General features: G+C 70.4%; 56 protein-coding genes (1 of these 56 cut by a window edge). 14 read left to right on the top strand and 42 right to left on the bottom strand.

Translation table 11 applies throughout. From position 1 onward, the window contains the following. Positions 1 to 289 precede the first annotated feature (289 nt). The gene (tyrS, locus tag Aco03nite_RS07900) at positions 290 to 1525 is read right to left on the bottom strand and encodes a tyrosine--tRNA ligase (RefSeq protein ID WP_239145007.1); all 1236 of its coding nucleotides are present in this window, start codon (positions 1523 to 1525) and stop codon (positions 290 to 292) included. Positions 1526 to 1605: 80 nt separating this feature from the next. On the opposite strand from tyrS, the gene Aco03nite_RS07905 reads away from it, so the two are divergent. After that, a complete protein-coding gene (locus Aco03nite_RS07905) occupies positions 1606 to 2388 on the top strand; it encodes a polyphosphate kinase 2 family protein (protein WP_203794121.1) in 783 nt (260 codons plus the stop codon). A gap of 59 nt (positions 2389 to 2447) precedes the next feature. Further along, positions 2448 to 2963, top strand: coding sequence for a hypothetical protein (locus Aco03nite_RS07910; protein ID WP_203794122.1), 516 nt, complete (start codon positions 2448 to 2450; stop codon positions 2961 to 2963). An 84-nt stretch (positions 2964 to 3047) separates the two neighbouring features. Here Aco03nite_RS07910 and ptsP read toward each other — a convergent pair whose 3' ends face one another. The 16 genes from ptsP to Aco03nite_RS07990 form a co-directional block, all read right to left on the bottom strand. Continuing rightward, positions 3048 to 4691: a phosphoenolpyruvate--protein phosphotransferase gene (gene ptsP, locus Aco03nite_RS07915; RefSeq protein WP_203794123.1), complete on the bottom strand. Its 1644-nt coding sequence runs from the start codon at positions 4689 to 4691 to the stop codon at positions 3048 to 3050. Further along, on the bottom strand, positions 4684 to 4959 hold the full coding sequence (locus Aco03nite_RS07920; protein ID WP_203794124.1) for an HPr family phosphocarrier protein: 276 nt from the start codon (positions 4957 to 4959) through the stop codon (positions 4684 to 4686). Before Aco03nite_RS07920 ends, ptsP begins: the two co-directional genes overlap by 8 nt. A 10-nt stretch (positions 4960 to 4969) precedes the next feature. Beyond that, complete coding sequence (locus Aco03nite_RS07925) at positions 4970 to 6010, bottom strand: zinc-dependent dehydrogenase (RefSeq protein ID WP_203794125.1); 1041 nt, start codon at positions 6008 to 6010, stop codon at positions 4970 to 4972. Next, positions 6007 to 6453 (bottom strand): PTS mannitol transporter subunit IIA, encoded by a 447-nt coding sequence (locus Aco03nite_RS07930; protein WP_203794126.1) that lies wholly within the window; start codon positions 6451 to 6453, stop codon positions 6007 to 6009. Before Aco03nite_RS07930 ends, Aco03nite_RS07925 begins: the two co-directional genes overlap by 4 nt. Beyond that, complete coding sequence (locus Aco03nite_RS07935; RefSeq protein ID WP_203794127.1) at positions 6446 to 6754, bottom strand: PTS sugar transporter subunit IIBC family protein; 309 nt, start codon at positions 6752 to 6754, stop codon at positions 6446 to 6448. Before Aco03nite_RS07935 ends, Aco03nite_RS07930 begins: the two co-directional genes overlap by 8 nt. Positions 6755 to 6780: 26 nt before the next feature. Beyond that, complete coding sequence (mtlA, locus tag Aco03nite_RS07940; protein ID WP_203794128.1) at positions 6781 to 7962, bottom strand: mannitol-specific PTS transporter subunit IIC; 1182 nt, start codon at positions 7960 to 7962, stop codon at positions 6781 to 6783. A gap of 229 nt (positions 7963 to 8191) precedes the next feature. Next, positions 8192 to 9130, bottom strand: a complete 939-nt coding sequence (gene pfkB, locus Aco03nite_RS07945) for a 1-phosphofructokinase (RefSeq protein WP_203794129.1) — start codon at positions 9128 to 9130, stop codon at positions 8192 to 8194. Further along, positions 9127 to 9888: a DeoR/GlpR family DNA-binding transcription regulator gene (locus Aco03nite_RS07950; protein WP_203794309.1), complete on the bottom strand. Its 762-nt coding sequence runs from the start codon at positions 9886 to 9888 to the stop codon at positions 9127 to 9129. The genes pfkB and Aco03nite_RS07950 overlap by 4 nt, the downstream gene beginning before the upstream one ends. Positions 9889 to 10036: 148 nt before the next feature. Next, entirely contained in the window at positions 10037 to 10753 is a 717-nt protein-coding gene (locus tag Aco03nite_RS07955; protein WP_203794130.1) for an NUDIX domain-containing protein, read from the bottom strand. A 52-nt stretch (positions 10754 to 10805) separates the two neighbouring features. Next, positions 10806 to 11375, bottom strand: coding sequence for a hypothetical protein (locus Aco03nite_RS07960; RefSeq protein ID WP_203794131.1), 570 nt, complete (start codon positions 11373 to 11375; stop codon positions 10806 to 10808). A 10-nt stretch (positions 11376 to 11385) separates the two neighbouring features. Next, on the bottom strand, positions 11386 to 12033 hold the full coding sequence (locus tag Aco03nite_RS07965) for an adenylate kinase family protein (protein ID WP_203794132.1): 648 nt from the start codon (positions 12031 to 12033) through the stop codon (positions 11386 to 11388). Between the two features lie 122 nt (positions 12034 to 12155). After that, on the bottom strand, positions 12156 to 12725 hold the full coding sequence (locus Aco03nite_RS07970) for a hypothetical protein (protein WP_239144986.1): 570 nt from the start codon (positions 12723 to 12725) through the stop codon (positions 12156 to 12158). A gap of 21 nt (positions 12726 to 12746) precedes the next feature. Continuing rightward, a complete protein-coding gene (locus tag Aco03nite_RS07975) occupies positions 12747 to 13124 on the bottom strand; it encodes a type II toxin-antitoxin system PemK/MazF family toxin (protein ID WP_239144987.1) in 378 nt (125 codons plus the stop codon). Positions 13125 to 13365: 241 nt separating this feature from the next. Further along, positions 13366 to 14163: a CAP domain-containing protein gene (locus Aco03nite_RS07980; protein WP_203794133.1), complete on the bottom strand. Its 798-nt coding sequence runs from the start codon at positions 14161 to 14163 to the stop codon at positions 13366 to 13368. Between the two features lie 111 nt (positions 14164 to 14274). Continuing rightward, positions 14275 to 14472: a DUF397 domain-containing protein gene (locus Aco03nite_RS07985; RefSeq protein WP_203794134.1), complete on the bottom strand. Its 198-nt coding sequence runs from the start codon at positions 14470 to 14472 to the stop codon at positions 14275 to 14277. Continuing rightward, entirely contained in the window at positions 14465 to 15340 is an 876-nt protein-coding gene (locus Aco03nite_RS07990; RefSeq protein ID WP_203794135.1) for a helix-turn-helix domain-containing protein, read from the bottom strand. The genes Aco03nite_RS07985 and Aco03nite_RS07990 overlap by 8 nt, the downstream gene beginning before the upstream one ends. A 172-nt stretch (positions 15341 to 15512) precedes the next feature. Between Aco03nite_RS07990 and Aco03nite_RS07995 the strand changes: the two genes are divergently transcribed. Beyond that, a complete protein-coding gene (locus tag Aco03nite_RS07995; protein WP_203794136.1) occupies positions 15513 to 15758 on the top strand; it encodes a hypothetical protein in 246 nt (81 codons plus the stop codon). Between the two features lie 46 nt (positions 15759 to 15804). On the opposite strand, the gene Aco03nite_RS08000 is transcribed toward Aco03nite_RS07995, so the two are convergent. Both Aco03nite_RS08000 and Aco03nite_RS08005 read right to left on the bottom strand, forming a co-directional pair. Continuing rightward, a complete protein-coding gene (locus Aco03nite_RS08000) occupies positions 15805 to 16620 on the bottom strand; it encodes a hypothetical protein (RefSeq protein ID WP_203794137.1) in 816 nt (271 codons plus the stop codon). A gap of 78 nt (positions 16621 to 16698) precedes the next feature. Then, positions 16699 to 17073, bottom strand: coding sequence for a DoxX family protein (locus Aco03nite_RS08005; protein WP_203794138.1), 375 nt, complete (start codon positions 17071 to 17073; stop codon positions 16699 to 16701). Between the two features lie 148 nt (positions 17074 to 17221). On the opposite strand from Aco03nite_RS08005, the gene Aco03nite_RS08010 reads away from it, so the two are divergent. The 3 genes from Aco03nite_RS08010 to Aco03nite_RS08020 are packed head-to-tail and all read left to right on the top strand — an operon-like array spanning position 17222 to position 19148. Continuing rightward, the gene (locus Aco03nite_RS08010; RefSeq protein ID WP_203794312.1) at positions 17222 to 17665 is read left to right on the top strand and encodes a MarR family winged helix-turn-helix transcriptional regulator; all 444 of its coding nucleotides are present in this window, start codon (positions 17222 to 17224) and stop codon (positions 17663 to 17665) included. Beyond that, the gene (locus Aco03nite_RS08015; RefSeq protein ID WP_203794139.1) at positions 17662 to 18543 is read left to right on the top strand and encodes a dioxygenase family protein; all 882 of its coding nucleotides are present in this window, start codon (positions 17662 to 17664) and stop codon (positions 18541 to 18543) included. Before Aco03nite_RS08010 ends, Aco03nite_RS08015 begins: the two co-directional genes overlap by 4 nt. Next, the gene (locus Aco03nite_RS08020; RefSeq protein ID WP_203794140.1) at positions 18540 to 19148 is read left to right on the top strand and encodes a DNA-3-methyladenine glycosylase; all 609 of its coding nucleotides are present in this window, start codon (positions 18540 to 18542) and stop codon (positions 19146 to 19148) included. The genes Aco03nite_RS08015 and Aco03nite_RS08020 overlap by 4 nt, the downstream gene beginning before the upstream one ends. Here Aco03nite_RS08020 and Aco03nite_RS08025 read toward each other — a convergent pair. The 3 genes from Aco03nite_RS08025 to Aco03nite_RS08035 form a co-directional block, all read right to left on the bottom strand. Further along, positions 19093 to 21291, bottom strand: a complete 2199-nt coding sequence (locus tag Aco03nite_RS08025; protein ID WP_507762610.1) for a HelD family protein — start codon at positions 21289 to 21291, stop codon at positions 19093 to 19095. The two genes, Aco03nite_RS08020 and Aco03nite_RS08025, sit on opposite strands and share 56 nt — an antisense overlap. Positions 21292 to 21371: 80 nt before the next feature. Then, positions 21372 to 21734, bottom strand: a complete 363-nt coding sequence (locus Aco03nite_RS08030; RefSeq protein ID WP_203794141.1) for an HIT family protein — start codon at positions 21732 to 21734, stop codon at positions 21372 to 21374. A 27-nt stretch (positions 21735 to 21761) separates the two neighbouring features. Continuing rightward, a complete protein-coding gene (locus tag Aco03nite_RS08035; protein WP_203794142.1) occupies positions 21762 to 22229 on the bottom strand; it encodes a ricin-type beta-trefoil lectin domain protein in 468 nt (155 codons plus the stop codon). 81 nt (positions 22230 to 22310) lie between these two features. On the opposite strand from Aco03nite_RS08035, the gene Aco03nite_RS08040 reads away from it, so the two are divergent. Beyond that, on the top strand, positions 22311 to 22826 hold the full coding sequence (locus Aco03nite_RS08040) for a hypothetical protein (protein WP_203794143.1): 516 nt from the start codon (positions 22311 to 22313) through the stop codon (positions 22824 to 22826). Between the two features lie 51 nt (positions 22827 to 22877). Further along, positions 22878 to 24140: a hypothetical protein gene (locus Aco03nite_RS08045; protein ID WP_239144989.1), complete on the top strand. Its 1263-nt coding sequence runs from the start codon at positions 22878 to 22880 to the stop codon at positions 24138 to 24140. Here Aco03nite_RS08045 and Aco03nite_RS08050 read toward each other — a convergent pair. Continuing rightward, complete coding sequence (locus tag Aco03nite_RS08050; RefSeq protein ID WP_203794144.1) at positions 24127 to 24360, bottom strand: hypothetical protein; 234 nt, start codon at positions 24358 to 24360, stop codon at positions 24127 to 24129. The two genes, Aco03nite_RS08045 and Aco03nite_RS08050, sit on opposite strands and share 14 nt — an antisense overlap. Before the next feature lie 153 nt (positions 24361 to 24513). On the opposite strand from Aco03nite_RS08050, the gene Aco03nite_RS08055 reads away from it, so the two are divergent. Together Aco03nite_RS08055 and Aco03nite_RS08060 are read left to right on the top strand one after the other, a co-directional pair. After that, on the top strand, positions 24514 to 25404 hold the full coding sequence (locus Aco03nite_RS08055) for a sulfite exporter TauE/SafE family protein (RefSeq protein ID WP_239144990.1): 891 nt from the start codon (positions 24514 to 24516) through the stop codon (positions 25402 to 25404). Between the two features lie 29 nt (positions 25405 to 25433). Continuing rightward, positions 25434 to 25781: a DinB family protein gene (locus tag Aco03nite_RS08060; RefSeq protein ID WP_203794145.1), complete on the top strand. Its 348-nt coding sequence runs from the start codon at positions 25434 to 25436 to the stop codon at positions 25779 to 25781. A gap of 167 nt (positions 25782 to 25948) precedes the next feature. Here Aco03nite_RS08060 and pulA read toward each other — a convergent pair whose 3' ends face one another. Then, complete coding sequence (pulA, locus tag Aco03nite_RS08065; RefSeq protein WP_203794146.1) at positions 25949 to 31318, bottom strand: pullulanase-type alpha-1,6-glucosidase; 5370 nt, start codon at positions 31316 to 31318, stop codon at positions 25949 to 25951. Positions 31319 to 31502: 184 nt separating this feature from the next. Between pulA and Aco03nite_RS08070 the strand changes: the two genes are divergently transcribed. Beyond that, positions 31503 to 32537, top strand: a complete 1035-nt coding sequence (locus Aco03nite_RS08070; RefSeq protein WP_203794147.1) for a LacI family DNA-binding transcriptional regulator — start codon at positions 31503 to 31505, stop codon at positions 32535 to 32537. Positions 32538 to 32600: 63 nt separating this feature from the next. Here Aco03nite_RS08070 and Aco03nite_RS08075 read toward each other — a convergent pair whose 3' ends face one another. The 4 genes from Aco03nite_RS08075 to argH all read right to left on the bottom strand — a co-directional run bounded on the left by Aco03nite_RS08075 (position 32601) and on the right by argH (position 37380). Then, positions 32601 to 33431, bottom strand: coding sequence for a sugar ABC transporter permease (locus Aco03nite_RS08075; RefSeq protein ID WP_203794148.1), 831 nt, complete (start codon positions 33429 to 33431; stop codon positions 32601 to 32603). After that, a complete protein-coding gene (locus Aco03nite_RS08080) occupies positions 33431 to 34396 on the bottom strand; it encodes a carbohydrate ABC transporter permease (RefSeq protein WP_239144991.1) in 966 nt (321 codons plus the stop codon). Before Aco03nite_RS08080 ends, Aco03nite_RS08075 begins: the two co-directional genes overlap by 1 nt. Before the next feature lie 2 nt (positions 34397 to 34398). Beyond that, on the bottom strand, positions 34399 to 35679 hold the full coding sequence (locus Aco03nite_RS08085; RefSeq protein WP_203794149.1) for an extracellular solute-binding protein: 1281 nt from the start codon (positions 35677 to 35679) through the stop codon (positions 34399 to 34401). Between the two features lie 249 nt (positions 35680 to 35928). Then, a complete protein-coding gene (gene argH / locus Aco03nite_RS08090; protein ID WP_203794150.1) occupies positions 35929 to 37380 on the bottom strand; it encodes an argininosuccinate lyase in 1452 nt (483 codons plus the stop codon). Between the two features lie 93 nt (positions 37381 to 37473). On the opposite strand from argH, the gene dapE reads away from it, so the two are divergent. Then, entirely contained in the window at positions 37474 to 38535 is a 1062-nt protein-coding gene (dapE, locus tag Aco03nite_RS08095; RefSeq protein ID WP_203794151.1) for a succinyl-diaminopimelate desuccinylase, read from the top strand. 152 nt (positions 38536 to 38687) lie between these two features. Here the strand turns inward: dapE and argG are convergent, their stop codons facing one another. The 13 genes from argG to Aco03nite_RS08160 all read right to left on the bottom strand — a co-directional run bounded on the left by argG (position 38688) and on the right by Aco03nite_RS08160 (position 51503). Then, on the bottom strand, positions 38688 to 39941 hold the full coding sequence (gene argG / locus Aco03nite_RS08100; protein ID WP_203794152.1) for an argininosuccinate synthase: 1254 nt from the start codon (positions 39939 to 39941) through the stop codon (positions 38688 to 38690). Beyond that, the gene (locus Aco03nite_RS08105; protein WP_203794153.1) at positions 39938 to 40831 is read right to left on the bottom strand and encodes a hypothetical protein; all 894 of its coding nucleotides are present in this window, start codon (positions 40829 to 40831) and stop codon (positions 39938 to 39940) included. The genes argG and Aco03nite_RS08105 overlap by 4 nt, the downstream gene beginning before the upstream one ends. Beyond that, entirely contained in the window at positions 40828 to 41325 is a 498-nt protein-coding gene (locus tag Aco03nite_RS08110) for an arginine repressor (protein WP_203794154.1), read from the bottom strand. Before Aco03nite_RS08110 ends, Aco03nite_RS08105 begins: the two co-directional genes overlap by 4 nt. Continuing rightward, the gene (gene argF, locus Aco03nite_RS08115; protein ID WP_203794155.1) at positions 41322 to 42254 is read right to left on the bottom strand and encodes an ornithine carbamoyltransferase; all 933 of its coding nucleotides are present in this window, start codon (positions 42252 to 42254) and stop codon (positions 41322 to 41324) included. Before argF ends, Aco03nite_RS08110 begins: the two co-directional genes overlap by 4 nt. Next, the gene (locus Aco03nite_RS08120) at positions 42251 to 43402 is read right to left on the bottom strand and encodes an acetylornithine transaminase (protein ID WP_203794156.1); all 1152 of its coding nucleotides are present in this window, start codon (positions 43400 to 43402) and stop codon (positions 42251 to 42253) included. The genes argF and Aco03nite_RS08120 overlap by 4 nt, the downstream gene beginning before the upstream one ends. Continuing rightward, a complete protein-coding gene (argB, locus tag Aco03nite_RS08125) occupies positions 43399 to 44265 on the bottom strand; it encodes an acetylglutamate kinase (protein ID WP_203794157.1) in 867 nt (288 codons plus the stop codon). Before argB ends, Aco03nite_RS08120 begins: the two co-directional genes overlap by 4 nt. Then, positions 44262 to 45434, bottom strand: coding sequence for a bifunctional glutamate N-acetyltransferase/amino-acid acetyltransferase ArgJ (gene argJ, locus Aco03nite_RS08130; RefSeq protein WP_203794158.1), 1173 nt, complete (start codon positions 45432 to 45434; stop codon positions 44262 to 44264). Before argJ ends, argB begins: the two co-directional genes overlap by 4 nt. Continuing rightward, positions 45431 to 46432, bottom strand: a complete 1002-nt coding sequence (gene argC, locus Aco03nite_RS08135) for an N-acetyl-gamma-glutamyl-phosphate reductase (RefSeq protein WP_203794159.1) — start codon at positions 46430 to 46432, stop codon at positions 45431 to 45433. The genes argJ and argC overlap by 4 nt, the downstream gene beginning before the upstream one ends. Positions 46433 to 46562: 130 nt before the next feature. Then, complete coding sequence (locus Aco03nite_RS08140) at positions 46563 to 47069, bottom strand: hypothetical protein (RefSeq protein WP_203794160.1); 507 nt, start codon at positions 47067 to 47069, stop codon at positions 46563 to 46565. Positions 47070 to 47302: 233 nt separating this feature from the next. After that, complete coding sequence (gene egtD / locus Aco03nite_RS08145) at positions 47303 to 48274, bottom strand: L-histidine N(alpha)-methyltransferase (RefSeq protein WP_203794161.1); 972 nt, start codon at positions 48272 to 48274, stop codon at positions 47303 to 47305. Positions 48275 to 48283: 9 nt separating this feature from the next. Further along, positions 48284 to 49033: an ergothioneine biosynthesis protein EgtC gene (egtC, locus tag Aco03nite_RS08150; RefSeq protein WP_203794162.1), complete on the bottom strand. Its 750-nt coding sequence runs from the start codon at positions 49031 to 49033 to the stop codon at positions 48284 to 48286. After that, complete coding sequence (gene egtB / locus Aco03nite_RS08155; protein WP_203794163.1) at positions 49033 to 50328, bottom strand: ergothioneine biosynthesis protein EgtB; 1296 nt, start codon at positions 50326 to 50328, stop codon at positions 49033 to 49035. Before egtB ends, egtC begins: the two co-directional genes overlap by 1 nt. Beyond that, the gene (locus Aco03nite_RS08160; protein ID WP_203794164.1) at positions 50325 to 51503 is read right to left on the bottom strand and encodes a glutamate-cysteine ligase family protein; all 1179 of its coding nucleotides are present in this window, start codon (positions 51501 to 51503) and stop codon (positions 50325 to 50327) included. Before Aco03nite_RS08160 ends, egtB begins: the two co-directional genes overlap by 4 nt. Before the next feature lie 193 nt (positions 51504 to 51696). Between Aco03nite_RS08160 and Aco03nite_RS08165 the strand changes: the two genes are divergently transcribed. Beyond that, positions 51697 to 53928 (top strand): exo-beta-d-1,3/1,6-glucosidase, encoded by a 2232-nt coding sequence (locus tag Aco03nite_RS08165; RefSeq protein ID WP_203794165.1) that lies wholly within the window; start codon positions 51697 to 51699, stop codon positions 53926 to 53928. Between the two features lie 78 nt (positions 53929 to 54006). Here the strand turns inward: Aco03nite_RS08165 and Aco03nite_RS08170 are convergent, their stop codons facing one another. Next, positions 54007 to 54756 carry a GNAT family N-acetyltransferase gene (locus Aco03nite_RS08170; protein ID WP_239144992.1) on the bottom strand — a complete coding sequence of 250 codons (750 nt, stop codon included), beginning with the start codon at positions 54754 to 54756 and terminating at the stop codon, positions 54007 to 54009. Between the two features lie 7 nt (positions 54757 to 54763). Here Aco03nite_RS08170 and Aco03nite_RS08175 point away from each other — a divergent pair, with 7 nt between their 5' ends. Beyond that, a protein-coding gene (locus Aco03nite_RS08175) for a SanA/YdcF family protein (RefSeq protein WP_203794166.1) crosses the window boundary here: on the top strand, positions 54764 to 55081 show its 5' end (the start). Its footprint extends 513 nt past the window's final position; 318 of the gene's 831 nt are visible here — the first part of the coding sequence; the start codon lies at positions 54764 to 54766; the stop codon falls past the right edge of the window.

Consider the following 55081-nt stretch of genomic DNA (forward strand, 5'->3'; position numbering starts at 1 on the left):
CCAAGCGATGCGAAGATCGCTCGACTAAGACTGTGGGTTCCTCCAGGACGGCCGCGCCGGGCCCGATCACCGGTCCCGCTCGCTCGCCCGTCTCCCTGGCGGCCCGGTAAACATTACTCGTCCCGCCGAGCAACACCAAATCGGGGTGGCGCGACGGCGGTCACATCGATAAAACCAAAGGTCAGGCCCCGGATGACCGATCAACGGACGCCGGAAAAGCAGGTGAAACGGCATCGCCCCGCCCCCGGCGAACGGGGACGGGGCGATGAACAGACCCGAAAGAGTGCGGTCAGGACTCCAGCTCGACGCCGGCGAAGTTCCGCTTGCCGCGCCGGAGCACCAGGAACCGGCCGTGCAGCAGCGCCGACGCGGGGATCACCGCCTCACCGTCGGTGATCCGCTCGTTGTTGAGGTAGGCGCCGCCCTCGTTGATGGTGCGCCGTGCCTCGTTGGCGGAGGCGACGAGACCCGACTCCTTCAGCAGGACACCCACGGGAGGCAACTCCCCACGTACCGCAAGAAGTCCGGTCTCGGCCAGAGCGGCCCGCAAGGTGTCGGCGGACAGCTCGTCCAGCGAACCTCGCCCGAAGAGCGCCTGGCTCGCCGCGATCGCCTGCCGCGTCTCCTCCTCGCCGTGCACCAGCGTGGTGAGCTCCTCGGCGAGCGCGCGTTGCGCGAGCCGGGCCTGCGGCCGCTCGGCGGTCGCCTTCTCCAGCTCCTCCAGCTCCTCGCGGGACTTGAAGCTGAAGTAGCGCATGTACTGACTGACGTCGGCGTCGGCGCTGTTGACCCAGAACTGGTAGAACGAGTACGAACTGGTCATGGTGCGGTCCAGCCAGACGGCGCCGCCGGCGGTCTTGCCGAACTTGGTGCCGTCGGCCTTGAGGACCAGCGGGGTGACGAAGGCGTGCACCGGCCCGGCGCCGCGACGCCTGACGAAGTCGACACCCGCGGTGATGTTGCCCCACTGGTCGGAGCCACCGAACTGCAGCTCGCACCCGTGCTGGGTGTGCAGCTGGTAGAAGTCGTTGGACTGGAGCAGCTGGTAGCTGAACTCGGTGAAGCTGATGCCGCTCTCCAGCCGGTTGCGCACCACGTCGCGGGCCAGCATCTTGTTGACCGGGAAGTGCTTGCCGACGTCGCGGAGGAAGTCGATCACCGAGGTCGGCCCGGTCCAGTCCAGGTTGTTGACCATGGTGGCCGCGTTGTCGCCCTCGTAGCTCACGAACGGCGACAGCTGGCCGCGGATCCGCTCGACCCAGCCCTGGACCACCTCGGGCGGGTTGAGGCTGCGCTCGCTGGACTCGCGCGGGTCGCCGATCTGGCCGGTGGCGCCGCCGACGAGCAGCAGCGGGCGGTGCCCGGCCTGCTGGAACCGGCGCGCGGTGCACACCTGCATGAGGTGACCGACGTGCAGTGAGGCGGCGGTGGGGTCGAAGCCGACATAGAACGTGGTCGCGCCGCCGTCGAGCTTCTTGCGGAGCTCGCCGGGGTCGGTCGAGTCCTGGATCAGTCCGCGCCACATCAGGTCGTCTACGAAAGTCACCCCCGGATTCTCCCGCACCTGCTACTGCGGAACGCAACTGGATTGGGGATCCTGGGCGGATGGGTCATCTGGGGAGTGCGGAACCGCCGTACGAGATATCGAAGAAGAAGGCCGAGGCACGGCTGGCCGCGGCGCAGGAGCGGCTGCTGCGGTTGCGGCTGTTGCTGGGTGGTCAGATCGGCGAGAAGCGGATCGGCCCGCCGCTGTGTGTGGTGTTCGAGGGGTGGGACGCATCCGGCAAGGGCGGCGCGATCAAGCGCCTGGTGGCGCCGCTGGATCCGCGGCACGTGCGGGTGGCGCAGTTCGCCGCGCCCACCTACGACGAGAAGCGGCACCATTTCCTGCAGCGGTTCTGGAACGTGCTGCCCGGCAACGGCGGGATGGCCGTGATGGACCGGTCCTGGTACGGCCGGGTGCTGGTGGAACGGGTCGAGGGTTTCGCGACCGGTGAGCAGTGGAAGCGGGCGTACGACGAGATCGCCGAGTTCGAGCGGACGCTGACCGCCGAGGGCATGATCCTGATCAAGTTCTGGATGCACGTGTCGGACTCCGAGCAGCTGAAGCGGTTCGAGAGCCGGCGGACCGACCCGTTGCGGTCGTGGAAGCTGACCGACGAGGACTGGCGGAACCGGGAGAAGCGGGCCGAGTACGAGGCGGCGGTCGAGGAGATGATCGACCGGACCGACCGGCCGAAGGCGCGCTGGAACGTGATCGCGGGTGACGCGAAGCCGTACGCGCGGCTGGCGGTGGCCGAGCACGTGTGTCACGTGCTGGAGACGCGGCTGGCGAAAGCGGGTTACGACCTCAGCGCGGCGGATCGGCCCGGGGTACCGCACGACTGACATTCTGGCGTTTTGCCGTGGTTGTGGATGATTTGCCGAATACTGTTTGTGCTATGGCCATGAGCAGCAATTTCTTCATCCGGCGGCCCGGGGTCGCCGTTCTGGTAGGACTCGCCGCGGTCGGGCTCTCGATGAGTGTCGCCGGTCCCGGTGCGGCGAGTCCGGGCAGTACGTACGAGTCGTACGCCGGCAGCCGGACCAGTCCGCAGGACACCCAGGCGGTCTCCGTCTCGATCCAGCGCACCCGCGGCGCCAACAACATCTCGTCGTTCCAGATCTCCGGCTCCGGGAACGCGTACTCCAACGAGGTGTTGAAGCTGGCGTCCAGCCCGGCGTTCCGGGCGCTGGGCCCGCGGTACGCGCCGGCGAGCAAGTCCGGCCGGTACCGCTACGACGTCACCGTCAACTACCGCAACGGCTGGCAGAAGCGGATCGTCACGTACTCGAAGACACCTGGCACACCGCAGGTGCTCGTCGACCTGATCAAGAAGACCGAGACGGTCAAGGTCAAGGTCCGGATCCCGAAGATCACCATTCCGAAGATCGAGTTCCCGCCCGGGTTCCCGTTCAACTGAGGCATCGACACCGAAACGGAGACGACGAGACGGGCCCGCCCTGGTGACCAGGGTAGGGCCCGTCTCGTTTACCGGCAGTAGGCCTCAGCTGACCAGGGCACGCGCCCCGGCCGCATCCGGAGCGGCCACCGCCTGCTCGGCGAGCCGCCGGCAGTCGGCCTCGGTGCGGGCCGCGAGAGCCGCCCGGACCTGCGGGATCGCCCGTGGTGACATGGACAGGCTGGTCACGCCGAGCCCGACCAGGATCGGCGCGAGCAGTGGGTCGGCGGCGGCCTCACCGCACACACCGACCGGTTTGCCGGCTGCCCGGCCCGCCTCCCCGCAGATCCCGATGAGCTGCAACAGGGCCGGCTGCCACACGTCCAGCAGGTCGGCCAGGTCACCGCACATCCGGTCGGCGGCGAACGTGTACTGACTCAGGTCGTTCGTGCCGATGCTCAGGAAGTCGACCACCCCGAGCAGATCCGCGGCCCGCAGCGCGGCGGCCGGAACCTCGATCATCACGCCGGCCTTCGGCAGTCCGGCGGCGTACACGGCCTCCGCGAACTCCTTCGCCTCCGGCAGGGTGGAGACCATCGGGGCCATCACCCAGACGTCGGCGCCGGTCTGCGCGCGGGCCTCGGCGATCGCGGCCAGCTGTGTGGTGAGCACCTGCGGGCGCTGCCGCGCCACGCGCAGACCGCGGACACCCAGGGCCGGGTTGGGCTCACCGTCCTGGTTCAGGAACGGCAGCGGCTTGTCGGCGCCGGCGTCGAGGGTCCGGATGACGACCCGCCGGCCGGTCATCGCGGTGAAGACCTCGCGGTACGCCGCCACCTGCTCGTCGTGGGTCGGCTCCTGGGCGCGGTCGAGGAAGAGCAGTTCCGTGCGGAACAGGCCGACTCCCTCGGCGTGTGCCTCGTCGGCAGCCGGCACGTTCTTCGCCGAGCCGACGTTGGCCAGGAGTTTCACCCCGTACCCATCAGCAGTCTCACCGGGACCGGTGAGACCGGAGGCCGCCTCGCTCGCCTGGCGGGCCGCCTCGGTCGCGGCCTTGACGGTGACCTCGTCGACACCCGCCTCGACACGTCCGGTGGCCCCGTCGACGAGCACCAGCGTGCCGTCCGGGACGGCCAGGACGCCGGGGCAGGCGACGACCGCGGGCAGGCCCAGCGCGCGGGCCAGGATCGCGGTGTGGCTGGTCGGCCCGCCCACCTCGGTGACCAGGGCGACGACCTGATCCGGGTCGAGGTCGGCGGTGTCGGCCGGGGCCAGGTCACGGGCGGCCAGCACGTAGGGATGACCGGGCGAGGGGACACCCGGCATCGGCAGGCCGAGCAGGACCGCCACCGCCCGGTCGCGCAGGTCGTCCAGGTCGGCGACCCGTTCGGCGAGGTAGCCGCCGGCGGCCGTGAAGGCCTCCCGGAAGCTCGCGAACGCGCCGTCGATCGCGTGCGAGGCGTCCTGACCGGCCTCGATCTGTTCCCGGACGCCCTCGCGCAGCATGTCGTCGTCGGCCATCATCGCCTCGGCCCGCAGCACCTCGGCGATGGTGCCGTCGGTGGCGCGGTCGGCGCGGCGTTCCAGCTCGGCGACCACCGAGGCGAGGGCGGCCTCGGCGCGGGCCACCTCCGCCTCGGTGTCGGTGACCGTGGTGGGGGCGGGCAGCGCCGGGGCCCCGGCGATCCAAAGAAGCGGACCGGCCACGGTCCCGGCGCACACCCCGATGCCGGTGAGCACCTCAGCCATGATCGGCGTCCAGGTCCTTCGCCAGCAGTTCGGCCAGGCTGTCCAGGGCCTCGTCGGCACCCTCCCCCTCGGCCTCGAGGATCACCTCGGTGCCGTGCTTGGCGCCGAGGGCGAGCACCGACAGCATGCTCTTGGCGGGAACCGGCTTGCGGTCACCGGATCGGATGGTCACCTTGACCGGCGCCTTCGCGGCCGCCTCCACGAAGATCTTCGCGGGGCGGGCGTGCAGGCCGGTGGCGGAACCGACGGTCACCGTACGGGTGGGCATAGCGAACTCCTCAGGGCTCGATGGTGACCTTGATGGCCTCGCCGCGCGCGACGATCCCGAAGGCGTCGATGGCGCTCTCCAGCGGCAGGCGATGGGTGATCAGGTCGTTGACCGGGACGGCGCCGGTGGCGACCAGGTTGAGGGCCTCGGCGTTGTGGGCCGGGCTGGACCCGTTCGCCCCGATGATCATCAGCTCCCGGTAGTGCACCAGGTTGGAGTCGCAGGTGATCGTCGGGTTGTCCTTGGGCAGACCGCCGAAGAAGCTGATCCGGCCCTGGCGGGCGGCCATCTCGATGGCCTGCTCCTGGGCCTTGCCGGAGGCGGCGGCCGTGATGATCACGTCGGCGCCACGGCCGTCGGTCAGCTTGAGGATCTCCTCGACCGGGTCGACCTCGGCGGCGCAGATCGCGGCGTCCGGCAGGACCAGGTTCGCGGCCATGTCCAGGCGCTCGCGGTTCAGCTCGACCAGGAAGACCCGGGCGGCGCCGCGGGCCCGGGCCAGCCGCACGTGTAGGCAGCCGATCGGGCCGGAGCCGATCACCACGACGTCGTCGCCCTCGCCGACCCGGGCCAGGTTCTGCGCGTTGAGCGCGCAGGCCAGCGGTTCGGCGACCGACGCCTCGGCGAAGGAGACACCGTCCGGGATCCGGTTCAGACCGTCAACGGCCAGGACCTTCTCCGGTACGACCATGAACTGCGCGAAGCCACCCTCGAAGTGGTAGCCCATCGACTCCTGGTTCGGGCAGACGGTCATCCGGCCGCGCTCGCACTCGGCGCACTTGCCGCACGGGATGGCCGCGATGACCTGGACCCGGTCGCCGTTCGACCAGCCGTCGACACCCTCGCCGACCTGGACGATCTCGCCGGCGATCTCGTGGCCCATCACCCGGGGCGGGTGGATGTGGTGGTGGCCGAACTTGGAGATCTTCACGTCGGTGCCGCAGGTGGAACAGTTCCGGACCCGGATCTTCACCTCACCGGGACCGGCCTCGGGCTCGGGGGCGTCCTCGAAGCGGACGTCACCGGGAGCGTGGAAGCGTACGACCTTCATGACTCTGTTTCCTCCTGGATGGTCCCGAGAAGCCGGATCACGGTCTCGGGTTCGGTGGCCTCGCGGAGTTCACGGGCCTGGTCCTCGTCGAGCAGGATCTCGGCGAGAGCGGCGAGCAGGTCCACGTGCCCGTCGCCCTGGGCGGCGATGGCCACGCACACGGTGACCGTCTCGCCGCCCCAGTCGACGCCCTCCGGGAAGCGCAGCACCGCGAGGGCGTCGCGCTTGACCAGGTCCTTGCCGGCGAGGGTGCCGTGCGGAATGGCGACACCCTCACCGACGTACGTGGAGATGGACTGCTCGCGGGCGAGCATCGTGTCGATGTAGCCCGGTTCGGTCGCGCCGATGTCCACCAGGGCCTGACCGCAACGACGGATCGCGTCGTCGCGGTCGGCGGCCTTCTCGGCGAGCCGGATCGCCCGCGGGTCCAGCAGCTCAGACATTGAGATCAGTGCCCTGCTGGATGGCCTTGACGACCTTGGTGACGGCCGGGTCGCCCAGGAAGATCTGGAACGGCACGATCGGCTTGTCCGGAGCGACCGAACGGGCGCGGGCCGCGAGGCCGCTGTGGCAGACCACCACGTCGGCGTCGGCCGGGATCGAGTTCACCGGGGTGTGCTCCACGGTGACCCCGGTCTTGCCGAGCTGCTTGCGCAGGGTGCTGGCGAGCATCACGCTGCTGCCCATTCCCGCGTCGCAGGCGACGACGAGCTTGCGGATGTCCTTGCCGTTGATGGTTGCCATGATCTCTACGGCCCCTTCCCTGGTAGTTAGGCGTTTTCCTTGCGGGTGCTGTCGGTCTCGTCCTCCGACGCGGTGCGCTGTGCCGGCACAGCCGGCTCGTCGGCGATCTCCTCGGGAGTCTTCGCCTCGGAGGTGGTGTCGTCGTCGGGCTCCTGGTCGGACTTCAGCTTGCCGAAGCCGAGCAGCAGCGCGGCGACACCGAAGGTGACCGCGGCGGCGATCAGGACACCGAGGAACATGCCGACGTGCGAGCCCTTGGCGGTGACCGCGACGAAGGCGAAGATGCTGCCCGGAGCCGGGGAGGCCACGGTACCCGCGCCGAAGATCATGAAGGTGGCCACACCGGACGCGCCACCGGCCATCAGAGCGAGGATCAGGCGCGGCTTCATCAGCACGTACGGGAAGTAGATCTCGTGGATGCCGCCGAAGAAGTGGATGATCATCGCGGCCGGGGTGGTCGGGCGCAGCGACTTCGGGCCGAAGAAGAAGTAGGCGAGCAGCAGACCCAGACCGGGGCCGGGGTTCGACTCGATCATGAACAGGATCGACTTGCCGCTCTCCGCGACCTGCTGGACACCGAGCGGGCTGAACACGCCGTGGTTGATGGCGTTGTTGAGGAACAGCACCTTGGCCGGCTCGACCAGGACCGACACCAGCGGCATCAGGCTGTGGTCGAGGAGCCAGTCGACACCGCTGCCGGCGGCCTTGGTCAGGCCGTTGACGACCGGGCCGATGGCCAGCTTGCCGAGGATGGCGAAGCCACCACCGATGATGCCGGCCGAGAAGTTGTCGACGAGCATCTCGAAGCCGGGCTTGATCCGGCCGTCGATCGCGTTGTCGAACAGCCGCAGGACGTAGGCGGTCAGCGGGCCGATGATCATCGCGCCGAGGAACATCGGCACGTCGGCGCCGACCACGACACCCATCGTGGCGGTCGCACCGACGACCGCGCCACGCTGGCCGTGGACCATCCGGCCACCGGTGTAACCGATCAGCACCGGGAGCAGGTACTTGATCATCGGGTCGACGAGCTCGGCCAGGTTCTCGTTCGGCAACCAGCCGACCGGGATGAACAGGGCGGTGATCAGACCCCAGGCGATGATCGCGCCGATGTTCGGCATGACCATGCCGGCCAGGTGACCGCCGAGTTTCTGGACGCGGGCTCGGAAGCCGCCTCCAGAGACCTCCGGGGTGTACGAAGAGGCCATGAAAATTCTCCAATTCGGGGTGGTGGAGAGTGTAGGTTTAGATGTTTATTTCCGGCTATATCCGGCCGGTTGAGCGCTGGAAGTGCCGGGTTGCTCCCTCGCGGGAACGTCTGGGGCCGACCGGAGCGGACGGCGGGTGAGCGCCGCCCGGATCAGACGGCGGGTGCGGGCCGCCCGGATCGGACAGCGGGTGCGGGCCGACCGGAGAGCGGACGGCGGGAGGGTGCCGTCAGGGATGCAGACGGCGGGAGAGGTCGGGGTCGGACGAGACGCTGACCGTCGTACGGTCGAGATCGGACGGCGTCGGCATCCGGCTGCCCGGAAGGGAGACCGCTGCCGCGCCCCACGCCAGACCCTCGGTGAGGGCGCCGGCGCCGGCGGCGCCACCGGCGAGGAATCCGGCGAGCATCGCGTCCCCGGCACCGACCGTGCTGCGCGGCACGGTCACCGGCGACGAACCGGAGAGGACCCCGTCGGCGTCGACCAGGATCGCGCCGTCGGAACCGAGGCTGGCCAGGACCGCACCGGCGCCCGCGGCCCGCAGCCGCCGGCAGCCCTCGACCACGTCACCGTAGGTGCCCAGCGGAGCGCCGATCGCCTCGGCCAGCTCCTCGCGGTTCGGTTTGACCAGGGCTGCGCCGGCGGCGACCCCGGCGAGCAGGGCCGGGCCGCTGCTGTCCACGGCGAGCCGGGCGCCGGCGGCGACCAGGCGCTCACACAGTTCGGTGAAGGCGCCGATGGTCGGGCCGGGCGGCAGGCTGCCGCAGATGACCACCCAGTCGGCGGTGCTCGCGGCGTCCAGGACCGCCTTGCTGACCTGGGCGAACTCGGCGTCGGAGAGGACCGGGCCGACCTCGTTGATCTTGGTGACCGTGCCGTCCGGCTCGGCCAGGGTGATGTTGGAGCGGGTCCGGCCGGCGATCGGCACGGCCAGCATGTCGACACCCTCGGCGCGGAGCATGTCGACGAGCTGGTCGCCCTCGGCGCCGCCGGTCGGGACGACAGCGGTGGAGCGGACGCCGTTGGCGAGCAGCGCGCGGGACACGTTGACGCCCTTGCCGCCCGGGTCGATGTGCGAGTCGGCGGCGCGCAGAACCTCACCGCGCACGAGCACGTCGAGTTCCAGAGCGCGGTCCACGCTCGGATTCAGAGTTACGGTCAGGATCATGCTTTCACCACCCGTACGCCGGTCGTCTCGACCTCGGCGGCGAGATCCTCGTCCAGCCCGGTGTCGGTGATCAGCAGATCGGTGTCGGCGAGTGCGCCGAACTTGGCCAGGTAATCATTGCCGATCTTGGTGTGATCGGCGAGCAGCACCACCCGGCGGGCTGCGGCGATCATCGCCCGCTTGACCGCCGCCTCGGCCGGGTCCGGAGTGGTCATGCCCCGCTCGACGCTGACGCCGTTGGCGCCCATGAAGGCGACGTCGACGTACATGTCGGCGAGCGGTCGCAGCGCCCAGTCGTCGACGGTGGCCAGGGTCTTGCCCCGGACCCGGCCGCCGAGCAGCAGGACGGTGAGGTTGGGTTTGAGCCCGAGGGTGGCCGCGAGCACCGGTGAGTTCACCACCACGGTCAGCTCGCGGTCGGCGGGCAGCAGCTGGGCGAGGCGGGCGGTGGTGGTCCCGGCGTCCAGGATGATCGCGCCGTCCTCGGGGATCTCGGCCAGCGCCGCCTTGGCGATCCGTTCCTTCTCGCTTATGAGAACGGCGTCCCGGGTGGCGAGTGCGGGCTCGAAGCCGAGGCGCTCGACCGGGATGGCCCCGCCGTGCACCCGGCGCAGCACACCGGACCGTTCCAGGACGGTCAGGTCGCGGCGGATCGTCTCGGCAGTCACCCCGAAGGTCTCGGCCAGCGCGACGACGTCGACCCGGCCCTCGGCACGGGCCCGCCGGACTATCTCCTGCTGGCGTTCCTCCGCGTACATCCTCACCACCCGGCTCGTTTTGGCTTTGTCTTTGTTTACGCCCGCTTCTGCCCGAGCGCAATATGTCAAAGAGATTTCGGTCTCCTTAAATTGCTGGAGACACCTGCACAAAACGGGTCTTACCGGGAGAGTCCGGTTGTGTTGGTTTTCAAATCAGGTGACGTTCGACCGTGAGGATCCGGTCCGGAGTCCCGTGCAGGACGAGCAACCCGCCCTCCGGCACCGTCGCGTCCACCGGAACCGGCGCCGGACGCCGCCGGCACAGCTCGCCGAACAACTCCCGGATCGCCGCCGGCTCGGCACAGACCGCGGCCGGGCGTCCCGTGTCGAACGATTCGCCGGCGATCCGCAACGCGAATTCCAGATCAACACACGACTGTTCCCGTACGCCGTACGCGGACAGCACGGAATGCGCCGGATAGGCACTCCCCCGGCGCAGGATGAAACAACTCGTCGGCACCGGCACCCGGCGCTGGAATTCGCGAAGAATCCTTACGTCGTCGGGCCGGCTCAGGGCGTCCGCGGCCCGTGCCGGGGAGAGCCACAGCAGGTCAGCGGCAGGATCATCCTCGGCGGAAAGCCCGGTGAAAGCGGCGAAATAGTCGACGTGCTCCGGCCAGCCACCGCGCACGTAATTCACCGAGCCCAGCCACGGACCGAGATTCACGGTCGCCCCGATCTCCTCGGAAACCGCCCGGACCGCGGCCGACGTCATATGTTCCCCCGGCGCGGTCCGGCTTTTCGGGAATCCCCATTCACCACGGTTCGACCGGAGCACGGCGACCTCACGGGCGTTTCCCGCGCCACGCCACAGCACCGCTCCGGCGGCGGTGACGGGCGCGGAGAACGAGGGTCCGAGATGCACCGACCCACGGTAGGCCGATGTCCGACTTGATCGGATTGCCCTGAAAGAGGGATCAGCCCTTCAAGGTGGCGAGCAGACCGGTCTCCGGGAAGACCATGCCGCCCTGGTTCAGGGCGAGGAAGTCCGCCTCCACCTCGTCCAGGCTCAGCACACCCCGGCGGACCGCGTAGTACCGGATCAGCGACCACACGAAGACGTCCAGGTGGTCGAAGCGGGTGTCCGCCTCCAGCACGTACTCCTCGTGGAACCAGAGCGCCACCTGCCCGTTCGCCAGCAGCGTCCACAGGTTGCCGCTGCCGTCGGCGACCAGCGAGAACACGTCGTCGTCGGCGACCTCGGTCTCGTAGTCCGAGTCCAGGATCTCGCACTCGTTGGCGGCGAAGCCGAAGGCGTACGACCAATCGGCGATCTCGAAGACGTCCGGGATCGCCCCGGCCCGGACCCGCTGATCGAAAGCGGCCAGGGCGGCGGCCCCGGACGCCGGCAGACGACCCACCAGATAGTCGATCGGGCGGGTGTCGGCGGGCACCTCGGCCCGCCCGGCGTCCGGGAACCAGCGTGCGATGTCGGCGTCGAGGTCACGCTCGACGTAGCCGATCAGATCATCGGGAGTGAGAGTCACCCGCGCGATGCTAGCCGCGTGGTGACGGCAGTCCGAGGGTCTTACGGATGGCCGACTGCACCTCCTCGACCGATGCGCGACCGTCCACGTCGTGCACAACCTCCTTGCGCCGGAACAGCTCCAGCACCGGGCGGGTCTTCTCGTGGTAGTCGCTCAGCCGGGACTCCAGGGCCTCCGGGGTGTCGTCGGCCCGGGTGATCAGCTCACCGCCGCAGATGTCGCAGCGGCCCTCCACCTCGGGACGGTCCGCGATCAGGTTGTAGTCCATCCCGCAACTGCTGCAGAGCCGGCGGCTGAGCACCCGGCGGCGCACCTCGTCGTCGGGCAGCTCCAGGTGGACGACCGCGTCGATGTCGTAGCTCTCCATGAAGAACTCGGTCTGCCGCCCGTTGCGCGGGAAGCCGTCGATGATGAAGCCGTAGTTCCAGTCGTGGATGCCCATCCGGCGGCGCACCACCTCCTCGACCAGGTCGTCGCCGACCAGCTCGCCGGCCGCCATGATCCGCTTCACCTGGGCGCCCAGCTTGGTGTGCTGCCGCACGTGCCAGCGGAAGATGTCGCCCACGCTGATGTGCACCAGGTCGTAGGCCTCGCGCAACATCTTGGCCTGGGTGCCCTTGCCGCTGCCCTGCACACCCATGATCACGTACTTACGCATGACGCCTCTCCAGACGGGTACGCCGCGCGGGAGCGCGGCGGGGGCCGGGCGCGGGCCCGGATGACAGGGCCGGTCCGCCGTACGCGGATGCGGCGGACCGGGAAAGGGCCCGGGTCACCGGGTCAGTCCGCCGCGCCCAGGCGCAGCGGGCCGGGCGCGGGCCCGGACAACGTCGTCGGATCGATGCTCCAGGCGGCGGCCACCCGGAACACGTCCCGCTCGGCGACCAGCACGGACGTCTCGTCGGGGTCGAACTCGCCGGGCAGACCGGCGTCGCGCTCGGCCGGGTCGGGATCACCGAACCAGGACGTGACGTCCCCGCTCTGCCCGACGTAGCCGAACGCCCGCACCAGCTCTCCCTTGACCGCCCGCTGCCAGCGGTGCAGCTCGGTGACCCGGTGGGTGGCGAAGAACTGCACCTCGGCGCCGAGGGTGGCGGACAGCGCGACCACGTCCGGGCCGGGTGTCATCAGCCGCCGGCCCACCGCGAGCACCCACGACTCCCCCCGCGCGCCGGGCAGCGGCGGGGTGACCGCCACCCGGTCGTCGGTGAGATGGGCCAGATCCAGCCCGTCGCGCCAGGGCACGGTGCCCAGGTCACGCAGGCCGAGCGCTTCGATCACCGCGGAGGGCTCGGCGCCCGAGACCGCGAGCCAGGCCTGTTTGCCGCCGAAACCGGTCATGACGTCCATACCGCAACGCTATCCGGCGGATCACGGCCAGCCGTAGTTGCGGCGCAGGATCGCGGCGATCCGGTCGAACCGGGGCCGGTCCAGGACCGCGCCCTCCCGGCGGATGCCGTCCTCGTCGATCTCCAGGACCCGGTCCAGGCGGATCCAGCTCGGGCGCGAGTCGCGGTCCCAGTCGCCGGGGCCGAGGGCCATCCAGTGGCGCTGGCCGTCCCGGTCGCTCTGGCTGGAGAGCATCAGGCCCAGCATGGTCCGGGCGTCCCGGCCGACCACCAGCACCGGGCGGTCCTTGCCCTGGGCCGGGTCGTCCTCGTAGGGCACCCAGGTCCAGACGATCTCACCCGGGTCGGCGTCGCCGTCGAGCTGCGGCGCGTACGCCAGCTGCCGGCCCTGCTTCGGCACCGGGACCGTGCGCGGCGGCCGCTGCGGCTTGGGCGCGGCCGGTTGGGGAGTAGCGGGCTTGGGAGCGGCCGGCTTGGGAGCAGCCGGTTTCGGAGCAGCCGGCTTGGACGCGGTTGGCGGAGCGGGCCTTTCAACAGGCTTCTCCTGCGTCCCCAGCAGCCATCGGAGGAGGGATTTCAGTAGTTCGAGCACCGCGTCACCCTAAAGCCGGTCCGCCCCGGCCGCACAGGGCCAAGATCTCTCAGCCGACGAAGTCCTGGGTCATCCAGGTGATGCCCTTGGCGTCCCGGACGATGCTCAGCCCGATCCGGGTGAAGTCGGCGTTCAGCAGGTTCTTGCGGTGCCCGTCGTTCGGCGGCACCTCGGCCAGCATCGAGTCGGTGAGCCCGTTGGCCGCCCCGACCATCGCCGAGGTGCTGCTGCCGCTGGAGCCGAAGCCGATGTTCTCCCCGGCGGTGCGCCACGAGACGTCCTGGGCGCTGAACCGCTCGCCCAGACCGGACTCGCCGGAGCACTGGTGGGACAGCCCGCAGCCGTCGATCATCAGCTGGTTGTGGATCGCCGCGGCCTTGGACAGGTTGGTGTCCAGGGTCAGCGCCTTCAGTCCCTCGGCCACCCGCGCCTCGTTGATGTGCGCGAGGACCTGTTCGGACACCGTTCCGGAGGTCACGGGAGCCGCCTCGGTGGTCTTGGTGGCGGCCGGTTTCCTGCTGACGCTGCTGCCGGTCGCCGTCTTCTTCGCCGTCGCCTTCGGAGAGGGACTCGCCGACGTGACGGAGGGCGACGGCGACGGCGACGGCGATGCCACGGTGGCACTCGGCGACGGGGACGCCGATTCCGTCGCGCTCTCCGCGTCGAGCAGGTCGGCCTCGGCGCCGGCGGTGGTGGCCACCGGGAGCGGGGCGCTGACCGCGCTCGGTTCGACCGTCCCGGTGTCGCCGTGTGCCAGGCCGGCGGCCAGGAAGGCCGCGCCGATCACCACCGCTGTCGACCCTGCTGCCAGGGAGTACCGGAATCGGGCAGCAGCGGAGAGCGGCACTGATGTTCACCTCGGTGAGACGGGACAGGGGACGACGCCCCATCACGATGCACCAGCCCTCCGCCCGGCACCGTCCCGCAAAGGAACCCTTAAGGTGGGGCTCACGGATTCCTAAAGGTCGAACTCCCCGGCCCGCACCCCGGTCAGGAAGGCCTCCCACTCGGCGTGCCCGAAGACCAGCGTGGTGCCGGCCCGGTCCTTGCTGTCGCGCAGGGCCACGATGCCGGGCAGGTTTCCGGCCACCTCGACGCACTCACCGTTGCCGCTTCGGGTGCTCTTGTGCCAGACGGCACCGGTCAGGTCAGCCATCGCTCTCCTCGATGATCGTACGGATTAGATCGTCGGATTCAGCCCTGCCCAGCGCGATCGCGTCGATCTCGCCCCAGATCGACTCGTACGCCTCAACCTCCGCGAGCTTATCCAGATAGAGCGCGCCGGTGAGGTTCTCGCAATAGATGGTCGTGGGCTCGGGCGACGTGGTGCCGACCGCCGGGAACTCCAGGATGGTGAACTGCCCGGAGACGGCCGCCCGGTGCGGGCCGGCCGACAGCGGGATCACCCGGGCGCTGATGTTCGGCCGGGTCGACATGTTGACCAGGTGGGCGAGCTGTTTCTGCATGCCGAGGGTGTCGGTGATGGTCCGGCGCAGGACGCCCTCGTCGACGACGACGTCGAGCCGGCACGCCTCGGGCAGCCGCCGGTTGAGCAGCGACTGCCGCTCCATCCGCACGGCCACCGCGTTGGCCGTGGCCTCCTCGTCGCCGACGTGCCATCGGCGCAGGACCGCTTCGGCGTACTCCCGGGTCTGCAACAGGCCGGGGATCACGCCGGGGGCGAAGAACCGCAGCCGGGAGGCCGCCTGCTCCATGCCGACGTAGAGCTCGAACCAGGCCGGGACGACATCGCCGTACGCGTGCCACCAGCCTTTCGCCTTGGACTCGGCGGCCAGGCCGATCAGCACCTCGGTCAGGTGGCCGGGCGCGGTGTAGACCCCGCACATCGCGATCACGTCGTGCTTGCGGACCGGGACCTCGCCGTTCTCGATCCGGTACATCCGGGCGCGGGAGAACTCCAGCTCCTGCGCCGCGGCCATCAGTGAGATGCCGGCCTGCTCACGCAGCTGCCGTAACAGCCGCCCGACCTGCCGCCTCGGAACGGTCGAGCCCGTCTCGGTCATACCTCTCCCACGATCTCGGACATCCCGGTGTATCGAACGAGACGATCGGATCGCCACGAGCGAGACATTGAGAATCCATTTCCGGGATTCTCGCCGTTCCGGCTTGAGACCGAGCCTAAGGCAAGTCACGCTCCAATGTGTAGTCGTCGAATAGCACATGGTGAGGGTTTCGATGCTGGTTCCGCGAACCGAACACGTCGGCGAGCGCCCGTCCTGGGACTGCCGGGTCTGCGGGCAACCCTGGCCGTGCGCCGTCGCCAAGGTCGAACTGACCGAGCAGTACGACAACTTCCCGCACGGGCTCTCGGTCTACCTTGGCTCCTGCCTGCTGGAGGCGATCGACGACTGGGCGGCCGGCAGCGGCGCCGGGCCACCGACCGACCTCTACGAACGCTTCCTCGGCTGGGCCGGCCCTTAGGTCCGGTGTGGCAGGCCTCGCTCCCACGAGGCCTGCCACACCGGACCTAACCCTCGACGCGCTGGTGCAGCAGGTCGTACAGCTGCTGGTCCTTCACCGCGCTGTGCAGGGTGTCGCCGGCACCGGTGCGGATCACGAACGGGCAGGCCCGATCGGTTCCGGTCAGGTCCTTCTGCAGAATCCGGCGGCGGGTGGCCACCTCGTAGACCGCCAGCCGGTAACGCCCCTCGACCAGTGGGAGTGTGCCGTCCCCGGCGCGGCAGTCACGGATCTTGCGGCCGGGGCCGGTCAGGTCCAGGCAGGCGACGATCTGGGCACGCTCGGGATCGGGCGCCCAGGTGCGGCGCTGGGTGGCCGACCCGGCGAAGGCGGCCCGGTTGAGCGTGCGCGTCGACCGGAAGTCCGCCCCGGTCTCCTCGCCCTCGCTGATCATCACCGGATGCGGGGCGGAGCCGCGGAACCGTGGCGCGGACGGATAGAACCGGTCGGCGCAGACCATGTCCAGGTCGTTCTCGGTGCGCACCGGCTGGGCGACGGGCCGCGGGCCGCCACCGGCCGGGCCGGACATGCTTGCTCCGGGCCGCGGCGGCGGGGGTGGCGGCGGGCGCTCGGCCGACGACGGCTCGTTGATCCGCAGGAACAGATGCACGGCGGTGCCCAGGCAGGCGATCAGGGTCGCCGCGAGCAGGGCGGAGACGATCAAGGTCCGATTTCTTGCGGTACGCGGGGAGCGCCCCGTCGCCGGGACACCCCCGTCCGGCGGGGCCTCCTCCAGGTGCAGGCCCCCGAGGGCGGCGAGCCGTGACCCGGGCTCGCCGTCGCCGGGTTCCGTGCCGTCCTCGTCGCCGCCCGGCTGCCGCATCGCCCGCTCCCCGCCCCGACCTCAAGACGACGAACTATATCGATGTAAGTGCCGATTCGCACCTGGTGGAAAGCCCGGTCAGAACGCGTACGGGCCGAACCGTCCCCACGCGACGAACGCCGCGAGCAGGAACAGGACGGCACCAGGCACGGCGCCCGGGATCTCGTTGCGGCGCACGTGCACCACGATCGCGCCGATCATCGTGACGGCCAGGCCGGTGGCCGCGATCGGGACCAGGATCGGGACGATGTCCAGCAGCGCGGGCAGGATCAGGCCGATCGCGCCGAGCACCTCGAGCACGCCGATCGTCTTGACCTGACCGGCGCTGAAGTCCTCGACCCAGCCCAGCCCGGAGGCGGCGAGCTTCTCCTTGGGCTGCAGCGCCTTCATCGCGCCGGAGGCCAGCATGGCGGCGGCCAACAGTCCGGCGGCGATCCACAGGGCGACGTTCATTCTCTTGCCTCGACTCACTCGTGATGACTTAAACAGTTGAGTGAAAGGTAGGGCCCATGACTTAAAGATGCAAGTGACCGTGAGCTAACATGCAGGGGTGGAGAACACCGAGCCACGTTGGCTGAACAGCGAAGAGCACGACGCCTGGATGACCCTGATGGGCGTCTTCATGCGCCTGCCCACCGCCCTGGACGCGCAGTTGCAGCGCGACGCCGGCCTCAGTCACTTCGAGTACGGGATCCTCGCCGGCCTCTCCGAGGCGCCGGACCGGACCATGCGGATGAGCGTGCTGGCACTGCTCGCCGAGGGTTCCCTGGCCCGGCTCTCGCAGGCGGTCGGCCGGCTGGAGAAACGGGGCTGGGTGACCCGCGGCCCCGACCCGGCCGACGGGCGCTACACCCTGGCCACGCTCACCGACGACGGCTGGGACAAGGTGGTCGCGTCGGCGCCCGGCCACGTCGAGCACGTGCGTGGCCTGGTCTTCGACGCGCTCACCAAGGCCCAGGTCCGGCAACTCCACGAAATCGGCCGGCGGATCACCACGGCGATCGACCCGGACAACCCCTGCCCGACTTCCAGGAGCACCCGATGACCACTCTGCATCCCGCGGTGCCCGCCGGGGCGTACGACCAGTTCCTGATCGGCGCCCTGCCCCGCGCCCACGAGCAACGCGCCTGGCGGGCCGGGGACACCGCACTGCCCGCGCTGTATCTCAGCCACGGCGCGCCGCCGCTCTTCGACGACGGCCCCTGGCTGCGCGAGCTCTTCGACTGGGCGCAGTCGATGCCCAAGCCGACGGGCATCCTGATCGTCTCGGCGCACTGGGAGAGCGCGCCGCTGTCGCTCTCCGCACCGGCCGCGCACACCCCGCTGGTCTACGACTTCGGCGGCTTCCACAGGCGTTACTACCAGATGCGGTACGACACTCCGGACGCGAGCGCGCTGGCCCGCCGGGTCGCCGCCGCCATGCCGGACAGCGAGCCGGTGCACCAGCATCCGAGCCGCGGCCTGGACCACGGGGCGTGGGTGCCGCTGATGGCGATGTACCCGCTGGCCGACGTGCCGGTGCTGCAGCTCAGCATGCCCAGCCAGGACCCGTCGCGGCTGCTCGCGATCGGGGAGCGGCTGCGCGGGCTGCGGGACGAGGGGGTGCTGGTGATCGGCTCCGGGTTCATGGTGCACGGGCTGCCGTTCATGACCCGGGAGATGGTCGTGCACGGCACCGTGCCGTCCTGGTCGTCCGATTTCGACGCCTGGGCCGCCGACGCGCTCGGCCGCGGTGACGTCGACGAGCTGGCCGCGTACCAGGACCGGGCGCCCGGCATGCCGTACGCGCACCCGACCCCGGACCACTTCACCCCGCTCTTCGTCACGCTCGGCGCGGCGGACCGGCCGGACGCCCCGGTGCGGACCACGATCGACGGCTACATGATCGGGTTCTCCAAGCGCTCGTTCCAGACGGTGCCGTGAGCTGGCGCGCGCTGCCCGCGGCCCGCGTCGACGAGGCCGCCCGCGCACTGCTCGGCTGGCGGCTCACCGCCAACGGGGTGACCGTGCGGCTCACCGAGACCGAGGCGTACAGCGGGCTCGGCGCGGATCCGGCCAGTCACGCGCACCGGGGCCGGACCGACCGGAACGCGGTGATGTTCGGCCCCGCCGGGCGGCTGTACGTCTACCAGATCTACGGCATGTACTTCTGTGCCAACGTGGTCTGCGGTGAGGACGGGGTGGCCGCCGCGGCGCTGCTGCGGGCCGGAGCCGTGATCGACGGCGTCGACCTGGCCCGGGAACGGCGGCCGTCCGCTCGTACCGACGCGGTCCTGGCCAATGGCCCCGGCAAGTTGATGCAGGTCCTCGGCCTGGACCGGGCGGCCAACGACACCCCGTTGTTCGGTGGCGGCCCGGCCTCGCTGGCCCCGCCGGACACTCCGGCCGGACCGGTCTCGGCCGGGCCCCGGGTCGGGGTGACCTCGGCGCACGACGTGCCGTGGCGGTTCTGGATCACCGGCGACCCGACGGTCAGCGCCTACCGCCGGCACTCCCCGCGCCGCCGCCCGTCGTCCGGAACACCGTGAGCCGCCGGGTCGCGCGGGTCAGCGCCACGTAGAGGTCGTTGATCCCGCGCGGCGAGCCGTCCCGGATCGCCTCCGGATCGACCAGCACCACCTCGTCGAACTCCAGCCCCTTGGCCTGCGCGACGGTGAGCAGCACCGCCGGGTCCTCCACGTCCCGGCCGAGTCCGGGCAGGGCGGCGGCGATCTCGGCGTACCGGGCGGACGGGACGATCACCGCCAGGCTGCCCTGATCCGGAACGGTCAGCGCGGCGAGCCTCGTCAGATCGCCGGACTCCTCGCGGGGCTCGGCGCCGGCGGACCGGACCGGGCGGGGCAGGACCACCGGCGGATCGGCGTCGGCGAGCAGTCGCCCGGCGTACGCCATGATCTCCGCCGGGGTCCGGTAGCTCACGGTCAGCGAGGCGAGGCGCCAGCGGTCGGCGACGAACGGGGCGAACACCTCGGCCCAGGACTCCGGCCCGCCGAGCGCCCCGGTCTGCGCCAGATCGCCGACCACCGTCATCGACCGGCTCGGGCAGCGGCGCATCAGCATCCGCCAGGCCATCGCGCTGAGCTCCTGCGCCTCGTCGACGATCACGTGCCCGAACGCCCAGCGCCGGTCGGCCGCCCCGCGCTCGGCGGCGGACAGCTGCTCCCGGTCGGCGTACCGGTCGGCGAGCTCCTCGGCGCTCAGCACGTCGGTCGCCGTCAGCACCCGGTGGTCGGTCGAGCGGGAGCCGGCGCTGATGTCCAGGACACCCTGCGCGTAGTCGAGCCGTCGCTGCCGGGCCCGGGCCGCCCGCGCCCGTTCCGCCCGGTCGTCCTCGCCCAGCAACTCCACCGCCTCGTCCAGCAGCGGCACGTCGGCCGCGGTCCAGCCGCCACCGGGCTCGCGGCGCAGCAGGGGGTGATCGGTCGTCGCGTACAGATCGGTCAGGAAGCGTTCCGGGGTCAGCACCGGCCACAGCTCGTCCAGCACCCGGAGCACCGCCGGCTCGGTCGCCAGGTCGGCGCGGATGTCCGCCAGGTCCGCCTCGTCCAGCACGTTCGGCACCCCCGGCGCGTCGTCCTCACCGAGCGGGTCGTCCCAGAACGGGTCGTCGCCGATCCGCTCGGCGACCTGGGCGGCCAGCACGTCGAGCACCCCGGCCTCGAAGATCGGGCGGGCCAGGTTGTGCAGCCGCCCGGACTCCCGGGCCCGCCGGCGGATCGGCTCGCAGTCGTAGCGGTCCAGGCGCAGCACGTGCCGGTCCACCTCGACCTCGATCGGCTCGGCCGGCACCCGCTGCCGGGCCCGCAGCCCGTCGGCCAGCACCGCGAGCATCCCGGCGTCGCCCTTGACCGCGGCGACCCCGGGCGGCTCGGCGGCGGTCGCGGTCACCCCGGGGAACAGGTCGGCTGGGGTGGCGAGCAGCACTCCGGTCTCCGCGAGCGACGGCAGCACCTGCGAGATGTAGCGCAGGAACGTCGGGTTCGGGCCGACGATCAGCACCCCACGGGCACTGAACTGCTCCCGGTAGGTATAGAGCAGATAGGCCGCCCGGTGCAGGGCGACAGCGGTCTTGCCGGTGCCCGGCCCGCCCTGGACCACCAGCACGCCACCGGCCCCGGCCCGGATCACCTCGTCCTGCTCGGCCTGGATGGTCTCGACGATGTCGCGCATCCGGCCGGTGCGGTGCTCGTCCAGGGCGGCGATCAGGGCGGCCTCGCCGACCAGGCCGGTGCCGGTCACGCCGGCGCCGAGCACCTCGTCGTCCAGACCGGTCACGGTCCGCCCACGGGTGCGGATGTGGCGGCGGCGGTCGATGCCGTACGAGGTGATCGCCGTCGCCACGTAGAACGGCCGGGCCGCGGGCGCCCGCCAGTCGACCAGCAGCGCGTCGTCGGGGTCGTGGATGCCGATCCGGCCGATCCGCAGCGGAGCGCCGTCGTGCGGGTCGAGCCGGCCGAAGCAGAGCCCGGACTCCACCGCCTCGTAACGGGCCAGCCGGGCGGCGTGGTCGCGGGCGGCGGAGTCCCGCTGGGCCCGGTCCTGCCGGGTGCCCTCGGACTGCCGCCATTGCTGGTGCAGGCGGTCCCGGGCCACGTCGCGCATCTCGTCCAGGCGCCGGTAGAGCATGTCGAGGTAGTCCTGCTCGGCGGCTTTCTCCGTCTCCGTTGACAACACGTCCTCCAGGGCGTATTCTGATGGTGGGAATTCAGGCTCCGTCAAGCTTTAAGCGCAGAGACGTCGAGCCTACACCCTCACATCAGTGACGCGTGGAGTGCCGCCGCGTCCACCCGCGGATCCCCCACCCCGCCCGGATAACGGGTCTCGATCAGCGTGTGCAGGTGCGGCTCCTCGTCGGCGACGGTCAGGAAATTCAGCCGGTCCGGCCGGAAACAGTCCCGGATCGCCCGCGCCACCGTCAGCACCTCCCGGTGGTAGAGATCCGACTCCACCGGGCTCAGATCGACCGGCTCCACCACGTGCCGGCCCCGCCACACCACCATCACCCGGCCGCGGCGGGCGAAATAGGCGTCACTGACCCGGCCGGACCAGACCCGCGTCCCGAAAGCGGTCTCGTCCCGCCGCTCCCCGCACCAGGCGCACCCGTCTACACGCACGCCCCACCATAAGCGATTGTCGATGCCTCACCAGGGGTTCAGGGACCGCCACTGCTGGTTGAGCGCACCCGAACAGTCCTGCAGGCGGACCTTGCCACGGCCGGCCGCGTCCACCGAGACCTCGGTCAGGCAGGGCCCCTTCTGGTCGCCGGCCCGCAACACGGTGGTGAACCACCACTTCTGATCGGCCTTGTACGTGCACAACTCCACCCGCGCCTTGATGCCCTTGGCGGTGGTCCGCGGCTGGACACAGTTCTCGTCCTGGGTGAAGTGGCCCTCGCTGGTCTGGTAGAAGTCCTGCGCCCGGTTCCCCCGGTCGCACGCGCTGGTGAACAGCGTCGTCCCGGCGTCGCCACCGGTCAGGCACCGGTACGGCGTCTGCTGGGTGACGATCCAGCCCTGATGCAGCGGCGGCGGGCCCGGCACCGCGGCCGCCGGAGCGGACGACAGGTAGAGCACGGCGACGGCGACCAGGAACGGCAGGATGAGGCGCACGGCCCCACTCTAGGAACGTCGCCTGCCGTTTTGCCGGGAAACGGCCGCATTCTGGACGGTCGGACACTAGCGTCGGCGGTGATGTTCACAAGACGCGGCCTGCTGGGGCTGAGCATGGTGTCCGGGGCCGGGGTGCTGTGGTGCGCCGTCCTCATCGTGACCCTGACGTTCGGGGCCCGGCCGGTGATCACCCAGGTCGCGGTGGGGCTCGCCGCGATCCTGACGGTGCCCGGTTTCGCGGTCGGCATCCTCGCCAACCGGCGCGGCTACCGTACCCAGCAGCCCCGGCGCCGGTGGAATCTCGCCTCCTGGGTGCCACCGCACGTGCCGGTGTGGGCGGCGGTCGCGGCGGCCCTGATCTTCGCCGGGTTCTGGCTGTCGCTGGTGCTGGCGTTCAGCGCGCTGAACGGGAGCCCGACCGAACGCGGCGGGACCTACGTGCTGGTCGACCACCAGCGGGAGACCGTCGTCGCCCGGTCCGTCTACGAACGCCAGGTCGACCACGAGACCCAGATCTCGCTGGCGGTGCTGGGCGCCTTCGCGATCGGCGGCGCCTTCCTGTGCGCCGCGCGCGCCACCGACCACGACGACCACTGACCCGCGCCGGGCACGTGCCGGCACCGGATACCGTCGGATTCGCCGGCGCGGGTGGCCGCCGAGGGGGAGGCCACCCGCGCGGTCACCGGGCGTGCCGGTCTCGTCACGGTGGCGGCCGGCATCTACCGTGGGCCGGTGGAGATCCGCCTCTGGGAAGTCGTCGCCGAGGCCGGAGCCCTCGCCGAGGCCGGGCCGGGGGCGCGGGTGCACACCACCGCCGACGCGGTGTTCGCCGCCGGGCCGGAGGGCACCGTCATGATCGCCACCGGCGTGCGCAACGCCGAGGACCTGACCGTCTCCGGGCCGTTCCCGCGCCTCATCGAGGGCCGCCTGACCGCCGGTGACGGCCTGCCGCTGCACGTCTTCGCCCGGCTGCCGGACGGCTGCCTGACACTGGGCACCGCCCGGGTGACCGAACCGGCCCGCCGCCGCGGCGTGCTGCAACGGCTGGACCTGCGCCTGGACACCCCGCTGCCGGAGCATCTGCTGGGCCTGGCGGAGACGCCGTGGCCCGGCCCGGACTGGCTGGACCTGCTGCCGGACGACCCGCTGACCGCGATGCAACGGTTCGCCGCCGACTGGTGGCCCGCACCGCCGGCCACCGGCCCGGCCGAGATCGCCCCGCCGGCCGCCGGCCTGGCCGAGATCGCCCCGTCGACGCTGGTCAGCGGGCGGCGGCTGGACCCGGCACGGCTTGATGAGCGGCTGCCGGAGGCGCTGCGGGTGTTCCAGCGGTCGGTCGCCGGCCGGACCGGGAGCGATCCCCTGACCATCCACCGGGATCCGGTTCCCGGCGGGCCGGGCGGCACCCTGGTCTTCGGCGAGGCCGCGGACGGGACGTTCGACCTGCTGATGGACGCGGGCGCGGACGATCCGGCGGTCTACTACCACGGGCTCAGCGACCAGCCGCTGCGCGAACGCGAACGGCTCAGCCGCTACCTGCTGCTGACGGTGCTGGCCGGGGCCGCGATGGACGGAACCGCGGCGGGCGGGATGGCGTTCGTGGACCGGTCGCAGGCGCGCCGGATCGTCGCGCCGCTGCGCCGGGTGCCGTTACGGCCGATGCGCTGGCCGAGCGCCCGGTCCCGGCTGTACGCCGGGCCGGACACGATCGCGCTGGTCGGCGAGGACGACGCCGACTGGTTCGAGGTCTACGTCGGCACCCGCAGCCGTTCGTCACTGCGCCGGCTGCGCCGACTCGGCCTGGACTGGGCGTCGTTCAACGAGACGGCGGCGTCGTTCGACGAGACGAGGGCGTCGTTCGACGAGACGGGCGCGGCGTTCGGCGAGACGGCCGGACTCAGCGCGGGCTGAGCGCCGGCGCGCACGCCTCCAGGGCACGGACCTGGCCGAGCAGGTGGTCACGGGTGGCGCCGAGCTCCTCGATGGCGGCGCGCAGCGACTCGGTGCCGCGGACGTCCCCGGCGACGGTCCGGGTGGCGGTCAGCACCTCCATGGTCGCCGTCATCGTGGCGGCCACGTCCGACAGCTTGCGGGACATCTCTTCACGCAGGAGCAGCAGCAGCGGGTCCACCAACGGGCACCTCCGGTCTCGGGTGGCGCCTGGGCCACCGTGCGGACCGTTCTGATCGGCGTGACCGCCGGGCACCTGAGCAACCCGCGAAAGTCGACAATCTCAACTGAATTAGTAGACAAGGCGGTGAGCCGTGATGCAGGCTTGCGCCTCGTGGATCCGATCATGGTGCTCGCCGGCCTCGGGGTCGGCATCATCGTCGGCCTGACCGGCATGGGTGGCGGCGCGCTGATGACCCCGATCCTGGTGCTGCTCTTCGGGGTGCATCCGGTCGCGGCGATCTCCAGCGACCTGGCCGCCAGCGCGATCATGAAACCGTTCGGCGGCTGGGTGCACGCCCGCCGCGGCACGGTCAACTGGGCGCTGGTGCGCTGGCTGTGCGTGGGCAGCATCCCCAGCGCGTTCCTCGGTGTGCTGCTGTTGCGGGCGTTCGGCAGTGACGAGGACGTCCAGCACGCCGTCAAGATCGCGCTCGGGGTGGCTCTGCTGCTGGCCGCGGCCGGGATGCTGCTGAAGGCGTGGACCGGGCGACGGGGCGGCGACGGCCCGCCCGCACCGATCACCGTCCGGCCGATCCCGACCGTACTCATCGGGGTGGTCGGGGGTCTGGTCGTGGGTCTCACCTCGGTCGGCTCCGGCTCGCTGATCATCGTGGCGCTGCTCGCGCTCTATCCCACACTGCGCGCCAACGACCTGGTCGGTACCGATCTGATCCAGGCGGTCCCGCTGGTCACCGCGGCGGCGCTGGGCCACGCCTTCTTCGGCGATCTGCAGCTGGACATCGCGGGCGCGGTGATCCTGGGCTCGATCCCGGGTGTGCTGCTCGGCTCCCGGATCTCGTCGCGTGCGCCCGGCGGCCTGGTCCGGGCCGCGCTGGTGATCGTGCTGCTGGCGAGCGCCCTGAAACTGTTCGACCTGTCCACCACACTGGTCGGCGTGGTCACCGGCACCGCGATCCTGATCGCCGTCGGCATCGGCGTGGCGGGCCGTTTCCGCAAGCCCCCGGCCGACGCGGAGTCCCCGAAGCTGAGCCGAACCACCTGAGAACGGTCAGCCGGGGCTACCGTCGGAGGATGGGCCTCGACTGGAACACGCAACTCCGTGAGCAGCTCGACTGGCACTGGCGGAACCAGCTCCGGCCACGCTCGGCCAGCCATTTCGGCGGCCCGCCGGTCGACTACGCGACGTTCCCGTGGTCCGGCACCGCGGCCGGCGCCCTGGACCAGCTGGACGAGGCGTATGCCCGCTGGCTGGCCGGGGTCGCTGACCTGGGCGAGGAGGGCCTGTCCCGCCCGTGCGGCCCGGCCGAGGGCCCGTTCGCCGCGGAGCCGCTGGCCACGCTGATCCTGCACATCAACCGCGAGACCATCCACCACGGAGCCGAGATCGCCCTGCTGAGAGACCTACATCAAAACCGCTGATTTTGTACGGTCCACCAAACGGTCCCGTGGCGACCACGCGAGGCGGTCCCTCCTCGAGACCGACCCGCGGCCGCCGGGCCGGATGCGGTGGTCCGGCAGAACCGGGCCGCGACACGCAGCGTGGTGACCTCCGGCGGACGGAGATCACCACGCGTGTGCGGGATCGGTCAGGACTGGACGAAGACCGCGACCGTCCGGGGCGGAACCGTCAGGGTGCCGGTGCCGGGGGTGAAGGACGCGGTCCGGGTCACCGGGTCCGCTGAGGACTGCTGGATCGGGTGCAGGGCCACCTTCTTGCCCGCCAGGGCCGGCACCTTCTGGGTGGCGGCCGTCGTCCCGGCGTTGAAGACGACGGTCACCGACTTCCAGTTCGGGTCCACACCGCGGGTGTCGATCGTCATGGTGATCACGCCCGGGGTCTCCGAGGTGCCGGAGAGCGGGAACGTCACCCGTTTCTGCACCTGGGCGCCGGTGGCCAGGCCGAACGCCGGGGTCGACTTACGGATGCGGAGCATCTCCCGGTAGGAGGTGTCGGTCTGGTCGATCGCGGCACAGTCCGGCACCAGGGCGGGGTCGGCGAGCAGCGGGCCGGCGTACGGGTATTTCGCCTCGTTGTCCGGCTTGGGCGGCAGCCCCCGGCCGAAGCCGTTGCCGTCGGCGCAGTTCCAGATGATCTGGTTGAACCAGTCCCCCGAGTCGTACGAGTTGCGGTCCAGCGACTTCGACCGCAGCCGTTCACTGCCGGCGGTGACGAAGCCGGGGCCCTGGCCGAGGATCGTGGTGGCCAGCGCCACCGACTGCGCACGCGCCCGGTCGGCGGCGGTGGTGGCCTGTGGCAGCTTGTACGCCAGCGAGTCGTACAGGATCTCGTTGTCGTGCGCGTCCACGTAGGTGATCACATCACCGGGGTTCACCGTGTAGCCCGCCGGTGAGCCGTTGTAGTCGACGTCGGAGCCCTTGACCACGGTGCCGGACGACCCGGTGAACGTGTAGCCGGCCAGGTTGCCGGTGAGCCCGACCTTGATCAGGTCCTGGTAGTGCAGCAGACGGGCCCGCTGCTCCTCGGCGGTCCCGTTGACCGGATCCCCGTTCGGCGCCCCGGCCAGCCCGGACACGAAGCCCTGGATGCGCGGGTTGCCGTCGAAGGGCCCGCCGCCGCGGACCGCGTCCCGGAGCCGGTCGTTGAACGTGGCGATCCCGGTGCCGCCCATGTTCAGCTGGGTGGCCTGCACGAAGCGCGCGTCGTCCGCGACCTCGCCGAAGTTCCAGCCCTCGCCGTACAGGAAAATGGTCTTGCCGTCGATCCCGTCCTTCGTAACGGTGAGCTTGTCGAGGGCGGCACGCACGGCCAGGATGTTCGCTTTCGGATGGTGGCCCATCAGGTCGAAGCGGAACCCGTCGACCTTGTACGCCTTGGCCCAGGTGACCAGGGAGTCCACCACCAGCTTGCCCATCATGGTGTTCTCCGGCGCGGTGTTGGCACAGCACGTGGAGTTCGCGACGGTCCCGTCCTCGAGCAGGCGGTGGTAATAGCCGGGCACGATCTGGTCGAGCACCGACTTCGGGTCGACCCCGGCGGCGGCGGTGTGGTTGTAGACGACGTCCATCACCACGCGCAGTCCGGCCTTGTTGACTCCGGCGACCATCTCCCGGAACTCGCGGGTCCGCTGCGCCGGATCCACCGCGTACCCGCCTTCGGGCACCGTGTAGTGCAGCGGGTCGTAGCCCCAGTTGTAGCCGTCGGTGGCCGCGACCGCCGCGACGCAGGCCTGCTGTTCGGCCGAGTCGGGCGGCAGCGAGGCCAGGTCACAGGCGGGTTGCTGCTGGTCGGAGCGCTTTTCCGGGATGGTGGCGAAGTCGAACGCCGGGAGCAGGTGCAGGTGGGTGACTCCGGCGGCGGCGATCCCGGTGAGGTGTTTCATCCCGGCCGTCTTCGGGTCGGTGAACGCCCGGTAGGTGCCACGGGCCGGAGCCGCCACCGACTCGTCGGCGATGGAGAAATCCCGTACCGACAACTCGGAGATCTGGATCTTGGCAGTGGGAACCGCGGCCGGCTTCTTCAGCGACGCCCAGCCGGCCGGGACCGACGACGGGTCGGACAGGCTGACGAAGCGGCTGTGGGTGGAGTTCGTGGTGAGCGCGACCGAGTACGGGTCGGTCACCGAGGCCGTCTCGATCTTCTGGGTGGCGGGTTGCCACGCGGTCACCCGGAACCGGTAGTCCTTCCCGGCCCAGTCGCCGCGCCCGGACCACACGCCGGTGCGGGCGTCCCTGGTCAACGGCGTCAGCGCCGTGCCGACCTCCAGCTGCACGTCCCGAGCGGTCGGCGCCCAGACCGCGACGCTGGCCTTCCGCCCGTCGACGACCGGCCCGAGTGTGGCGGATGCCGCGCTCCGGTAGACGTCGTCGAGGACCCCGGCGAGCTGGACCCCGGTGGCGGCGATCAGCTTCCCGTCGGCGGCCAGCTCGGCGACCACCACCTCACCCCGCAGGATGTCCGTGACGGCCGACCTGTCGAGTTTGAAGGCGTCGTACTGCCACAGGTGCGGGAACTTCTTGCGCTGCGCCTCGGACAGCGAAGCGGCTTTCAGGTCGATGGTCCGGAACGTTCCGGTCAGCGCGCCGTCGGCGACCCCGATCCCACCGGTCGGTGAGTAGGCCAGCTGGTAGACCTTGCCGTCCGTGGACGCCCCGGTCTTCCAGGCGATCGTCCCCCGGTCGATCCACACCGCCGCCGACTTCGTCACGTCGATGACGCCGCCGCCAGCGGTCTTGACCAGTGGCAGCAGCCGGGTCTCCTGGCCGGCCAGCAGCCAGACCTCCCGCCCGGCCTTGGCGAAGTCCAGCGACTGGTCGGTGGGCAGATCCTTGGTGTCGCCGTTGTGCAGGATGTAGCTGAGCGAGGGCGCGCCGGCCGCGAGCGGCACCTCGAACACCGCGCCGAAGCTGTCGATCCGGGCCGGGAGCAGCGGCGCCGACCAGTCGGTCGGGCCGGCCGCGCCGGACCAGACGTGCAGACCCCAGCCGTCGTAGTTCCCGTCGGCCCGCTTCCAGTGGATGATCGCTGTGGACTCGTCAGGCACAGGATCAGGTTGCCCGGTTGCCGCCTGTCGTGTCGGGTAGACCGCGGTATCTCCCTGCTTGAGCCAGATCTCCGGATTCGCGGACACGTCGATCGTCCGGTCGGCGGCGGTGTCCTTGACCCCGTCGTCGCCGACCACGATGAAACCGACCGACTTCGCGCCGGGTTTCAACTTCACGTAGGCGAAGCGCCCGTAGGAGTCCTGCCCGGTGAACGGCTGCCCGTCCGGATAGGTGGTCACCATCGACGCATCGACGTCACCCCACACGTAGAGGTTCTGGTCGTCGTACTTCCCGTCGGTGCGCTGGTAGTGCACGACCGCGTACCCGGCGGTGGAGGTGGCCGGCGGGGTGCCGACACCGATGTTCACCGCGGACGACGCGAGCCGCCCTCTGCTGTCGCGGACCACCGCCTTGTAGCGCACCGGGGTCTTCCCGGCGAGCCCGGTCAGGTCGTGGAAGATCCGGTAGGGCGCCCGGTTCACGGTGCCGAGCAGCTGCCACGGGCCGTCGCCGACCTGGGCGGCGAAGGTCACGGTCGACAGCGGGTCACCGGTGACGTCGGCGACGATCTCGGTGCGGGTGGGGACGAGTGCGCCCGGCTTCGGGCTGCTGATGGTCACCGACGGACCGTTTGCCGGTACGGCCACCGCGGCGCCCGCCTTCAGCACGATCGACGACAGAGCCGGAACGGTGACGGTGATCCGGCCGTCGGCGCCCGACGACGTGCTGCTCGCACCGCCGTACACGCCGGTGAAGGTGGTGTTCGGGGTCGCCGTGGGGAACGAGACGGTGCGGCTGGTGGTGGCGTTGTTGACCGCGACCACGTATTCGGCACGCTTGGCCCGGTCGATGCGGGAGGCCGCGAAGACCCCGTCGGCGGCGTAACGGGTGGTCTGCGCGCCGGTGACCAGCGCCGGGTGCGCCTTACGGAGTTTCGCCAGGTCGGCGATGGTCCGGTAGAGCGGGTGCGCGGTGTTGTAGTTGTCCACCGCGTGGGTGCGGTCGGTGCCGATCAGGTCGTCGTCCAGGTAGTCCGCACTCCGGCTGGCGAACAGGTCCTGACGGGCGTCCTTGTCGCCGCCCGGCCCGGTGAAGCCCTGCTCGTCACCGGAGTAGACGACCGGCTGGCCACGGGTCAGGAACATCAGCTCGTGCGCCAACTGGTCCCGCTTGAGCTGGGTGTCGGCGGTCGCGGTGGCGGCGATGAACGAACCGATCCGGCCCATGTCGTGGTTGCCGAGGAAGGTCGGCAACCGGTCCGCGCCGGTGTCCCGGGCGGTGTAGAGGTCGTCCTTGGCGTAGAGGTCGGACAGTGCCTCGGCGCCGCTGTTGCCGGTGACAAAACCGCGGGCCGCCTCCTGGAACGAGAAGTCCAGCGTGGCCGGGAGCTTGCCCTGGCGTACATAAGCGGACTGGATCTCCTGATCCGCGCTGTAGACCTCGCCGAACGTGAAGAAGCCCGGCTTGGCGGCCTTCTCGATGCCCGGCTGCCACTGCTGCCAGAACTCCATGTTGGAGTGCTTGACGGTGTCCAGGCGGTAGCCGTCGATGCCGGTGTCCCGGATCCAGTCCGCGTAGATCTTCGTCATGCCCCGGACCACCTCGGGACGCTCGGTCCACAGGTCGTCGAGGCCGAAGAAGTCGCCGTACTCGCTGTTCTCGCCGGCGAACGTCGAGTCACCGCGGTTGTGGTACATGGTCACGTCGTTCAGCCACGACGGCTTCTTGACCGTCTTGTCTTTTTCACTGCCGAAGATCGGCGTGTACGGGAACGAGGTCGTGTCGGTGGCCGGGAACCGCTGCGACGTGGCGTAGTCGCGGTCGTCGAAGGGCTGCCCGTCGACGTCGGTGTAGGGCGAGTCCGCCTTGTCGACGTAGGTGTAGGTGTCCTCGGCGTACTTGATGACGTCCGCGGTGTGGTTGACGATGATGTCCAGGTAGATCTTCAGGCCCCGCCGGTGCGCCAGATCGACGAGCCGTTTCAGGTCGGCGTTGGTGCCGAAGTGCGGGTCCACCTGGGTGAAGTCGGTGATCCAGTACCCGTGGTACCCGGCGCTGACGTCGGCGCCGGCGCCCTGGACGGGACGGTTCTTGAAGACCGGGGCGAGCCAGATCGCGGTGGTGCCGAGCCCCTGGATGTAGTCCAGGCGGTCGATCACGCCCTGTAGGTCGCCGCCGTGGTAGAAGCCCTTGTCGGTGGGGTCGTAACCGGTGGACAGCCGGTCACCTTTGAGCCCACCCAGATCGTTCTTCGGGTTTCCGTTGGCGAACCGGTCCGGCAGGACGAAATAGAACTGTTCGCCGCTGGAGGCGCGGTCGGAACCCCAGTTCGCGACTACCGCGTCGCTGGGAGCTTTCGGAGCGGCCGCCTGAGCCTGAGCCGCCGGGACGGCGAGGAGGGGAAGGAACAGGCTGAGCAGCGCGGTGCCCAGCCTTACTCTTTTCGGTGCCATGACGCGCACCCTTCCGATTCGGTGGTATCGGATCGATTGTCATTCATATTCGCAGCCCCACGGGCCGCTGCATCGAGGGATCAACCTGTATCGTTCTTGCCGCCGGACGTTAGCAAGGTCTTGCATCCAATGGAAGACCTTTCAGGACCATGCCCGGCATGCGACAGACGACTAGAGTGGGACCATGCGTGCGCGAATGGCCGATATCGCCAAACAGGCTCAGGTCAGTGAGGCGACGGTGTCGCGTGTCATTAACGACCGCCCCGGCGTCTCCGCTGAAACAAGACAGGCGGTCCTGACCGCCCTCGACGTACTCGGATACGAACGGCCGGAACGCCTTCGCAAACGCAGTGCCGGACTTGTCGGTCTCGTGGTTCCCGAGCTGGAGAACCCGATCTTTCCCGCATTCGCGCAGGTGGTGGAATCGTCACTGGCCCAGCACGGTTACACGCCGGTGCTCTGCACCCAGTCGCCGGGCGGCGTGACCGAGGACGAGTACGTGGAGATGCTCCTGGACCGTCAGGTCTCCGGCATCGTCTTCATCTCGTCGCTGGCCGCCGACACCACCTCGGACCGCTCCCGTTATCAGCGCCTGCTCGACCGGCCGCTGCCGATCGTGCTGGTCAACAGCTTCGCCAAGGAGCTGGAGGCGCCGTTCGTGTCGTGCGACGACCGGACGGCCGGCGAGCTGGCGGTCACCCACCTGGTCGCTCTCGGACACCGGCGGATCGGCCTGATCTCCGGCCCGAACCGGTTCATCACCACCCAGCGCAAGCTGGCGGGCTACCGGACGGCGCTCAAGCGTGAGCTGGGCATCGCCGACGCCGACCTGGACGAGCTGGTCTCGCTGACGCTGTTCGGCGTCGAGGGTGGCGAGGTCGCCGCGGAACGACTGATCGCCAAGGGCGCCACCGGCATCATCTGCGCCTCGGACATGATGGCGCTCGGCGCGATCCGGGCCGTCCGGCGCCGCGGGCTGCGGGTTCCGGAGGACGTGTCGGTGATCGGTTTCGACGACTCGACACTCATCCCGTTCACCGACCCGCCACTGACCACGCTGCGCCAGCCGGTCGCGTCGATGGCGGTGGCCGCGGTCCGTTCCCTGGTCGACGAGATCAACGGGCACGGGGCGCCGCACTCGGAGTACCTTTTCCATCCCGAACTCGTGGTGCGGAACTCGACCGCGATCGCACCGACCCGGGCGGCCGTTCCGGCCTGACGCCCTTGACGGAAAACGCCGATATTCCGGTTCCGGAATATCGGCGTTCTCTTTTACCTCCGATCAACCCTTCGTGCCGCCGGCGGTAAGACCCGACACGAGATGCTTCTGGGCGAACAGGAATACGATTCCGGCCGGGATCGTGACGAGCACGGCCGCCGCGGTCAGGTATTCCCACTGCGCATTGAACTGCGGAACGAACTGCTGCAGCCCGTACGCCAGGGTGAATTTGTCGTCGGTCTGGGTAAAGGCCGACGCGTAGGCCACCTCGCCCCACGCGGTGAGGAACGAGTAGAAGCCGGTGACCGCGATGGCCGGGCGGGCCAGCGGCAGGATCACCCGCCAGAACGTCCGGAACGGACCGCACCCGTCCAGCGACGCCGCCTCGTCCAGCGACGTCGGGATCGAGTCGAAGTACCCCTTCAGCATCCATGCGCAGAACGGCACCGCGATGGTCAGGTACGCGATGACCAGCGACGGCAGCGTGTTGATCAGCCCCAGCGTCGACATGATCGAGTAGATCGGCACGATCAGGATCGACACCGGGAACATCTGGGTGACCAGGAAGACCATCATCAGCGACCGGCGGCCCGGGAAGTTGAACCGGGACAGCGCGTACCCGGTGGTGGCCGAGAAGAAGATGCCGATCAGCATCGTCAGGCTCGCCACGATCACCGAATTCAGGAACCACTCCGGGAAACGCGTCTCGAACAGCACGTACCGGTAGTTGGCCAGCGTCGGGTCCTTGATCAGGGTGATCTCGGTGCTCTGCACGGCGTACCCGGGCTTGAACGAGGAGAGCACCACCCACAGGATCGGGCCGACCGCGATCAGGGAGGCCAGGATCAGTGTGGTGTGCAGCGCGATCGACTTGCCCTTGGTCCGGCCGGCCATCACCACACCTCGCCTTGTCTACGCAGCACCCGCCGGTAGAAGACCGAGAAGACCAGCAGGATCGACAGGATCAGCACGCCGTACGTGGAGGCGAGCGAGTAGTTGCGGATGCCCTCGAACGCGGCCCGGAACGCACCGGTCACCAGGATCTCGGTCTGCCCGGCCGGTTGCCCCTCGGTGACCAGGAAGATGATCGGGAACATGTTGAACGTCCAGATCGTGCCGAGCAGGATCACCGTCGAGCTGACCGGCCGCAGCCCCGGCAGGGTGATGTGCCGGAACCGCTGCCAGGGCGAGGCCCCGTCGATCTCGGCCGACTCGTAGAGATCCGACGGGATGCTCTGCAGGCCGCCGAGCAGCGCCACCATCATGAACGGCACACCCAGCCAGATGTTGGTCAGCACCGCCACGAACAGCGACGACCACCGGTCGGCGAACCACGCGACCGAGTCGAACCCGAACGCGTCGAGCACCGAGTTGACCAGGCCGAGCCGCTCGTTGAAGAGGAACTTCCAGGCGAACGCGCTGATGAACGCGGGCACCGCCCAGGGCAGCACGAGCAGCACCCGGTAGAGGCCGCGGAACCGCATCTCCCGGTGGATCAGGACGGCCAGGCCGAGACCGAGGCCGTAGTGGAACGCGACCCCGGCGGCCGTCCAGATCACCGTGGTGCCGGTCCACTGCCAGAACTCGCCGATCCGGCCGGTCAGGATGTTCACGTAGTTGTCGAACCCGACGTACGACCAGGCGTTCGGGTTCTCCCTGCAGACCTCCCCACCGGTGATCGACTTCGTGCAGATCTCGGCGAGCTGGTTGGCCTCGGTCTGGTTGGTGAAGGTCAGCCAGATGCCGTTGGCCAGCGGATAGAGGATCAGGACGGCCAGGATCAGCACCACCGGTACGACCATCGCCCAGGCCGTCCAGTGTTTGTCCCAGCTCCGCCGGAGCGCGATCACCGTGGTCATGATCAGTTGGTGGCGTATCCGGGGACGACCTCGGCCTTGTACTTCGCCGCGACGGCGTCGAGGGCGGCCTTCGGGTCCTTGTTCTGCACCAGCACCTCGGTGGCGAGCTGGTCGAGCGCGCCGAAGAACTGGCCGCCCTCCGGGATCCACGGGCGGTTCACAGCGGTCTCCGAGACCGGCTGGAACGCGGCGATCACCGGGTCGCCCTTGACCGAGTCGATCTCGTACGCCGACTTGCGGGTCGGCAGCAGGCCCAGCTTGCCGGCCAGGAACGCCTGCGACTCGGCGGAGTTCATGTACTTGATGAACGCGACCGCGGCGGCCGCCTTCTCCTGCGGGACACCGGACCAGACCACGTAGTTGTGGCCGCCGATCGGGGTGCCGGCCTTCGCGGAACCGGCCGGGACCGGCGCGATGCCCAGATTCTCCACGCCGCCGAAACCGGGGGCGGACTTGACGTTGCCGACCTCCCACGGGCCGTTCACGATGAACGCGACCTTCTTCTCCTTGAAGAGGGTCATCATCGTGTTGTACGCGTCGGTGGCGGACGGCTTGACCGCGGCGCCGCTGTCGATCAGGTCCTTGGCGACCTTCAGCCCGGCGACGTTCTGCTCCGAGTTCACCACGATCTTCTTCGCCGCGGTGTCGACCAGGTCACCGCCCTCGCCGTAGAGGAACGGCAGGGTGAAGTAGCCGGCCGGGTTGATGTAGAGGCCGTCCACACCGGTCTTCTGCTTGACCGTCTGCGCGGCGGTCTTCAGCTCGGCCCAGGTCTTCGGGACCTCGACACCGGCCTTCTGCACGAGCTCCTTGTTGTAGAGCAGGGCCAGGCTGTCGGTGACCTGCGGGACACCGTACGTCTTGCCGTCCAGCTTGTTGGAGGCGAGCGCGGCCGGGTTGTAGTCGGCCTCGTCGGCGGTCAGGTCCGAGCCGTCCAGGGAGTACAGGTAGCCCAGCGACGCGAACTCGGGCACCCAAGCGACCTCGGCGCGCAGGATGTCCGGGGCGCCGGTCTTGGCCGCGGCGGCGGTCTTGAACTTGTTCTGCGCGTCGGCGAACGGCACCGACTGGTAGTTGATCTTCACGTTCGGGAACTCGGCGTTGAACTTCTGGATCAGCTCCTGGAAGACCGGGCCCTCGTTCTTGGCGTCCGAGGTGTCCCACCAGGTGAGTTCGGCGGCGAGATCCTGCTTTTTCTCCGGCTCGGCGGCCTCGCCACCACCGCAGGCGGCGAGGGTGACGGTGAGGGCGGCGGCAGCGAGTCCCTGGGCTATGTGACGCATGATGCGCTCCTTGATGACCTGCTCGGTGACGCATCGGAACGTAGCAAGAACTTTCATACTTAGAAACCCCTTGCTGGTACGCGGCCGCTCCTTGATCAGGTGTTATCAGGACAAACAGGTAATTCGCTGCGCTACTTTCCGGGTTTTCGTGCAAGTTCTTGCTGAAGAGACGTCAACTGTGGCAAGAAATGCAAAAAGGCGGTGACGGGGCATGATGCCCGTCACCGCCTTCACGGCCTTGCGATGGTGTTACCGGGGAACGACCTTCTCCACCGCCCACTGGCGCCAGTTGTCCAGCTTGTGCTGCACGGTGGCGAGCTGGTCGGCCACCGGGCCGGGGCCGGTCGAACCCGGCGTGGTGCGCGCGGCCAGCGCCGACGACACCGACAACACCTCCCGCACCGACGGGTCGAGGTGCTCGCTGACCGTTTTCAGGTCGTCGTCGGAGACGTCGTCCAGCTCGCACTCACGGGCCGAGCAGAGCGCCACCAGCTTGCCGGTGATCTCGTGCGCGTCGCGGAACGGCACACCCTTGCGGACCAGCCAGTCGGCGACCTCGGTGGCCAGCGAGAAACCGACGGGCGCGGCGGCGGCCAGCCGGTCCACCCGGACCGTCATCGTCGAGATCATCCCGGCCAGCGCGGGCAGCAGCAGCTCCAGGGTGTCCACCGCGTCGAACGCGGGCTCCTTGTCCTCCTGCATGTCCCGGTCGTAGGTCAGCGGCAGGCCTTTGAGCATGGTCAGCACCGCGACCAGGCCGCCGACCAGCCGGCCGCTCTTGCCCCGGGCCAGCTCGGCGATGTCCGCGTTCTTCTTCTGCGGCATGATCGACGAACCGGTGGCGAAGGCGTCGTCCAGCTCCACCCAGCCGAACTCGGTCGACGTCCAGAGCACCACCTCCTCGCCCAGGCGGGACAGGTGCACACCGATCAGCGCGGTCGCGAAGAGGAACTCGGCGACGAAGTCACGGTCGGCGACGGCGTCCATCGAATTCTCCGCGGGGGCGGTGAAACCCAGCTCCCGGGCGACCGCCGCCGGGTCCAGCGGCAACGACGAACCGGCCAGCGCGCCCGAGCCGAGCGGGCTGATCGCGGTGCGGGCGTCCCAGTCGCGCAGCCGCTCCAGGTCACGCAGCAGCGGCTGGACGTGCGCCAGCAGCCAGTGGCCGAAGCTCACCGGCTGCGCGTGCTGCACGTGGGTCATGCCGGGCGCCGCGGTGCCGACGTTGCGGGCCGCCTGCTCGGTCAGCGCGTCGGCCAGCTCGATCAGCGCCACCGCCACCCCGCGGGCGTGGTCACGCAGGTAGAGCCGGAGGTCGGTGGCGACCTGGTCGTTGCGGGACCGGCCGGCCCGCAGCTTGCCGCCGAGCGCGCCGAGCCGCTCCAGCAGGCCGCGCTCCAGAGCGGTGTGGACGTCCTCGTCCTCGATCGTGGGGCGGAAGTCACCGGCGGCGCAGGCCGACTCCAGATCGTCCAGCGCGGCCAGCATGCGGCCCAGCTCGTCCGCGTCGAGCAGCCCCGCGTTGGCCAGCACCCGGGCGTGCGCGCGGGAGGCGAGCAGGTCATAGGGCGCGAGGCGCCAGTCGAACTGCACGCTGACGCTCAGCCGGGCCAGCGCCTCGGCCGGGCCGCCCGCGAACCGCGCACCCCAGAGCCGCGTCGGCTCGTCGCTCTCCGGCACACCTTCTCCTTGGTCGCTCACGTTTCGTTACCTTCCTGACCCTATCGGTGCGACGGCCCGCGATGACACGGGGTCCTCTGCATAAAAATGTCTGATATCTGATAAGTTTGCAACATGACCACGCTCGATCTGACCGGTGATGTAGTCGACCTCACTCAGACAATCTGCGACATTCCCTCCGTCAGCGGCGATGAGAAGGCTCTCGCCGACGCCGTCGAGAACGCCCTGCGGGCCTACCCCCACCTGGAGGTCCTCCGGGACGGTGACGCCGTCGTGGCGCGCACCTCGTTCGGGCGCGACACCCGGGTGGTGATCGCCGGGCACCTGGACACCGTGCCGGTCAAGGACAACCTGCCGGTCGTCGTCGACGGCGACGTCATGCGCGGCCGGGGCACCGTCGACATGAAGGCCGGCGTGGCCGTCGCCCTGCACCTGGCCGCCACCCTCACCGACCCGCGGTACGACCTGACCTTCGTCTTCTACGACCACGAGGAGGTCGCGGCCAAGCTCAACGGGCTCGGGCGGCTGGTCCGCAACCACCCCGAGTGGCTGACCGGCGACTTCGCGATCCTCGGCGAGCCGTCCGACGGCACCGTCGAGGGCGGCTGCCAGGGCACCATGCGGGTGAAGATCACCGTGCCCGGGGTGGCCGCGCACTCGGCCCGCTCGTGGCGGGGCAGCAACGCCATCCACAGCGCCGGCGCGGTCCTCGACGTGCTGCGGGCCTATCAGCCGCGGCAGCCGATCGTCGACGGCCTGCAGTACCACGAGGGCCTCAACGCGGTGAAGATCGAGGGCGGCATCGCCGGCAACGTGATCCCCGACCTGTGCACCGTCTACGTCAACCACCGGTTCGCCCCCGACCGCGGGGTGGCCGAGGCCGAGGCCCACCTGCGGGAGGTGTTCGCCGGCTTCGAGGTCGAGGTGGTCGACGCCGCCCCCGGCGCCCGCCCCGGCCTGGACCGGCCGGCCGCCGCCGAGTTCGTCGCGCTGGTCGGGCGGGAGCCGCAGGCCAAGCTGGGCTGGACCGACGTGTCCCGGTTCGCCGGCCTGGGCGTCCCGGCCGTCAACTTCGGCCCCGGCTCACCGCTGATGGCGCACACCGACGACGAGTTCGTGCCGATCCCGGAGATCCGCCAGGCCCTCAAGGTCTTGAAGGCCTGGCTGACCGTTTAGGCCGGTTTCGCGGCGGCTCGGGCCGGGCCCGCGGCCGTCTCCTCGGCCGGTTTCGCGGCGGCTCAGGCCGGATCCGCGGCCGTCTCCTCGGCCGGTTTCGCGGCGGCTCAGGCCGGATCCGCGGCCGTCTCCTCGGCCGGGTTCGCGACGGCTCAGGCCGGATCCGCGGCCTTCTCCTCGGCCGGGGTCGCGGCGGCGCGGGCGATCGCGCCGGGCACCGAGTACATGTGGGCGAACGCCCGGGCCTGCTCGCCGGTCCACAGCGACGAGCCGTGCCCGTAGACGACACCCGACCGGGTGGCGGCGTCCAGCAGGGAGTACGGGCTCTTGCTGCCCAGGAGCACGATGTTGCCCTTGTGCAGCAGGACCCGCACGGTGCCGGTGACCCGGCGCTGGCTGGAGTCCAGGAAGGCCCGGAAGTCGTCCATGATCGGGTCGAAGTAGACGGCCTCGTGCAGCAGGTCGCCGTAGGTGTTGCCGAGCGTCGCCTTGGTGGCCTGCTGCCGGTTCGACAGGGTCAACTTCTCCAGCTCACGGTGTGCCGCGAGGAGGATCAGCATGCCCGGCGCCTCGAACCCGACCCGGGCCAGGTTGCCGACCATGGTGGACCCCATGTGGATGCCCCGGCCGATGCCGTGCTCGCCGCCGAGGGTGTTCAGCGCCGACAGGATCGAATAGTTGTGGTCGGTCGGCAGCGCCTCGCCGTCCACCGGCACCGCCGACACGACCTCGCCCGCCTCGAAGCTGATCAGCAGCTCGACACCCTTGTCCGGGGCCTCGTCGATCGACCTGGTGTAGGTCCAGGCCGACTCCGGCAGGTAATCCCAGGAGCCGTAGGTCTCCTCGCCACCGATCGACGTGCCGATCAGGCCCTCGTTGATCGAGTAGAGCTTGACCTTCTCGCTGACCTCGTAACCCCGCGAACGCAGGAAGTCGGTCTCCCCCTCCCGGGTCAGCCGCTCGTCCCGGATCGGGGTGACGATCTCCAGGTGCGGGGCCAGGGCCCGGATCACCGCGTCGTAACGGACGTGGTCCGCACCGGCGCCGGTCGAGCCGTGCGCCACCGCGTCCGCGCCGACCTCCAGCGCGACCTGCACGACCTTCTCCGCCTGGATCAGCCGCTCCGCGCCGACACACGACGGGTAGGCGCCGTTGCGCAGGTAGTTCGCCTTGATCGCGTACGTGATGACCCGGTCGTACAGCTCGGCGCGGGCGTCGACCACGTGGTGCTCGACGGCGCCCAGCTCCTCGGCCCGCGCCTTGACGACCTCGGCCTCCCCGCTGTGCAGGCCGCCGGTGTCGACGTTGGCGGTCACCACGTCCCAGCCCTTCTCGCGGAAGTCCACGAGGGCGTACGAGGTGTCCAGCCCACCGGAGAAAGCAAGGACGATCTTGCGCTTGGTCATCGCGGAAGTTCCTTCTCGAGAATCGGTACGTATGTCTTACCGTCCCGGCGGATGTGGCCGGGCGGCAGGACATGGAACTCACAGCGGCCCGCTTCGATGTCCTTCTGCATCGCCCGCTGGCGGCTGTAGTCGAACGGATCGAGCAGGAAGGTCGGCTCGGGCACCGGCGCGCCCGCGGGCAGCGTCAGATCGCTCTGGTAGACGAACGAACCCGGCGAGGTGTGGAACGGCACGGTCGCGACCAGGATCTTCAGCGCGCCGAACTCGGTGTGCACCTTGAGGGCGCTGTTGTCGTACTGGGTGACGCCGTCGAGCTTCTGCGCCCTATACGCGGACAGGGCGAGCGCCTTGGCCGCCTTGCCCAGACCGACCGCCGGCATCAGCGACCACAGTGACCAGCCGGTCCAGCGGCCCGGTTCGGCGCTGGGGGCGGCGCAGTAGCCACCGACCGGGACCGGGCCCCGGTAGCCGCTGTCCCGCATGTCCTGCTGGACCTTGCGCAGCAACTGCTTCACGTCGGTGTCGAAGCGGAACGTGGACCGCTCGACCATGTCCGCGAACTTCTCCTGCGGCAGGCCGGCGATCAGGGCGGCGGCCGGCATCAGGATCAGGTCGACCATCACCCACTGCGGCATCGGGATACCGCGGTCCCCGAAGGCGATGCCGTTGATCACGTTGAAGAAGTTCAGGAAGTCCCGGATCGACCAGTCCTTCTCGGCGGTCTCGGTGAAGTCGAGCCAGGTGAGCTTGTGCCCGTACGGCGCGGTGTTGAACTGCGGGCGCAGCGTCTCGTTGGAGGCCAGGAAGAACTCGACACCGTGCCCGACCAGGCTGTCGGTGTGGTCGGCGAAATCCGGGAACCGGAGCTCCACCGCTGGTGTGAACGTCATGCCTGCGCCTCCGAGTCGGACCTGCTCCAGTTGCTGAGTTTCTCGGCGAGCGCCGCCCCGGAGGTCGGGCCGCCGTCCCGGGCCACCACGAAGATCGTGTCGTCGCCGGCGATGGTGCCGACCACGTCCGGCAGGCCGGACCGGTCCAGTGCGCTGGCCAGGAACTGCGCCGCCCCCGGCGGGGTGCGCAGCACCGCGATGTTGCCACTCGAGTCGACGCCGGTCAGCAGCTCGCGCAGCAGCCGGATCAGCCGGGCCGGGCCGTGCTCGACACTCTCCCGCAGCGGGCGCTGCCCGTCCTCGGGAATGTAGTAGACCCCGCTCACCTTGACCGCGTTCAGCTCCTCCAGGTCACGCGAGAGGGTGGCCTGGGTGACCTGGACCCCCTCGTGCGAGAGAAGCACGGTCAGTTCGGTCTGCGACTTGATCCGCTGACTGCGGATCAGATCGACCAGCCGCGCGTGCCGCGCCGCACGCGTAGTAGGGGCGCTCATTGCTGGTTTACCGCCAGGAGCCACGTCAGTAGCGCCTTCTGGGCGTGCAGGCGGTTCTCCGCCTGGTCGAAGACGGCGCTCTGCGGGCCGTCGATCACCTCGTCGGTGATCTCCTCGTTGCGGTGGGCGGGCAGGCAGTGCAGGACGATCGCCGACGGGTCGGCGACGGCCAGCAGCTCCTTGTTGACCTGGTACGGCCAGAACGGGGTGAGCCGGTCCTTGCCGTCCTCCTCCTGGCCCATCGACGTCCAGGTGTCGGTGGCGATCACGTGCGCGCCGTCGGCGGCCTCCCGCGGATCCCGCAGCATCTCCACCGAACCGCCGGTCCACGCGGCGATCTCCGACGCCCGGCCGACGACCGCGGGCGCCGGGTCGAAACCGGACGGGCCGGAGACCCGCACGTGCATGCCCGCCATCGCGCCGGCGATCAGGTAGGAGTGCGCCATGTTGTTGGCCGCGTCCCCCACGTACGACAGGATCCGGCCCTTGGTCGAACCGAAACGCTCGCGGATGGTGAGCAGGTCGGCGAGCAGCTGGCAGGGGTGGTAACCGTCGCTGAGGGCGTTGACCACCGGGACCTTGACGCCGGACGCCAGCTCCGCCAGGCGCTCGTCACCGTGGGTGCGGAACACCATGGCCGAGACGTACCGGGCCACCACCCGGCCGGCGTCGGCGAGGGTCTCACCACGGCCGAAGTGGGTGTTCTGGGTGTCCACGATGATCGGCTGGCCGCCCAGCTCGGCGATGCCGGCCTCGAACGAGAGCCGGGTGCGCAGGCTGGCCTTGTCGAAGAAGACCGCGACGCTGCGCGGGCCGGCGAGCGGGGTGTAGCCGAACCGGTTCGCCTTCATCTCGGCGGCCAGGTCGAGGACTTCGGACTGCTCCTGCGGGGTCAGGTCGTCGTCGCGGAGGAAGTGGCGGGTGGTCACCGGGTACCGTCCAGGGCAGTGATCAGGGCGTCCGCCTGATCGGAGGAGATGATCAGGGGCGGGGCGAGCCGGATCACGTCCGGCTGGGGCACGTTGATCAGGAAACCGGCGTCCAGCAGCGCGGCGCCGATCGCGGCGGCGACCGGCTCGGTGAAGACGATGCCGAGCAGCAGGCCGGCGCCCCGGACATGGCTGATCTTCGGATGGTTCAGCGCCTCGATGCCGCGCCGCAGCTGCTCGCCGGTCCGTTTCACGTGGTCCAGCAGGCCCTCGCCGGCGATCGTGCGGATCACCGCGAGACCGGCGGCGCAGGAGACCGGGTTGCCACCGAACGTGGTGCCGTGCGAGCCCGGGGTCAGCAGGTCGGCGGTGGCGCCGAAGGCGATGCAGGCGCCCAGCGGCAGGCCGCCGCCGAGGCCCTTGGCCAGGGTGACGACGTCCGGCTCGACACCCTCGCTCTGGTGGTGGAACCAGTGGCCGGTGCGGCCGATCCCGGTCTGCACCTCGTCCAGCACCAGCAGGGCGCCGTTGCGGGTGCAGATCTCCCGGGCCGCGGTCAGGTAACCGGCGGGCGGGACGACGACCCCGTTCTCCCCCTGGATCGGCTCGACGATCACCATCGCGGTCTCGGTGGTCACCGCCGCCTCCAGGGCGGCCACGTCACCGAACGCGACGTGCGTGACGTCACCGGGCAGCGGCAGGAACGGGTCACGCTTCGACGGCTGGCCGGTCAGCGCCAGCGCGCCCATGGTCCGGCCGTGGAAGGCGCCGTCGGTGGCCACCACGTGCGAGCGCCCGGTCAGCCGGGAGATCTTGAAGGCGGCTTCGTTGGCCTCGGCGCCGGAGTTGCAGAACAGCACCCGCCCGGAGCGGCCGGCCAGCGCCAGCAGCAGGTCGGCGAGAGCCACCGGCGGCTCCGAGATGTAGAGGTTGGAGACGTGCCCGAGCTGCGAGATCTGGCTCGTGACGGCGGCGACCACGGCCGGGTGGGCGTGGCCTAGAGCGTTCACGGCGATGCCGCCGAGAAAGTCGACGTACTCCCGGCCGTCCTCGGCGGTCAGCACCGCGCCCTCGCCCTTGACCAGGCCGATCTTGGGAGTGCCGTAGTTGTTCATCATCGACTGCTGCCAGCGATCTACCAGCGTCATGAGGGGACCACCATGGTTCCGAATCCTTCTTCCGTGAAGACTTCGAGCAGGGTCGAGTGGGCGACCCGGCCGTCGACGACGTGCGCGGCGGGCACTCCGCCACGCACCGCGCGCAGGCAGGCCTCCATCTTGGGGACCATCCCGGACTCCAGCGAGGGCAGCAGCTTCTCCAGCGCGTCCGCGTCGATCTCGGTGGTCAGCGAGGAGGTGTCCGGCCAGTTCGTGTAGAGACCTGGCACGTCGGTGAGGACCACCAGCTTGCGGGCGCCGAGCGCGACCGCGAGCGCGGAGGCGGCGGTGTCGGCGTTCACGTTGTGCGCCACCCCGGCGGCGTCCGGCGCGACGGTGGCGATCACCGGGATCCGGCCGGCCGCGATCAGGTCGTCGACGGCCGAGGTGTCCACCCGGTCGACGTCGCCGACCAGGCCGATGTCGACCTCCTCGCCGTTGATCGTCGCGCCCCGGCGGACCGCTGTGAACAGTCGCGCGTCCTCACCGGACAGGCCCACCGCGTGCGGGCCGTGCTTGTTGATCAGGCCGACCAGCTCCCGGCCGACCTGACCGGTGAGCACCATCCGGACGATCTCCATCGTCTCCGGGGTGGTGACCCGCAGGCCGCCGCGGAACTCCGACTCGATGCCGACCCGCTTCAGCATCCGGTTGATCTGCGGGCCGCCGCCGTGCACCACGACCGGCTTGATGCCGACGTGCCGCAGGAACACCATGTCGGCGGCGAACGCCTCGGAGAGCGCCGGGTCGACCATGGCGTTGCCGCCGTACTTGATCACGACGGTGGCGCCGTGGAAACGCTCCAGCCAGGGCAGTGCCTCGATCAGGATCTCGGCTTTCTGCTGAGCCTTCATGAGGAGTACGCCGAATTCTCGTGGACGTAGGCGTGCGACAGATCGGTGGTCCAGATCGTCGCGCCCATCTCGCCCTCGCGCAGGTTGATCGTCACGGTCACGTCGCGGCCGGACAGGTCGACCTTGCTCCGGTCCTCCGCGGCGGCGCCGCCCTTGCAGATCCAGACGCCGTTGATCGCCACGTCGATCCGGTCCGGCTCGAAGGCCGCGCTGGTGGTGCCGACCGCGGCGAGGATCCGCCCCCAGTTCGGGTCGTTGCCGAAGAACGCGGTCTTGACCAGGTTGTTGCCCGCGACCGTGCGGCCCACCTGCACCGCGTCCGCCTCGCTGGCGGCGCCCTGCACCTCGATCGCGATGTGTTTGGTGGCGCCCTCGGCGTCGCCGATCAGCTGCTGGGCCAGGTCGTGGCAGACCTCGGTGACCGCGGCGGTCAGCTCCTCGAGGGTCGGCTGCCGGTTGGAGGCGCCGCTGGCCAGCAGGATCACCGTGTCGTTGGTGGACATGCAGCCGTCGGCGTCGATCCGGTCGAAGGTGACCCGGGTGGCGGCGCGCAGCGCGGCGTCGAGCGTGTCGTTGTCGGCGGAGGCGTCGGTGGTGATCACCACCAGCATGGTGGCCAGGGCCGGGGCCAGCATGCCGGCGCCCTTGGCGATGCCGCCGACCGACCAGCCCTCGCGCGGGGCCACCGCGTTCTTCGCCACCGTGTCGGTGGTCATGATGGCCTCGGCGGCCCGGGGGCCACCGTCGGCGGCGAGCGCCTTGGCCGCCGCGTTGACCCCGGGCAGCAGCTTGTCCATCGGGAGCAGCTCGCCGATCAGGCCGGTGGAGCAGACCGCCACGTCGCCGGGGCCGATCATCATCCGGTTGGCGCCGCCGCGCAGCACCGCGGCGGTGTGCTCGGCGGTGGCGTGGGTGTCCCGGAAGCCCTGCGGCCCGGTGCACGCGTTGGCGCCGCCGGAGTTGAGGACGACCGCGCGGACGATGCCGCCCTTGAGCACCTGCTGGCTCCACAGGACCGGCGCGGCCTTGACCCGGTTGCCGGTGAAGACGGCGGCCGCGGTGTAGTCGGGGCCGTCGTTGACGACCAGGGCGACGTCGGCGTTGCCGGTGGCCTTGAGCCCGGCGGCGACGCCGGAGGCGCGGAAACCCTTGGGGTGGGTGACGGTCACGGTGCCACTCCGAACACGCTGAGGCCCGTGGTCTCGGGCAGGCCGAACATGATGTTGGCGTTCTGCACCGCCTGGCCGGCGGCGCCCTTGCCGAGGTTGTCGAGCGCGCTCACCACGATGATGCGGCCCGAGTCGATGTCGACGGTTGCCTGCAGGTGGCAGGAGTTGGAACCGGACGTGGCGGCGGTGTGCGGCCACGAGCCCTCCGGCAGCACGTGCACGAACGGGTCGGTGGCGTAGGCCGCCTGCAGCGCCTCGCGCGGGTCGCCGCCGTTGAGCCGGCGGGCCGTCACCGTCGCCAGGATGCCGCGTGGCATCGGCGCCAGGATCGGCGTCATCGACAGCGTGGCCGCGCCGGTGGCCTGCTTGATCTCGGCGACGTGCTGGTGGGCGCCGACCTTGTAGGGCGAGAGGTCACCCATGATCTCGCTGGCCAGCAGGTTCACCTTGGCGTTGCGGCCGGCGCCGGAGGTGCCGGAGCTGGCGACGACCACCACGTCCTCCGGGTCGGCGACACCGGCGGCGATCAGCGGCGCGAGGGCCAGGATGATGGTCGCGGCGTAACACCCGGTGTTGGCCACCCGGTCGGAGGCGGCGATCGCCTCGCGCGCGCCGGGCAGCTCGGGTAGCCCGTAGGTCCAGGTGCCGGCGTGGCCCCCGCCGTAGTAACGCGTCCACTGCTCGGCGCTCTCCAGCCGGAAGTCGGCGCCCAGGTCGACGACCCGGATGCCCGGCGTGAGCTGGGCCGCCAGCGCCCCGGACTGCCCGTGCGGCAGCGCGAGGAACACCAGGTCGGCGTCGCTCAGCGTGGCCGCGTCGGTGCTGCCCAGTGTCAGATCGAGCCCGGCCAGCTGCGGGTGCACCGCGCTGACCCGGGAGCCTGCCTGGCTGTGCGCGGTCGCCGCCACCAGGTCGAACTCGGGGTGACCGGCGATCAGGCGCAGCAGCTCACCGCCCGCATAACCACTGGCTCCCGCAACCGCGACCCGGATGCCCATGACCTCCGCCGCCTTCCCGTGTCCGCATGAATATGCAAACCACCGTATCAACTCGCATAGTTCGGGGCAACAACGAAACACCCCGTCCCGCATCGCGGAACGGGGTGTCCTGCCCTGCTGAATAAAATGGTCAGCGCGTGGTGGCCCAGATGTTCCAGGCCTCCAGCCAATCATCCTGAGCGGCCGCGATGGCCTGGATCCGGGCGAAGTCGACGGGCCGCAGACCCTGCTGCCGATGCCAGGCGGCCTGGGCCGGACTGCTCGGCACGGCCGGCCCCAGACCGGTCCAGTAGAGCAGCGTCTCGGCGATGGCCCGCTCCCGCAGCACCGGATCGGCCCGGAACCACTCGGCCTCCCGGTCCAGCCGGGTCAGCTGGTCGAGCAGGGCTTGCACGGTCCGCCGGGCATCGGTCTCGGACTCCTCGGCCAGATCCATCTGCCGCCGGACCGCGTCGTTCCACAGGCCGGTCCAGCCGCGCGGGAGCTGCGGCCGGGGACCGCCCTCGACCTGCCAGTCGGCGTGGCCACGGGAGCTGCGGAGCACGCTGTGGACCAGGCGCACGTGGGGTTCGCCGGCCACCGGGCCGTCGTCGGGAGGCGGCACGGGATCGGCGGGGACTATGCGATCGGACTCCATGAGGCACCCCCTCGTTCGATGCCTTACACAGTCCCCGAAGAGACTCCCGCGCGGAACTCCCCCGAGCCTGTGAAGGCCGTGTGACCTGGCGCCCGCACGGCTCGGCCCGTGCCGGTGCCAGCGGTCCACCGGCTGAACCGGTGGACCGTCCCCGCGCGAGGATCGCCGCGGGGCGATGTCTGACACCGCAAGAAAAGCACGGAGCGACAACCGTCACGTCGTCGAGGGTCGGGTCAGGCGCCCGGCCGGCCCGCCTGGGCCAGGGTCACCGAGAACCATCCGGCCGGATCGGTCCAGAAGTGCCGGGTGGTGAATCCGGCGGCGGCCAGCTCGGCGGCCAGCCCTTCCCGGCGGAACTTGGCCGAGGTCTCGGTGTGCAGTTCCTCCCCGGCGGCGAAGGTGACGTCCAGCGACAGCGCCGGGATGACGACCCGCTGCTCGCTCAGCGCGCGCAGCCGCATCTCGATCCACTCGTGCTCCGGATCCCAGCGGGCGACGTGCTGGAACGCCGACGGGTCGAAGTCCGCGCCCAGCTCGCGGTTGATCACGTGCAGGACGTTGCGGTTGAACTCGGCGGTGACCCCGGCCGCGTCGTCGTACGCCGGCACCAGCACCGCCGGGTCCTTGACCAGGTCGGCGCCGATCAGCAGCCACTCGCCCTCGTGCAGCACCGAACGCAGCGCGCCGAGGAACCCGGCGCGCTCGCCGGGGACCAGGTTGCCGAGGGTGCCGCCGAGGAAGGCGATCAGGCGGTTGTCGCCGTCCGGCAGGTGCCGCAGGTGCCGGGTCATGTCGCCGACCACACCGCGGACGCTGAGCCCCGGATAGGCGGCGGTCAGCGACTCGACCGCGGCGGACAGCGCGGACGCGGAGACGTCCAGCGGCACGAACGAGCCGAGCGTCCCGTGCCCGAGCAGCGCGTCCAGCAGCAGACGGGTCTTCTCCGAGGAGCCGGAGCCGATCTCGATCAGGGTCTTGGCCTCGGTGATCCGGGCGATCTCGGCGGCCCGCTGATCGAGGATCGAGCGTTCGGTACGGGTCGGGTAGTACTCCGGCAGGCGGGTGATCTCCTCGAACAGGTCACTGCCGCGGGCGTCGTAGAAGTACTTGGGTGAGGTCCGGCGCGGGTCGGCGGTGAAGCCCGCGCGCACGTCGGCGCGCAGTTCCCGGGCCAGGTCGGCCTCGTCGAGATGGACGTCGAGCACGGTGTCTCCCTACGTCGAGAGGAGCGGGATGATCTCGACCTCGGTGGCGGTCGCGGTCACCAGCCGGTGGTCCGGGACGGCCTGCCATGCCGCCGAGGTGTCGAGCGGTTCCGAGCTGATCAGGGTGGAGTCACGGCCGGGCCGTACGGACAGCGAGTGCCCCACGGTGGTGGCGACCATCTGGCGCCCGTCGGTGAGCAGCAGGTTGAGACGGGAGCCGGGCGCCACGTCCACCAGGTCGGTGACCACGCCGGCCACCGCCTTGGCGGCGGACTGACCGGAGCGCAGCCGACCTCGTACCAGCGCCCAGAGAATCGCCGAGTCGGTGGGCGCGTCGAGCGTGAGCAGGTCGTCGACCGGGAGGTCACGGGCCAGCGCGGCGACGGCCGAAGGCCAGCCGCGGATCACGCCGTTGTGACTGAACAGCCAGCGCCCGTCGGTGAACGGCGCGGCGGCCGTCTCCACCACCGGCATGCCCACCGTCGCCGAGCGGATCGCGGCCAGCACCGCCCCCGACGAGGTCACCCCGGCGAGGACGGGCAGCGTGGTGTCGGTCCAGATCGGCATGGCACTGCGGTGCCGGACCGGAGCCTCGGCGCCGGGTGGCCACCACCCGGCGCCGAACCCGTCCGCGTTGATCGTGCCGCCGCCGCGCATGTCCCGCGGCGCCCACGCCTGCGTGGCCAGCGAGTGCGGAGGATCGAAGAGCAGCGACCGCAGCGGTACGGGTGGACCGAGGTACCCGAGGTGACGGCACATCAGCTCGCGTCCCGCGCACAGCGGAAGCCGCTGAAGATCTGCCGGCGGATCGGGTGGTCCCAGTTGCGGAACGTGGACCGGACCGCGGCCGTGTCGGTGCCGAACGAGCCCCCGCGCAGCATCCGGTAGTCGCCGCCGAAGAACACCTCGGAGTATTCCCGGTACGGGAACGCGGCGAATCCGGGATAGGGCTCGAACCCGGACGACACCCACTCCCAGACGTCGCCGATCAGCTGGTGCACGCCGAGCGGGGAGGCCCCGGCCGGGTAGGCGCCGACCGGTGCCGGGGCGAGATGCCGCTGCCCCAGGTTGGCGTGCTCGGGGCCGGGCGGGTCGTCACCCCACGGGAACCGGCGGGAGCGGCCGGTCGCCGGATCCCAGCGGGCCGCCTTCTCCCACTCGGCCTCGGTGGGCAGGCGTTTCCCGGCCCACGCGGCGTAGGCCTCGGCCTCGAAGTAGCAGACGTGCACGACCGGTTCGGCCGGGTCGATCGGTTCGATCCGGCCGAACCGCCGGTACTGCCAGCCGTCCTGGTCGCGCAGCCAGTGCAGCGGCGCCTCCAGACCGGCCGACTGCCGGTGGGCCCAGCCGCGCTCGCTCCACCAGCGCTCGTCGTCGTAACCGCCGGCATCCATGAAGGCCAGGTAGTCACCGTTGGTCACCGGGGCGGCGTCGATCCAGAACGCCGGCACGTCCACCCGGTGTGCGGAGCGTTCGTTGTCCAGGGCCCAGGGCTCGGTGTCCGTACCCATGGTGAAGGTCCCGCCCTTGATCAGGATCTCCCCGGCCGGGATCGCGACCGCGGGTGGCGGCGGTGGCGCGTGCAGCACCGGCGCACCGGTGCGGAGCTGGTGGGTCGCCAGCATCGTCTCGTCGTGCTGCTGCTCGTGCTGCAGGATCATGCCGAAGGCGAAACCGCCGTCGACCAGGCGCTCCGACGAGTCGAACCGGACCCGGTCCAGCACGTCGAACACCTTGTCCCGGACCTGACCGACGTAGGCGCGGGCCTCGGCCGGCTTCAGCAGCGGCAGGGCCGGGCGGTCCCGGCGGGCGTGTTTGAACGCGTCGTACAGCTCGTCGATGTCGTGGCGCACCGGATCCCGGCCGCCGACGTCCCGGACCAGCCACAACTCCTCCTGGTTGCCGACGTGCGCCAGGTCCCAGACCAGCGGTGACATCAGCGGGGAGTGCTGCCGGGTCAGATCGTCGTCGTCGACCGTCTCGGTGAGCAGCGCGGTCCGGGTCCGGGTTCGCTCCAGTTCGGCGGCGATGGTAAGCCGCAGGTCCTGGGTCATGCGGGGATCCCCATTCGGGTCGAGACGCCGAGACGGCGCGCGAGGATGTCGCTGACGGTGGCCCGGACCTCCGGCGGGAGCCCGGTCCGGTGCAGGTGATGACAGGCGAGTTCGGCCAGGGCCAGGGCGGAGTCGTGCACCTCGCGGTCGGCGAGCCCGGACCGGGCCGCCTGACTCCACCGGCCGGCCGCCGGAGCGGCCAGGTCCCGGGCCCGGTCAGTGAGGGTGTCGTCGGCGAGCAGCGTGACGATCACCGCGGCCGGGGCGATCCACTCGCCGGGTGGCTGGGTGTCCAGGTAACGGACCTCCAGATAGCCCCGTGGGCGTACCGGCGGGAAGAGGGTGCCCAGGTGGTAGTCCAGGTCGCCGATCGTGGGCGAGCCCTGGGCGATCCAGTCCCGGAACGTCATTCCGCGGGGCGCGTCCCAGTTCCCGTCCGGCCGCCGGATGCAGAGCAGTGGGGCGTCCACGGCGTACTCCGCCCAGCTCAGGGCCGGGTCGTCGGTCTGCGGGACCGGATCGGTGCGGTGGGTGTCGATGCCGTACCAGGCGGCCATCCGGGCCGAGGCCCAGCCGTCGCGTGGCGAATTGGCGAACAGGGCCAGCAGCGGCGGCCCGATCTCGTTCAGTGCGGCCCAGCGAGCCGGCAACTGGTTGCTCTCCCCCGCGTCGAGGCAGACCTGGAAACCGGCGGTGCCGCCCATCATGGTGCGGCCGGCCTGGTTGAAGATGCGTTCCATGGCCGCGTAGCGGGGGGTGTCGAGGATCCGGCGGGGTTCCCGGTGCGGGTCGAGGGCCCGCTCGCCCATCTCGATTCCGGCTCGTCTCAGCAGGCCGGCGAGGACTTGCTGGTCCGCGGTGACCGCGGTGTGCAACTCGGTCAGGGAACCCGCCGGGGCCGAGGAGATCTCGACCTGGCCACCGGGTTCGACGGTGACGGCGCCGCCGCCGGGCAGCGGCACCGGATGCGGATTGCCGAGAGTGACCGGGGCGTGTGCCCCGAGCGCCTCGGCCAGCTCACCGGGCCGCAGGTACGCGGACGGGTCAGCGGTGCGGTGGGTGGTCCACTCCAGTTCGGCGCCGACCGTGCGGGGCGGACCGGTCTTGAAGCAGATGCCACGTATGTGCTCGATCGCGTCAGCGGCCCTTCGCAGGACCTGATCAGCTGAACCCATGCTCTCCCTCAACTACCTAGGGTGATATATAGACTCCACTGAGTGCGGCTCCTCGACGACAGTACTCCGCGCCCGGCTGATTCGCCTCTTACCCGAGATGAAAGTTCCGGAACCGGGACGGGGTGCCGGAACCGGTTCCGGACTGGAAGACTCCTCACCGTTCGTTCATCTTCACCGCCCTCGGGAGAAGCGCATGCCCTTGCCATATCAGGACCCCACGCTGGACGTATCGGCACGTGTGGAGGACCTGCTGGGCCGGATGACGCTGCCCGAGAAGGTCGGCCAGATGTTGCAACTCGACGCCCGGCTCGACCTGCCCGAGATCGTCCTCGGCAAGCTCGCCGGATCGATCCTGCACACCTCCCCGCCGAAACTCGTCGAAGCCGCCGAACTGGTCGCCCGGACCCGGCTGCGGATCCCGCTGATCACCGCCGAGGACTGCATCCACGGCCACGCCTTCTGGCCCGGCGCCACCGTCTTCCCCACCCAGCTCGCGATGGCCGCCACCTGGGATCCCGCCCTGGTCGAGCAGGTCGGCCGGGCCACCGCCGTGGAAGCCTCCGCCACCGGCGTGCACTGGACCTTCTCCCCCGTCCTCTGCATCGCCCGCGACCTGCGCTGGGGACGAGTCGACGAGACGTTCGGCGAAGACCCGTACCTGATCTCCGAACTCGGCGCCGCCATGATCCGCGGCTACCAGGGCGACGGCCTCACCGACCCGACCGCGATCCTGGCCACCGCCAAACACTTCGCCGGCTACTCCGAGACCCAGGGCGGCCGGGACGCCAGCGAGGCCGACATCAGCCGGCGCAAACTGCGCTCCTGGTTCCTGCCGCCGTTCGAACGCGCCGCCCGGGCGGGCTGCCGGGTCTTCATGCTCGGCTACCAGTCGATGGACGGCGTGCCGATCACCGCCAACAAATGGCTGCTCAACGACGTGCTCAAGCAGGAGTGGGGCTTCACCGGCACCCTCGTCACCGACTGGGACAACGTCGGCCGGATGGTGTGGGAACAGAAGGTCTGCGCCGACCACGCCGAAGCCGCCACGGTCGCCGTCCAGGCCGGCAACGACCTGATCATGACGACGCCGGGGTTCTTCGAGGGCGCACAGGAAGCGGTCCGGCGGGGGTCACTGTCCGAGACCGAGATCGATGCGGCCGTACGGCGGATCCTGCGCCTGAAATTCGAACTCGGCCTGTTCGAGAACCCGCGCACCCCGGACGCCGAGCGGCAGCGGGAGGTCATCGGGTGCGCCTCGCACGCCGAGTTGAATCTCGAGGTCGCGCGCCGGTCCCTCGTACTGCTGCGCAATGAGGGTGTTCTACCTTTGACCTCACCCGGTCGCATCGCCCTCCTGGGGCCCAACGCCGACGACGTGTCCGCGCAGCTCGGGGACTGGGCCGGAGACTCCGGGCAGGTCGACTGGCTGCCGGAAGGGCACCCGCGCTCGCTGACCACCACCGTCCTCGACGGGCTCCGCGCGGCGCTGCCGGCCGGATGGGAGCTGGACTTCGACCCGGCCGTCGAGATCGAACGGCTCGTGCCCGACCCCGAGGGCGAGACGTTCCCGGACGGGCAGCCCCGGCCGCCGATCTCGCAGGGCATCCCGGCCTCGCCCGGCCGCCTGGCCGCCGCCGCGGAACTCGCGGCCGCCGCCGACTACGCGATCGTCGTCGTCGGGGACACCGTCAACCTCACCGGCGAAGGCAAGTCCACCGCCACCCTGGAACTGCAGGGCGGGCAGATCGCGCTGCTCGACGCGGTCGCCGCCACCGGCACGCCGATGATCGTGGTGCTCCTCGACGGCAAACCGCACGCCCTGCCGCCGTCCGCCCTCGGCGCCGCGGCGATCGTGCAGGCGTTCAACCCCGGCATGCGCGGTGGACAGGCCATCGCCGAACTGCTGTTCGGGATCATCGAACCGAGCGGGCGGATGCCGATCTCGGCCGCCCGGCACGCCGGGCAGCAGCCGATCTTCTACAACCAGGTGCGGGGGCAGCACGGGACGCGGTACGCCGACCTCAGCCAGGATCCGCTGTTCGCCTTCGGGGAAGGGCTCAGCTACACGACCGTGACCTATGACGGGCTCAGCATCGAGGAACCCGGCGTCGCGGTCGACGGGACGGTTCGGGCCACCGTGCGGCTCACCAACACCGGGAGCCGGGCTGCGCTGGAGACCGTACAGGTCTACGTCAGCGACCTGGTCACCAGCGTGACGTGGGCGAGCCGGGAGTTGAAGGCGTACCGGCAGGTGGTCGTCGCACCCGGCGAGAGTGTCACGGTCGAGCTCTCGGTGCCGGCCGCCGATTGCACCCTGGTCGACGCTTCGGCGACCCGTGTCGTCGAGGCCGGCGACTTCGAGCTGCTCGTCGGGCCGGACTCCCGGCCGTCGTCCCTGCTCTCCGCCAAGTTCCGGATCTCCTGACGGGTTACCTGTCCTGGATCTCCTCACCGCCGGCCGGTCCTGGATCTCCTTACGGCTGCGGGCGTCGTGGTTCGCTTCTTACGGCTGCGGCGTCGTCGTCGTTCGCTTTGCGGCGGCTACCCGGCGTGTGGTGAAACCCAGCCTCGTGTAGGTGGCGACCGCTGCCGTGTTCCAGTGGTCGACCACCAGGGCCACCCGTTCCCGGTCGGTGAGCAGCTCGTTCGCGGTGAAGGCGCAGATCGCGGCGCCCCATCCGCGGCCGCGCGCCGACGGCCGGGTGGCCACACCCGACATGAAACCGATCTCCGGAGTCGACCAGGCCTCGGCGGCCACCGTCACCAGCCGGCCGTCCTCGTCCCGGATGCCGGCCCAGCGGCGCACGTCCGGATCACCCGGGCGGGCGTACGACTCCGGGTAGGCTGCCTCGATCAACTCGACGATCTCCGGGGCGGCCCCGGCCTCCAACCATCCTGGTTTTTCCTCGTTGCCGGGTTCTGTGGGCGATTTTGTGGACGTTTTTGTGGGCGGCGACTTCACCGGGGTCGTCGTCTCCATCCAGGCGAATCGGGCGCTCACCTCCAGCTCCGGCAGCCGGGCCACCACCTCGGTGATCAACTCCTCGGTGCCGAACGGGCGGAACGTCTCCCCGGTCCCGGCCAGCACCTCCCGCAGCAGATCCGCGACCGCCGCCGGCTCGCCGTCGATCACCAGACGATCCCAGTGCGCCAGACCCGGGGCCTCGACGACCACGGCGCCCGGACGCTCCCATCGGCGTGCGCCCCTCGCCCGCGACGCCCACCGGATCAACGGGCCATCCATCTCGATCATGGGCGTCATGCTGCCATTGACCTCGTCTGGCATCCTCGGCCCGGTGCCGAAGCGTCCCTCACCGACCACCGTCGCCAGCCGCGCCACCGCCCTCACCCGGGCCGTGACCAGCCGCGTCACCGCCCTGTCCCGGGTCGTGACCAGCCGCGTCACCGCCTTTTCCCGGCTCTTCACCGCGCGGCGGCTCCGTCGGCTGCTCGTGGTGGGCACGCTCGGGGTGGCCCTCGCGGTGGGTGTCGCCTTCGGGTGCGCCCAGTGGGTCCGGTCGGCGGCCGACGGTCACATCTACGACGCCGCCTCGGTGCCGGCCGCGCCGGTCGCCCTG

The sequence above is a fragment of the Actinoplanes couchii genome, from assembly GCF_016862075.1.
In the GTDB taxonomy this organism is placed as follows: domain Bacteria; phylum Actinomycetota; class Actinomycetes; order Mycobacteriales; family Micromonosporaceae; genus Actinoplanes; species Actinoplanes couchii.

Excerpts from the sequence above, each read along its gene's own strand:
- Aco03nite_RS08160 (WP_203794164.1), bottom strand. The coding sequence starts at position 51,503 with ATGGGTTCAGCTGATCAGGTCCTGCGAAGGGCCGCTGACGCGATCGAG.
- argB (WP_203794157.1), bottom strand. The coding sequence starts at position 44,265 with ATGAAGGCTCAGCAGAAAGCCGAGATCCTGATCGAGGCACTGCCCTGG.
- Aco03nite_RS08000 (WP_203794137.1), bottom strand. The coding sequence starts at position 16,620 with ATGCGGCAGCCGGGCGGCGACGAGGACGGCACGGAACCCGGCGACGGC.
- Aco03nite_RS07990 (WP_203794135.1), bottom strand. The coding sequence starts at position 15,340 with ATGACCGAGACGGGCTCGACCGTTCCGAGGCGGCAGGTCGGGCGGCTG.
- argG (WP_203794152.1), bottom strand. The coding sequence starts at position 39,941 with ATGACCAAGCGCAAGATCGTCCTTGCTTTCTCCGGTGGGCTGGACACC.
- Aco03nite_RS08040 (WP_203794143.1), top strand. The coding sequence starts at position 22,311 with ATGTTCACAAGACGCGGCCTGCTGGGGCTGAGCATGGTGTCCGGGGCC.
- egtB (WP_203794163.1), bottom strand. The coding sequence starts at position 50,328 with ATGACCCAGGACCTGCGGCTTACCATCGCCGCCGAACTGGAGCGAACC.
- egtC (WP_203794162.1), bottom strand. The coding sequence starts at position 49,033 with ATGTGCCGTCACCTCGGGTACCTCGGTCCACCCGTACCGCTGCGGTCG.
- mtlA (WP_203794128.1), bottom strand. The coding sequence starts at position 7,962 with ATGGCCTCTTCGTACACCCCGGAGGTCTCTGGAGGCGGCTTCCGAGCC.
- Aco03nite_RS07920 (WP_203794124.1), bottom strand. The coding sequence starts at position 4,959 with ATGCCCACCCGTACGGTGACCGTCGGTTCCGCCACCGGCCTGCACGCC.
- ptsP (WP_203794123.1), bottom strand. The coding sequence starts at position 4,691 with ATGGCTGAGGTGCTCACCGGCATCGGGGTGTGCGCCGGGACCGTGGCC.
- Aco03nite_RS08080 (WP_239144991.1), bottom strand. The coding sequence starts at position 34,396 with ATGACCACGGTGATCGCGCTCCGGCGGAGCTGGGACAAACACTGGACG.
- Aco03nite_RS07925 (WP_203794125.1), bottom strand. The coding sequence starts at position 6,010 with ATGAAGGTCGTACGCTTCCACGCTCCCGGTGACGTCCGCTTCGAGGAC.
- Aco03nite_RS07910 (WP_203794122.1), top strand. The coding sequence starts at position 2,448 with ATGAGCAGCAATTTCTTCATCCGGCGGCCCGGGGTCGCCGTTCTGGTA.
- Aco03nite_RS07970 (WP_239144986.1), bottom strand. The coding sequence starts at position 12,725 with ATGGACGTCATGACCGGTTTCGGCGGCAAACAGGCCTGGCTCGCGGTC.
- Aco03nite_RS08085 (WP_203794149.1), bottom strand. The coding sequence starts at position 35,679 with ATGCGTCACATAGCCCAGGGACTCGCTGCCGCCGCCCTCACCGTCACC.
- Aco03nite_RS08070 (WP_203794147.1), top strand. The coding sequence starts at position 31,503 with ATGCGTGCGCGAATGGCCGATATCGCCAAACAGGCTCAGGTCAGTGAG.
- Aco03nite_RS08060 (WP_203794145.1), top strand. The coding sequence starts at position 25,434 with ATGGGCCTCGACTGGAACACGCAACTCCGTGAGCAGCTCGACTGGCAC.
- Aco03nite_RS08005 (WP_203794138.1), bottom strand. The coding sequence starts at position 17,073 with ATGAACGTCGCCCTGTGGATCGCCGCCGGACTGTTGGCCGCCGCCATG.
- Aco03nite_RS07950 (WP_203794309.1), bottom strand. The coding sequence starts at position 9,888 with ATGTACGCGGAGGAACGCCAGCAGGAGATAGTCCGGCGGGCCCGTGCC.
- Aco03nite_RS08075 (WP_203794148.1), bottom strand. The coding sequence starts at position 33,431 with ATGGCCGGCCGGACCAAGGGCAAGTCGATCGCGCTGCACACCACACTG.
- Aco03nite_RS07930 (WP_203794126.1), bottom strand. The coding sequence starts at position 6,453 with ATGTCTGAGCTGCTGGACCCGCGGGCGATCCGGCTCGCCGAGAAGGCC.
- Aco03nite_RS08110 (WP_203794154.1), bottom strand. The coding sequence starts at position 41,325 with ATGAGCGCCCCTACTACGCGTGCGGCGCGGCACGCGCGGCTGGTCGAT.
- Aco03nite_RS07935 (WP_203794127.1), bottom strand. The coding sequence starts at position 6,754 with ATGGCAACCATCAACGGCAAGGACATCCGCAAGCTCGTCGTCGCCTGC.
- tyrS (WP_239145007.1), bottom strand. The coding sequence starts at position 1,525 with ATGTGGCGCGGACTGATCCAGGACTCGACCGACCCCGGCGAGCTCCGC.
- Aco03nite_RS07965 (WP_203794132.1), bottom strand. The coding sequence starts at position 12,033 with ATGCGTAAGTACGTGATCATGGGTGTGCAGGGCAGCGGCAAGGGCACC.
- argC (WP_203794159.1), bottom strand. The coding sequence starts at position 46,432 with ATGGGCATCCGGGTCGCGGTTGCGGGAGCCAGTGGTTATGCGGGCGGT.
- Aco03nite_RS08120 (WP_203794156.1), bottom strand. The coding sequence starts at position 43,402 with ATGACGCTGGTAGATCGCTGGCAGCAGTCGATGATGAACAACTACGGC.
- Aco03nite_RS07905 (WP_203794121.1), top strand. The coding sequence starts at position 1,606 with ATGGGTCATCTGGGGAGTGCGGAACCGCCGTACGAGATATCGAAGAAG.
- Aco03nite_RS08165 (WP_203794165.1), top strand. The coding sequence starts at position 51,697 with ATGCCCTTGCCATATCAGGACCCCACGCTGGACGTATCGGCACGTGTG.
- Aco03nite_RS07985 (WP_203794134.1), bottom strand. The coding sequence starts at position 14,472 with ATGGCTGACCTGACCGGTGCCGTCTGGCACAAGAGCACCCGAAGCGGC.
- pulA (WP_203794146.1), bottom strand. The coding sequence starts at position 31,318 with ATGGCACCGAAAAGAGTAAGGCTGGGCACCGCGCTGCTCAGCCTGTTC.
- dapE (WP_203794151.1), top strand. The coding sequence starts at position 37,474 with ATGACCACGCTCGATCTGACCGGTGATGTAGTCGACCTCACTCAGACA.
- Aco03nite_RS08010 (WP_203794312.1), top strand. The coding sequence starts at position 17,222 with ATGACCCTGATGGGCGTCTTCATGCGCCTGCCCACCGCCCTGGACGCG.
- pfkB (WP_203794129.1), bottom strand. The coding sequence starts at position 9,130 with ATGATCCTGACCGTAACTCTGAATCCGAGCGTGGACCGCGCTCTGGAA.
- Aco03nite_RS08015 (WP_203794139.1), top strand. The coding sequence starts at position 17,662 with ATGACCACTCTGCATCCCGCGGTGCCCGCCGGGGCGTACGACCAGTTC.
- Aco03nite_RS08170 (WP_239144992.1), bottom strand. The coding sequence starts at position 54,756 with ATGATCGAGATGGATGGCCCGTTGATCCGGTGGGCGTCGCGGGCGAGG.
- Aco03nite_RS08140 (WP_203794160.1), bottom strand. The coding sequence starts at position 47,069 with ATGGAGTCCGATCGCATAGTCCCCGCCGATCCCGTGCCGCCTCCCGAC.
- Aco03nite_RS07995 (WP_203794136.1), top strand. The coding sequence starts at position 15,513 with ATGCTGGTTCCGCGAACCGAACACGTCGGCGAGCGCCCGTCCTGGGAC.
- Aco03nite_RS08105 (WP_203794153.1), bottom strand. The coding sequence starts at position 40,831 with ATGACGTTCACACCAGCGGTGGAGCTCCGGTTCCCGGATTTCGCCGAC.